This is a genomic window from Arcicella sp. BE140, from assembly GCF_031456255.1.
Taxonomy (GTDB): domain Bacteria; phylum Bacteroidota; class Bacteroidia; order Cytophagales; family Spirosomataceae; genus Arcicella; species Arcicella aquatica.
In genome coordinates this window covers 57,672-115,342 of sequence record NZ_JAVDUE010000019.1, presented here as the reverse complement: position 1 = coordinate 115,342, position 57,671 = coordinate 57,672, and the positions used below count along the sequence as shown (strand labels likewise).

General features: G+C 36.2%; 46 protein-coding genes (2 of these 46 cut by a window edge). 32 read left to right on the top strand and 14 right to left on the bottom strand.

The window, feature by feature from the left end; genetic code table 11:
- Positions 1-52, bottom strand: the beginning of a protein-coding gene (locus J2Y60_RS21335) for a hypothetical protein (RefSeq protein ID WP_309923518.1). 341 nt of this gene lie to the left of the window's left edge; 52 of the gene's 393 nt are visible here — the first part of the coding sequence; its start codon is at positions 50-52; its stop codon lies off the left edge, out of view.
- Positions 53-400: 348 nt separating this feature from the next.
- Between J2Y60_RS21335 and J2Y60_RS21330 the strand changes: the two genes are divergently transcribed.
- The 7 genes from J2Y60_RS21330 to J2Y60_RS21300 all read left to right on the top strand — a co-directional run bounded on the left by J2Y60_RS21330 (position 401) and on the right by J2Y60_RS21300 (position 7,573).
- Entirely contained in the window at positions 401-994 is a 594-nt protein-coding gene (locus tag J2Y60_RS21330) for a sigma-70 family RNA polymerase sigma factor (protein WP_309923516.1), read from the top strand.
- The gene (locus tag J2Y60_RS21325) at positions 991-1,452 is read left to right on the top strand and encodes a hypothetical protein (RefSeq protein WP_309923514.1); all 462 of its coding nucleotides are present in this window, start codon (positions 991-993) and stop codon (positions 1,450-1,452) included. The genes J2Y60_RS21330 and J2Y60_RS21325 overlap by 4 nt, the downstream gene beginning before the upstream one ends.
- Before the next feature lie 43 nt (positions 1,453-1,495).
- Entirely contained in the window at positions 1,496-1,927 is a 432-nt protein-coding gene (locus J2Y60_RS21320; protein ID WP_309923512.1) for a hypothetical protein, read from the top strand.
- A gap of 191 nt (positions 1,928-2,118) precedes the next feature.
- Positions 2,119-2,502 (top strand): hypothetical protein, encoded by a 384-nt coding sequence (locus tag J2Y60_RS21315; protein WP_309923510.1) that lies wholly within the window; start codon positions 2,119-2,121, stop codon positions 2,500-2,502.
- Between the two features lie 208 nt (positions 2,503-2,710).
- Positions 2,711-3,100 (top strand): BlaI/MecI/CopY family transcriptional regulator, encoded by a 390-nt coding sequence (locus J2Y60_RS21310; RefSeq protein ID WP_309923508.1) that lies wholly within the window; start codon positions 2,711-2,713, stop codon positions 3,098-3,100.
- A 1-nt stretch (position 3,101) separates the two neighbouring features.
- The gene (locus J2Y60_RS21305) at positions 3,102-4,736 is read left to right on the top strand and encodes a M56 family metallopeptidase (protein ID WP_309923506.1); all 1,635 of its coding nucleotides are present in this window, start codon (positions 3,102-3,104) and stop codon (positions 4,734-4,736) included.
- Between the two features lie 422 nt (positions 4,737-5,158).
- Entirely contained in the window at positions 5,159-7,573 is a 2,415-nt protein-coding gene (locus J2Y60_RS21300) for an outer membrane beta-barrel family protein (RefSeq protein WP_309923504.1), read from the top strand.
- Positions 7,574-8,022: 449 nt separating this feature from the next.
- On the opposite strand, the gene J2Y60_RS21295 is transcribed toward J2Y60_RS21300, so the two are convergent.
- From J2Y60_RS21295 to J2Y60_RS21285, 3 genes are all read right to left on the bottom strand, one after another.
- Positions 8,023-8,925 carry a hypothetical protein gene (locus J2Y60_RS21295; RefSeq protein ID WP_309923502.1) on the bottom strand — a complete coding sequence of 301 codons (903 nt, stop codon included), beginning with the start codon at positions 8,923-8,925 and terminating at the stop codon, positions 8,023-8,025.
- A gap of 203 nt (positions 8,926-9,128) precedes the next feature.
- Positions 9,129-9,665: a hypothetical protein gene (locus J2Y60_RS21290; RefSeq protein WP_309923500.1), complete on the bottom strand. Its 537-nt coding sequence runs from the start codon at positions 9,663-9,665 to the stop codon at positions 9,129-9,131.
- Between the two features lie 458 nt (positions 9,666-10,123).
- Entirely contained in the window at positions 10,124-10,981 is an 858-nt protein-coding gene (locus J2Y60_RS21285) for an alpha/beta hydrolase-fold protein (protein ID WP_309994743.1), read from the bottom strand.
- A 434-nt stretch (positions 10,982-11,415) separates the two neighbouring features.
- Between J2Y60_RS21285 and J2Y60_RS21280 the strand changes: the two genes are divergently transcribed.
- The 7 genes from J2Y60_RS21280 (at position 11,416) to J2Y60_RS21250 (ending at position 15,446) form a co-directional block, all read left to right on the top strand.
- Positions 11,416-11,799, top strand: a complete 384-nt coding sequence (locus J2Y60_RS21280) for a hypothetical protein (RefSeq protein ID WP_309923496.1) — start codon at positions 11,416-11,418, stop codon at positions 11,797-11,799.
- Between the two features lie 100 nt (positions 11,800-11,899).
- Positions 11,900-12,241, top strand: a complete 342-nt coding sequence (locus J2Y60_RS21275; protein WP_309923494.1) for a hypothetical protein — start codon at positions 11,900-11,902, stop codon at positions 12,239-12,241.
- A 210-nt stretch (positions 12,242-12,451) separates the two neighbouring features.
- On the top strand, positions 12,452-13,465 hold the full coding sequence (locus J2Y60_RS21270; RefSeq protein WP_309923492.1) for a GntG family PLP-dependent aldolase: 1,014 nt from the start codon (positions 12,452-12,454) through the stop codon (positions 13,463-13,465).
- Positions 13,466-13,536: 71 nt separating this feature from the next.
- Complete coding sequence (locus J2Y60_RS21265; protein ID WP_309923490.1) at positions 13,537-13,992, top strand: DUF1801 domain-containing protein; 456 nt, start codon at positions 13,537-13,539, stop codon at positions 13,990-13,992.
- 84 nt (positions 13,993-14,076) lie between these two features.
- On the top strand, positions 14,077-14,625 hold the full coding sequence (locus J2Y60_RS21260) for a hypothetical protein (protein WP_309923488.1): 549 nt from the start codon (positions 14,077-14,079) through the stop codon (positions 14,623-14,625).
- Positions 14,618-14,983: a hypothetical protein gene (locus tag J2Y60_RS21255; protein ID WP_309923485.1), complete on the top strand. Its 366-nt coding sequence runs from the start codon at positions 14,618-14,620 to the stop codon at positions 14,981-14,983. Before J2Y60_RS21260 ends, J2Y60_RS21255 begins: the two co-directional genes overlap by 8 nt.
- Positions 14,976-15,446 (top strand): YbjN domain-containing protein, encoded by a 471-nt coding sequence (locus tag J2Y60_RS21250; RefSeq protein WP_309923483.1) that lies wholly within the window; start codon positions 14,976-14,978, stop codon positions 15,444-15,446. Before J2Y60_RS21255 ends, J2Y60_RS21250 begins: the two co-directional genes overlap by 8 nt.
- Positions 15,447-15,574: 128 nt before the next feature.
- On the opposite strand, the gene J2Y60_RS21245 is transcribed toward J2Y60_RS21250, so the two are convergent.
- Positions 15,575-15,931: a hypothetical protein gene (locus J2Y60_RS21245; RefSeq protein WP_309923481.1), complete on the bottom strand. Its 357-nt coding sequence runs from the start codon at positions 15,929-15,931 to the stop codon at positions 15,575-15,577.
- 839 nt (positions 15,932-16,770) lie between these two features.
- Between J2Y60_RS21245 and J2Y60_RS21240 the strand changes: the two genes are divergently transcribed.
- The 7 genes from J2Y60_RS21240 to J2Y60_RS21210 all read left to right on the top strand — a co-directional run bounded on the left by J2Y60_RS21240 (position 16,771) and on the right by J2Y60_RS21210 (position 29,699).
- Positions 16,771-20,862: a two-component regulator propeller domain-containing protein gene (locus J2Y60_RS21240; RefSeq protein ID WP_309923479.1), complete on the top strand. Its 4,092-nt coding sequence runs from the start codon at positions 16,771-16,773 to the stop codon at positions 20,860-20,862.
- Between the two features lie 566 nt (positions 20,863-21,428).
- The gene (locus J2Y60_RS21235; RefSeq protein ID WP_309923478.1) at positions 21,429-22,238 is read left to right on the top strand and encodes an AraC family transcriptional regulator; all 810 of its coding nucleotides are present in this window, start codon (positions 21,429-21,431) and stop codon (positions 22,236-22,238) included.
- Between the two features lie 74 nt (positions 22,239-22,312).
- A complete protein-coding gene (locus J2Y60_RS21230) occupies positions 22,313-23,974 on the top strand; it encodes a serine hydrolase (RefSeq protein WP_309923476.1) in 1,662 nt (553 codons plus the stop codon).
- A 210-nt stretch (positions 23,975-24,184) separates the two neighbouring features.
- Positions 24,185-25,588 (top strand): class II fumarate hydratase, encoded by a 1,404-nt coding sequence (fumC, locus tag J2Y60_RS21225; RefSeq protein WP_309923474.1) that lies wholly within the window; start codon positions 24,185-24,187, stop codon positions 25,586-25,588.
- Positions 25,589-26,206: 618 nt separating this feature from the next.
- Entirely contained in the window at positions 26,207-26,737 is a 531-nt protein-coding gene (locus J2Y60_RS21220; RefSeq protein WP_309923472.1) for a transposase, read from the top strand.
- A gap of 315 nt (positions 26,738-27,052) precedes the next feature.
- On the top strand, positions 27,053-27,727 hold the full coding sequence (locus J2Y60_RS21215; protein WP_309923470.1) for a hypothetical protein: 675 nt from the start codon (positions 27,053-27,055) through the stop codon (positions 27,725-27,727).
- 88 nt (positions 27,728-27,815) lie between these two features.
- Complete coding sequence (locus tag J2Y60_RS21210) at positions 27,816-29,699, top strand: serine hydrolase domain-containing protein (RefSeq protein WP_309994740.1); 1,884 nt, start codon at positions 27,816-27,818, stop codon at positions 29,697-29,699.
- A gap of 187 nt (positions 29,700-29,886) precedes the next feature.
- On the opposite strand, the gene J2Y60_RS21205 is transcribed toward J2Y60_RS21210, so the two are convergent.
- Complete coding sequence (locus J2Y60_RS21205; protein ID WP_309923467.1) at positions 29,887-30,147, bottom strand: hypothetical protein; 261 nt, start codon at positions 30,145-30,147, stop codon at positions 29,887-29,889.
- A gap of 429 nt (positions 30,148-30,576) precedes the next feature.
- Between J2Y60_RS21205 and J2Y60_RS21200 the strand changes: the two genes are divergently transcribed.
- Entirely contained in the window at positions 30,577-31,164 is a 588-nt protein-coding gene (locus J2Y60_RS21200) for a putative phage abortive infection protein (protein ID WP_309923465.1), read from the top strand.
- A gap of 192 nt (positions 31,165-31,356) precedes the next feature.
- Here J2Y60_RS21200 and J2Y60_RS21195 read toward each other — a convergent pair whose 3' ends face one another.
- A complete protein-coding gene (locus J2Y60_RS21195) occupies positions 31,357-32,118 on the bottom strand; it encodes a LytTR family transcriptional regulator DNA-binding domain-containing protein (protein WP_309923463.1) in 762 nt (253 codons plus the stop codon).
- 152 nt (positions 32,119-32,270) lie between these two features.
- On the bottom strand, positions 32,271-34,466 hold the full coding sequence (locus J2Y60_RS21190) for a histidine kinase (protein ID WP_309923461.1): 2,196 nt from the start codon (positions 34,464-34,466) through the stop codon (positions 32,271-32,273).
- Positions 34,467-35,046: 580 nt separating this feature from the next.
- On the opposite strand from J2Y60_RS21190, the gene J2Y60_RS21185 reads away from it, so the two are divergent.
- Positions 35,047-38,163 (top strand): glycoside hydrolase family 2 TIM barrel-domain containing protein, encoded by a 3,117-nt coding sequence (locus J2Y60_RS21185; protein ID WP_309923459.1) that lies wholly within the window; start codon positions 35,047-35,049, stop codon positions 38,161-38,163.
- 118 nt (positions 38,164-38,281) lie between these two features.
- On the opposite strand, the gene J2Y60_RS21180 is transcribed toward J2Y60_RS21185, so the two are convergent.
- The 3 genes from J2Y60_RS21180 to J2Y60_RS21170 all read right to left on the bottom strand — a co-directional run bounded on the left by J2Y60_RS21180 (position 38,282) and on the right by J2Y60_RS21170 (position 42,164).
- Complete coding sequence (locus J2Y60_RS21180; protein ID WP_309923457.1) at positions 38,282-38,533, bottom strand: VF530 family protein; 252 nt, start codon at positions 38,531-38,533, stop codon at positions 38,282-38,284.
- A 285-nt stretch (positions 38,534-38,818) separates the two neighbouring features.
- The gene (locus J2Y60_RS21175; protein ID WP_309923455.1) at positions 38,819-39,742 is read right to left on the bottom strand and encodes a DUF4249 domain-containing protein; all 924 of its coding nucleotides are present in this window, start codon (positions 39,740-39,742) and stop codon (positions 38,819-38,821) included.
- A gap of 25 nt (positions 39,743-39,767) precedes the next feature.
- Positions 39,768-42,164, bottom strand: coding sequence for a TonB-dependent receptor (locus J2Y60_RS21170; protein WP_309923453.1), 2,397 nt, complete (start codon positions 42,162-42,164; stop codon positions 39,768-39,770).
- 548 nt (positions 42,165-42,712) lie between these two features.
- On the opposite strand from J2Y60_RS21170, the gene J2Y60_RS21165 reads away from it, so the two are divergent.
- The 3 genes from J2Y60_RS21165 to J2Y60_RS21155 all read left to right on the top strand — a co-directional run bounded on the left by J2Y60_RS21165 (position 42,713) and on the right by J2Y60_RS21155 (position 45,984).
- Complete coding sequence (locus J2Y60_RS21165) at positions 42,713-42,919, top strand: helix-turn-helix domain-containing protein (RefSeq protein WP_309923451.1); 207 nt, start codon at positions 42,713-42,715, stop codon at positions 42,917-42,919.
- Between the two features lie 305 nt (positions 42,920-43,224).
- Positions 43,225-45,126, top strand: coding sequence for a glucosamine-6-phosphate deaminase (gene nagB / locus J2Y60_RS21160; protein WP_309923449.1), 1,902 nt, complete (start codon positions 43,225-43,227; stop codon positions 45,124-45,126).
- 459 nt (positions 45,127-45,585) lie between these two features.
- Positions 45,586-45,984 (top strand): ferredoxin, encoded by a 399-nt coding sequence (locus J2Y60_RS21155; protein WP_309923447.1) that lies wholly within the window; start codon positions 45,586-45,588, stop codon positions 45,982-45,984.
- A gap of 51 nt (positions 45,985-46,035) precedes the next feature.
- Here the strand turns inward: J2Y60_RS21155 and J2Y60_RS21150 are convergent, their stop codons facing one another.
- Entirely contained in the window at positions 46,036-46,824 is a 789-nt protein-coding gene (locus J2Y60_RS21150) for a hypothetical protein (protein ID WP_309923445.1), read from the bottom strand.
- A gap of 173 nt (positions 46,825-46,997) precedes the next feature.
- On the opposite strand from J2Y60_RS21150, the gene J2Y60_RS21145 reads away from it, so the two are divergent.
- A complete protein-coding gene (locus J2Y60_RS21145; RefSeq protein ID WP_309923443.1) occupies positions 46,998-47,747 on the top strand; it encodes a hypothetical protein in 750 nt (249 codons plus the stop codon).
- Between the two features lie 63 nt (positions 47,748-47,810).
- Entirely contained in the window at positions 47,811-48,278 is a 468-nt protein-coding gene (locus J2Y60_RS21140; RefSeq protein WP_309923441.1) for an SRPBCC family protein, read from the top strand.
- A gap of 783 nt (positions 48,279-49,061) precedes the next feature.
- Here the strand turns inward: J2Y60_RS21140 and J2Y60_RS21135 are convergent.
- Positions 49,062-50,687, bottom strand: a complete 1,626-nt coding sequence (locus J2Y60_RS21135; RefSeq protein WP_309923439.1) for a hypothetical protein — start codon at positions 50,685-50,687, stop codon at positions 49,062-49,064.
- A gap of 130 nt (positions 50,688-50,817) precedes the next feature.
- A complete protein-coding gene (locus tag J2Y60_RS21130) occupies positions 50,818-52,050 on the bottom strand; it encodes a hypothetical protein (RefSeq protein ID WP_309923437.1) in 1,233 nt (410 codons plus the stop codon).
- Positions 52,051-52,437: 387 nt separating this feature from the next.
- Here J2Y60_RS21130 and J2Y60_RS21125 point away from each other — a divergent pair, with 387 nt between their 5' ends.
- The 4 genes from J2Y60_RS21125 to J2Y60_RS21110 form a co-directional block, all read left to right on the top strand.
- Positions 52,438-52,956 carry a DUF4494 domain-containing protein gene (locus J2Y60_RS21125; RefSeq protein ID WP_309923434.1) on the top strand — a complete coding sequence of 173 codons (519 nt, stop codon included), beginning with the start codon at positions 52,438-52,440 and terminating at the stop codon, positions 52,954-52,956.
- Positions 52,957-52,967: 11 nt separating this feature from the next.
- Entirely contained in the window at positions 52,968-54,647 is a 1,680-nt protein-coding gene (locus tag J2Y60_RS21120; protein ID WP_309923432.1) for a helix-hairpin-helix domain-containing protein, read from the top strand.
- A 450-nt stretch (positions 54,648-55,097) separates the two neighbouring features.
- Positions 55,098-55,886, top strand: coding sequence for a DUF4595 domain-containing protein (locus J2Y60_RS21115; protein ID WP_309923430.1), 789 nt, complete (start codon positions 55,098-55,100; stop codon positions 55,884-55,886).
- A 273-nt stretch (positions 55,887-56,159) separates the two neighbouring features.
- Positions 56,160-57,671, top strand: partial view of a histidine kinase gene (locus J2Y60_RS21110; protein WP_309923428.1) — the 5' portion only. 363 nt of this gene lie beyond the right edge of the window; the window shows 1,512 of its 1,875 coding nt (coding positions 1-1,512); the start codon lies at positions 56,160-56,162; its stop codon lies off the right edge, out of view.

Sequence of the window (57,671 nt, the reverse complement as noted above, 5' to 3'; positions counted from 1 at the left end):
CATCCTCAATTCGCTCTGTATAAAGGTTAATCAAATCTTGTTTACTAATCATAATATAAGCTCAATTTTAAAGAATCTAAGTGTATTATGTATAATAATATCTAATAACGTTAACTATCTATCACAACGCAAGATTTACGATAAAAATTACTACATATATGTAGAATATGCAAGCAAAAATTTTATAAAACACTAACACTATGCATACTTAACGTAATATTATATTACACGAAACAGAGATAGGCTTTTAAATATCGATAATAATTGAGTTATTGCCAACCTAGCTCAGAGGGCTGATAATAGTCGTCACTCGTAGGATACGAGCGACTGCATATTCAAATATTTATCATTTTGATTAAAATTGTTGCAACTTTAAATGCACTGGGCGGTCTAATCAATAATGAGTCATGCAAACAAAAATAATCTAGATGATCACCGCTTGGTATCTGCCGTACTAAACGGTGACCGCCATGCGTTTGGCTTGATTATCCGACAGACGGAAAGACTGGTTTCGCAAATGACTTTTAAGATGATTAACAATCCGGGCGACCGTAAGGATATTGCACAGGATGTTTACCTAAAAGTCTTTAAAAACCTGTCTGACTTCCAATTCAAATCCAAACTATCTACGTGGATTGGTCAGATTACTTATAATACCTGCCTACACTACATTGAAAAAAAGAAGCTGGTCTTACTAGAAAATTTTGGGCAAGAAGATGATACTCTTGAAAATCAACTAAAAAGTGAATCGCATAATGATATGGAAGAAGTAATGTTGGGGAAAGAACTAGCCAATATTTTAAACGCTGAGATTGACCTTCTCCCACCGCTTTACAAAACATTAATATCCTTATATCATCAAGAAGAATTGAGTTATATCGAAATTGCGGAGATTACATCATTGCCTGAAGGTACTGTAAAAAACTATATCTTCAGGGCTAGGAAAACATTAAAAGAAAGTATTTTATCAAAATATAAAAGGAACGAGTTATGATAACAGCACATCTCAGCGAAAACGAGATTCAGCTTTATGTAGCTGAACCACAAGCCATCAGTAAAGAACAGATAGCGCATATCCAAGGCTGTGCTAGTTGCCGTACTAAAGCTACCAATTACGAACTTTTATTTAAGGGTATTGGCGATGTTCTCCACCCTACTTTTGACTTCGATTTGTCGGGATTGGTATTAGCACAATTGCCTGTAGCGGTACCCAAAAAAGCTTTTCCGTGGGCTACTTTGCTTATCTCCTTCTTATCAGTCGCTATCATAGTGGCGAGTATTTGCCTTTTTTGGACAGCCATACAATCTGTTATGAAAATGATGCCAAGCATTATGTTATCCATTGCTGGTACAGGTGTAATCGTGATTTTAGCGTTTCAGTGCATGGAGATGCTGAAAGAACATCAAAAAAGAATGCAAGCTTTATTATTTCAAAAAACATTGCAACTTTAATCTGGCTGGTCGGTCTAATGTGGTATAAACAATAAAAAAAGACATGAAAAAAATATTAATATCGGCCTTATTGACTGCCTCTGCGCTATCAACCAATGCTCAAAGTGAATTTGACCCACTAACCAACAAGACTACTTTTGAGGAAATGTTTCGTAGTGTGGTCATCTTGTTATTATGCTACCTCGTCACTAATTTTATTTTGAATATCATCAAACTGTTTCTGGACGAACGTCTGAAAAAAAAGATTGTCGAAACTGGAACTTCCGAAGGCGTGGTAGCCCAGCTATTACCTACTAAAGTAGACGACAAAAATAGCACCTTAAAATGGTTTAGTGTACTTACGGGTATTGCTATCGCACTTGTCATCATTGGCTTCACTCAATTGAGTGGCATTTTTGCGGCAGCAATCATCGCCTTTAGTTTGGCCATTGGCTTTTTAGGTTATTTCTTCTTAAGCAAGTATCTGTCGAGGTAGGAGTTGTGAATTGTGAGTTTTGATTAAAATACTGACAATCAATATTTTAATACGCAAAACCCACAGGTTTTAAAGTTTTCATCCCTAGCGAGGGACTTAAGTCCCTCGCTAGAAATAAAGGTAGAAATTTATCAGTCCTAAAAATAGGCATTGACAATGCTATCCTCTTTATCATATTAACCTTTAAAAAGATGACAAAAAATAATATCATCTTAACGATTACGCTGTTATCGTTAAGCATTGGGTTGCTGTATTTCCTGACTAAAAAAAGTGAAGGCAAAACCGAAATCTATGTAAAAGAAACAAAAAAGACTTATTCTTTTGGTGCAAGTTTCAACCCAACGAAAATGCCAAGAATAACCAGTTATTTAAATAACTACCTTGCTTCAGAGGGTGGTTTTAATATTAGTCAAAATTTTGATGAAGAGATTGTGTTAAAAGACAAAACTACTTTTCAGTTAGAGACATCTGCGGGTGAGATAACAATAACGGCAGATAAAAGAAATAATGCTGTTCTTTCAATTGAACGGATTAGGAAAATGGGTTTGGAGATTAAAGATTTAATTGCTCAGTAATAGCTAATTTTACTTTATTTTAAAGCCTTCCAATTTGACTATCAATAGCTTATATATATTTATTTCTAGCGAGGGACTTAAGTCCCTCGCTAGAAATAAATATATCAGTCATTATTAACGTAAAATTAAACCTCTCCAAGCAAAAGGTAGAAAAAAAATCCTACCTTTTATTTGCACGGTAGGAAAAATTTTCTACCTTTGTTTTGTCATGAATAAAAAAGAAGAACATAAGCTGGTAGAGCCTACCAAATCTGAACTAGAAATACTGCAAGTACTCTGGGAAATTGGTCCTGCTACTGTACGGGCAGTAAACGATGAACTGGTAAAACAGAAAGACGTAAACTATGCGACAACCCTAAAGTTTATGCAACTGATGGCGGAAAAGGGAATGCTTATCAGAGATGAAAGTCAGATGAAACATATTTACCGAGTGGCCGAAGAGGAACAAAAAACCAAATCGTACTTACTAGAAAAATTTGTGGATTCGATGTACAAAGGTTCAGCAAGTAAACTGGTTTTACAGCTACTTGGTAACAAAAAGAATTCGCAACAAGAGCTACAGGAGATTAAAGACATCATCAAAAAACTAGAGGAGTAACATGGAAAATTTCACTGTCGCTTTAGGGAATACGCTGATAAACTCGCTTTGGGAAGGGGTAATACTAGCAACTTTTACAGGACTTATCATCGTGTTTACGCGTAAACATAGCGCCACTGTTCGTTATAACCTACTAGTAGCCAATATGTTATTGTTTGTATCTGTTGTTCTTATTACTTTTTGTTATGAATTGGGCAGTAATACCCTTAGTCATACACTCAAGCAATTGGCAGTGCCTCTCACACAAGGAATCGATACAAGTACTCAACAATCGACCACTGGCAGTGATGTATTCCAAACGATTCAGTTTTACATTGGGTCGCATACACAAACGATAGTGCTTATTTGGTTTCTGATTGTACTGATGCGTTGCCTTCAACTAGCGAGTGGATTACATGAGCTTTACCATTTACGTCGAAATAACCTTTTTGCTGTTGATGAAGTTTGGGCAAAACGTGTAGCTACCTTAGCCAATTACTTAGGCATCAATCAAATGGTGGGCATTGCTGAATCTAGCTTAACCAAAGTACCGATGGTAATTGGTCACCTAAAGCCCCTTATCCTAGTGCCTGTTGGTTTGATGGCTAGTTTAACCCCTGCCGAAATAGAAGCAATATTGGTGCATGAACTGGCACATATTAGGCGTAGAGATTACCTTGTTAATTTGTTACAGAACTTACTAGAGATTTTCTTTTTTTTCAATCCTGCGGTGCTGTGGTTATCCTCGGCGATTCGAGCAGAAAGAGAGAATTGTTGTGATGATATTGCCTTGGCACAAACGAGCAGTAAGGTAGATTATATACGTGCCTTGGTATCTTGCCAAGAATATCAATTAGAAGCGCCAGCCTATGCAATGGCTTTCCCCGGAAAACGTAGTCAGTTAATGGACCGGGTAAAACGCATGGCATCTGGGAATAATCAATCGCTTAATTTCAGAGAAAAGTCAATCCTATTCATCGCATTATTAACTACGGGGTTATTAACAGCTGCCTTTACCAACGCTAAAGAAATAGCACATTTGGCTGTAGAAACAAAAGTAGCATTCAGTCAGGCAGTAACAACTACTACTGAACAAACTACTACCTCATCAAAGCCAGTTGTTCCTCAAGCAAAGCGGAAAGTATATATCACAACGGTAGCGCCAAAAGAGGTAAAAAAGTTATCTGAAACTACCTTGAGTAAACACAAGCGAATGGCTTTAGCAGACTCGATAAAGCAAAGCAAGATGGTATCTTTAAAACCTTTGTCTGCTAATCAGCAGACACTTGCTCCGTTGAATAATAAGCTAGGGACTTACAAACCATATAAGGCTGAATATAAGCCATATACTACCCAATATGATAACAAGAAGTCTGATATTGGTGCCGCGGTAACGGATGATTTGATTAAAGATAAATTAATCAATGCAGATGACAAAAACACATCTTTTAAACTCAGTGATACCGAGCTGATTGTCAATGGGGTTCGTCAGCCAGAAGAGATTTTCAAACGCTATAAAGACAAGTTTGTACCACCCCAAACTGAAGGTAAAAAAGGTACTTGGACGCTCTATAGCAATTATGTTACTACTACCACAACTAGCAATGTTTTAATCGTTTGGAATCAAAATAATCATCATAATGTGTGGGTGATTTAAAGAGAGTGAAGTTTTAAGCGCTTACTTTGTTAACCTTTTTTAAGTAAACATGATACCATCATTTTCTATTAGCGGGTGACTTAAGTCCTATTGATTAGCCACATCTTTTAAAAAGTTAAAATAAGGATGTGATTATTGATAAAATGGGTTCAAATGGGCTTAAATCGTCCTTCAAACCGAGCTTTGGTCGTCTCTTGTCATAGCCTAACTACGTGAATTTTTATCACTAGCGAGGGACTTAAGTCCCTCGCTAGTGATAAAAATATGACTATCAATTACTTATGGATATGTGGGTAATCAATAGGACTTAAGTCACCCGCTAATAGCTAATAGAAAGAGCTCGCGCTTAAAAAGTGCTATAATGCTGTGACAAGCTTTTTTATCTCTTTTACACAAACTAATAATTTTTAACACTAAATCTTATGAAATTAAAATTCGTGACTTTTTTAGTCGCCTGCCTTTTTATTGCCTCTATTTCGCTAAAAGCACAAACGATAAGCGGGAAAATAAGCGATGCCACTCAAAAACCCCTTGAAGGTGCGAGTGTATATTTAATGCAAGATTCTATCTTGGTAAAAACCGCACTCGCTGATGCAGAGGGACGCTTTTTGTTTGATAAACTAAAGCAAGGCAATTACCGCATTAATATTACCATGATTGGTTTTGCTTCATACAAAAGTGAATTATTGAAGCCCGATGCCGTGGTGACGATTGTGTTGCAACCTGTTAGCAAAGAATTGAATGAAGTAGTGGTTACTACTAAAAAGCAATTTGTAGAACAAAAAATTGACCGCACCGTAATAAACGTTGATGCACTAATTAGCAATGCTGGCTCTACGGCACTGGATGTGTTGGAGAAATCACCAGGGGTGACAGTAGAACAAAACGGTGTAATTAGTCTGAAAGGGAAAGGCGGTGTAAAGATTTTTATTGATGACAAACCTACGTATTTGTCGGGGGCTGATTTAGAAAATTATCTGCGGTCGCTGTCGTCTGCTACCGTCGACCAAATAGAACTTATGAGCAACCCTCCTGCCAAATACGATGCCGCAGGGAATGGTGGCGTAATTAATATCCGCCTAAAACGTAACAAGGCTAAAGGTTTTAACGGAGGTATCAACGTTAGTTATATTCAAGGGAAATATAGTAAAACCAACAATGGAGTTAATTTTACGTATCGCAACAACAACATTAATATATTTGGCAATGTTAGTTTTAATGTTGCCAATGGCTTTAGTGATTTGGATATTAATCGTCATTTCTTTGATGAGGCTGGCAACCCTACTTCCGATTTCCTTCAAAATTCATTTATTCGCCGAATCTCTACGAGCAATAACGTAAAGCTTGGGTTTGACTATTATCTGGGCAAAAAAGACATTTTCGGGATGGTGGTTAACGGACTAAGTAACGTAGGTGATGTTAATACCTTAAATAAAAGCCGTTTGTTCAATGTTTCGGGTATCCTAGATTCTACGATTGTGGCAGTGAATAAAGAAAATAGAAACTTCAAAAATGGGGGTATCAACTTTAATTATCGTCATCAATACAATGATAAAGGCAGAGAATTAACGGCTGACCTAGACTACCTCCGCTATCAGACCCGTAGTAAGCAGTCGTTTGATAATACGGGTTACTTGCTTGATAATAGCGTAAGCAGTCACGATTTATTGACGGGTAACTTGCCCTCTAATATCAATATCTGGTCGGCCAAAACAGACTATAGTCACCCATTGAGCAATGGTGTAAAGTTAGAAACAGGATTAAAATCGAGCTTTACGGAAACAGATAATATCGCCGATTACTTTTATACGGTTGACAACGTAACAACGCCAGATTATAACAAAACGAACCATTTTATCTACAAAGAACAGATTAATGCAGGGTATCTAAACGCTAGTAAAGATTGGAAACGCTTTGCTGTGCAATTGGGGTTACGTTTTGAGAATACGATTTCAAACGGACATCAACTGGGCAATATTCAAAAGCCTGATTCTACTTTTAAACGTAATTATAACGGACTCTTTCCTACTTTTTACCTACAATACAAGCTGGATACAGCAGGCAATCAGACAATTGGATTTGATTATGGTCGACGTATAGACCGACCATACTATGAAGACCTTAACCCATTTTTGTCGCCCTTAGATAAGTTTACTTATTATACTGGTAACCCGTTTTTAAGACCATCTTATACCGATAACTTAGAACTAACCCATACTTGGAAAAACATCACTACTACCTTAAGCTACAATAAAACCAAAGACGATGTAAACGAGACCATCGAAATTGTCAACGGTATTTATTACAGTCGACCGGGGAATTTAGGCACTGTTACTTCCAAAGGTATTAGTATTGATGCTAGCTTTGATATAACCAAATGGTTTAATTTCCATTTATTTATGCGTGCTACCAATATTCATACTAATAGTACATTTTACACAGGGACGCTCAATACACAGGGGACGTTCTATTTTATCCGTCCTATTTTCCAATTTAAACTCCAAAAAGGCTGGACAGCCCAGCTAGACGGTGGCTACCAAAGTAAGGTAACCAATGCACAGTTTATCGCTTCGGCACGAGGGAGAGTAAACATGGCTGTTACCAAAAAACTTTCGCCGTCTGCCACGTTGAGTTTAGTAGGCAACGACTTATTCTATAACTTTAGAAATGCGGGAGAAATTAATAATTTAGCCAATACCAAAGCCAATTACTTGAATTTGAGTGATACCCGAACGGTTGTATTGTCGTTTAATTATCGTTTTGGCAAAGCCATTTCAAATTTGCGTAAGCACAATGCCAACGGTGCCGAAAGCGAACAGAATAGGGTGAAGAATTGATAGGATATTGGGGACTTTAGGATTGGTGGACTTTAGGATTTGAGGATTTTTAGCCTTTGTTGTTGGGAAAAAACACCAATAAAGGCTAAATATTTTCTATTAGCGGGTGACTTGAGTCCTACTGATTACCCACAAGTATATAAATAACTAATAATCAATATCTTATCTCTAGCGAGGGACTTAAGTCCCTCGCTAGAGATGAGGGCTTCAACGCTTGGTTTAAAGACTATTTATGTACATTTAAGCTAATTTTATCAATAAACACATCCTCATTTTAACTTTTTTAAAAGATGTGGGTAATCAATAGGACTTGAGTCACCCGCTAATAGAAAATATCATTTTGTTATCTCTGCTCGGCGTAGTGTTTTTCACTACGTCGGGGTGTCAGGCATTCTTAGCAGGCAACGACGAAAGACAAAAGTTTATTTGAGGAGGCAATGTAACATTGCCTATTTACTTATACTCATCATCCAATTAGCACAATCAGGAGCATCAACGATGTTCCAACTATGAAAACCCTTTCCTCGCGTAGTGATATATTCTACATTTTTATTGCCAATTTTCAACAGAAATTTATACAAGCTTTCTAAATCATAAGCATTAATGTCATCAACCTGTAAGTCCGTACAATAAGTTTTTCTGACAAAGTCTAAATCAGGTTCGGTGTATAATCTTATTGGAATACTTTTTAAATATTTTGCATTTCCTCCTTCACTATCGTTTGCAGTATAAGAAGAGTGAATTAAATATTGTTCAGGTTTGGAATCAGGCGAGCCCCCTAAAGAATTTTCTAATATCCCTTTAATGGCGTATCCTTCTTTCATGATTAAACCCTTACATTGATAATTTATTTTTCTTAGTGCAGAGGCATACAACCGAGTTAAATCAAGAGGTGGGTCAATTGTGAAAACACCTTTTAATATGTTTGACGTATCCGATTTTAATAGATGTTCAGCATATCCAACAGCAACAGCACCTCCCGATGAAAAGCCCCCTATCATAAGGCTTGATACCTTATATTTATCGCACTGAGTTTTGCATATTTTGTCTAGTTCTTTAATGGTGCTTAGGTCTGCAAATAATGAATTGTGAAGTTCAGGTGCTAATATTAAATATCCATTGTTCGCCATAATTTGGGCAAGACTTGTCTTTTCAAAAATGCTTTTGGGGTTTTCTCCAGACCCAGGAAGTAATACAAGAACTCCTACAACTTTTGATTGCGGTTGCAATGCGTAATAAGTAAAAGACAAATTATCTACTTTATCTTTGTATTTATCTATATTTTGTCCAATTAGGTGATTATAAAAGAGTAGCAGTAAAAAGCTATAAATAGCTGTTAGTTTTTTTTTCATGATAAGTTAGATTTAAAGGTTTATAGTACTTTGTTTTATACATTTACAACTCTTCAGTTCTGCGTTCTGTTTTTCAATACGTCGGGGAGTCAGGTCTTCTTAAAAGACAACGGCGTAAGACAAAAGTTTATTTGAGGAGGCAATGTTACATTGCCTGACACTGTGACGTAGTGAAAACACTACGCCAAGCGAGGTGCGGATAATCAGTCCATCAAAGTAGGCTTATAGAAATTCTTTGTTTCTATTACTTTTCCATTTTCATCTCTAAAAACCCACTTTCCTATTCCATAAAATTCAATTTCTACTGAATCAAATATAGCTAAACCTTCTTGTTCAACTTTACCATTATCATGATAGACACGAACATAAGCCTTACTCGAAGGCATCACTTTCTTATTATCTTCGCCATTGACAAATAAGTCTTTGTTGGGTTTAATATCTTCACAAGACATATAGACATGGCTTTTATCATCAATAAAGTACCAATCACCACTCATTTTTCCATTCAAATAACTACCAAATGAGCTGAGACGTGATTTATTAACCTTTGAATATGACCTATAAAAACCATTATATTTCCCATCTTGATAATAGGCTTCTTCTAAACCATACATACCATTCTCAATCCAAAGACCTGTTTTTTTACCATTCTTGTCCTTTTGATTGATATTAGTTTGAGCATCTACTTCACTTGTTATAAACATCACTAATGCCAATGGTAATACGATTTTTTTGATCATTTTTTTTATCATTTTTAAAAAATATTGATATTCGTTGAATTTCTACTTTTAGGGCATCCCACGCTCGGCGTTCTGTTTTTCAATACTTCGGGGAGTCAGGTCTTCTTAAAAGACAACGGCTTGAGACAAAAGTTTATTTGAATAGGCAATGTAACATTACCCGACACTGTGACGTAGTGAAAACACTACATCATGCAGGGGAAGATATTTTCTATTAGCGGGTGACTTAAGTCCTACTGATTACCCACAAGTATATAAATAACTAATAATCAATATCTCATCTCTAGCGAGGGACTTAAGTCCCTCGCTAGAGATGAGGGCTTCAACGCTTGGTTTAAAGACTATTTATGTACATTTAAGCTAATTTTATCAATAACCACATCCTCATTTTAACTTTTTTAAAAGATGTGGGTAATCAATAGGACTTAAGTCACCTGCTAATAGAAAATATCATTTCGTTATCTCTTATTTTCACCATGAATCCACTGTAAGGCATTCACCATTGCCTGATGCCCAATCGTAGCATGGTTTTCTAGCGGTAGATAGTCTAGATACACCTTTACTGTTTTACTTTGTGTGCTTTTAATTTTCTCGGCTAATAAATTTGCATCTACTTCCATGACACGTGGTGGTACTGTGGGTGTAAGTCCCTCTTTGCCTACACCAATATAAACTTCGGTTTTCTGCAAAAAAGTAGGTTGCAACAATGCGGACGGCACAGTAAGTAACGAACCATTATCCCACCAAATACTCGGACTCACGATAATATACTTATTAAAAAGCGTTGGCTGTTTTAGCAAAATTTCAGTCGCCAATAATCCCCCTAACGATTGTCCAATAATGGTTTTATTGTTATTGGTCTTGTATTTTTTTTGAATAAAGGTTTGTAGCTCTTTTTCAATGAATGCTATAAATTTATCGGAGTGCCCAGAAGTTGGATTTTTCTTTTTATCTGCTTCAATGGTAGTAGGAAACGTAAAATCCCTCCTCCTATCAACCGTGGCGATGCCCACTACTATAGATTTAGGCACACGGTTTACCCATTCAAAATTATTGAACTGAAATATTCCAGCTACATGAATAAAATCTTCATCAGCCGAGCCATCTAGCAGGTAAGTAACGGGATAGGTAATTGTGTCATTCTTGCTATAACCTTCTGGTAGGTAAATATTTAAAATCCTTTTCTCTGCTAACTCCTTTGAATAAACCTCATCAATCACGCCTAATATAAACGGTTTAGCATTATTAGTTTTGTCAGCTTGAGAGAATGCCTGAATGGTAAAGAATGCAAAGAGGATGGTAATAATTAATCTCATGATGGATGTTGTGTATGTAATGAAGTTTTGTAGCAATTTAGTAAGCATTACGCCTTTTTCCATCAAGTGATGTTAATAAAAGACTTGCTAAATGTAAAAAAATAGTTTAGATATAAATAATGCTTCAATAAGGTTGGAAACGCTAACCGCAAGTGTTACCACTACTGTTTTATCATAAGATAAAATACGCATAATAAATTTTGTAAAATAAATTAAGATTTGGTTTGGGGATTATTTCGGAAAGTAGTAGGTTGTGAAGAAATTTATTTTGTATTCCCTATAGCTTTATAAATACACAAACAACATTAAAAATAAAACACCAAATAAGTATGATAACACCTTCTTTCTCCAAAAATCCTTTCCTTTTAATTTTTGTGATAATTATCTGTCTTACAACGTTTTCATGCCATTCAAGCGAAAAATCAGAAACTCAGATGGCAAATATCGACAGCTTAGTAATTGGTCCCGAAGTCCACGATACATTGAGTGTTGAGCAAATGACAAAAATCAAGAAAATTTTCACTACGTTTTCAGAAGTAAACCCAAGTACGCTGGAAGAAACGATATCAAATTTCAAAAGAGACTTAAACCCCGACAATGAGATAGAGATTTGGTTGAATATGGCAAGTACCTATGAGAACTTTGTTTCGACAAGACCATCCAAACTTGACCATGACAAAAAAAAAGAGGTCTATAAATTGATTTTAATTCGTTCAATGATGTCGGCTGATGAAGCAATAAGTCAAGCAAAACTAACACTTTTGAATGACAACGAAATAAAAGAAATATTGGATAATTACGATAAGCCCAAACAATAATCTGAGAAGTATACAGTATCAATATCTTATTACGAAATCAAAAAAACTATACGTTTATAATCATTATAACATCTATTTATTATTTACTAAATTAACCGTCATGGAAGGAAATCTACTTGAACAAAAAAAATTAATTTATGATTGTAAGCAAATTGCAATGCAATTGATTATTAATGAAGAAAGGTCTATTTACGAAGTTATTAATATTTTAAAAGAACGTGGTCTTGACGAAGAGACAGCAACTACCATTGTCGATAATATTGAAAAATGGCAAGCAAAACAAAATAGAAAGGTAGGTATAAAAAACATGATATGGGGAGCGATATGGCTTATTTTAGGACTGGGAGGAACATTCGCTAATATTGGCTTCATATTCTATGGAGCAATTATTTCTGGAATAATTCAGTGCTATGTTGGTTTTGAAAGATATAACAAAAGCTAATTTATAAATCCCCTCTTTTGGTAAAGGTGATTGTTTTATCAGCTTTTATGCCAATTATGTTGTTAAAAAACCTACAAAATTGGCATAAATAGCTACCGCAGTCACTCGTTTGAAACAAGCGACTGCGGTAATAAAAACCATAAAACCCTTCACTACTAAGTTACGCAATATCTATCTTTGCCCTTATTTCATCAAAAAACTATTTACAACATGACCATTGAATTAAGGAGTGATACTTTTACGAAACCTACACCTGCCATGTTGGAGGCAATGTTTACTGCGGAGGTCGGCGATGATGTTTTTGAAGACGACCCAACGGTTATTGCCCTTGAACAAAAAGCCGCCAATATGTTTGGGTATGAGGCAGCCTTGTTTTGTACTTCGGGTACCATGACTAACCAAATAGCGATTAACGTCCATGTGAAACAAGGCGACGAGGTAATTTGTGATGCCCTTTCGCATATTTATTTATATGAAGGCGGAGGTATTGCAGCTAATTCTTTAGCATCTGTCAATTTGCTTGAAGGCGACAGGGGGCGGTTGAAGGCTTGGCAAATCAAGGAAGTAATTCAGCCTGAAAATATCCATCATCCTATCTCAGCATTGGTTTCTTTGGAAAATACTGTCAACAAAGGTGGAGGAGCTTATTATCAATTGACTGATATTCAAGAGATAAAACAACTTTGTATCGCCAACAATATTCCTTTACACCTAGATGGTGCAAGAATATTTAATGCTTTGGTAGAGACAGAGGAAAGTCCGCTAGAATATGGTAAAGTATTCGATTCTATGTCGGTTTGTTTATCTAAAGGACTAGGAACACCTATTGGCTCAGTGCTTTTGGGAACGAAAGCCTTTATCAAAAAAGCTAAAAGAGTGCGTAAACGCTTGGGTGGTGGTTGGCGACAAGCTGGTTATCTGGCAGCGGCTGGCATTTATGCCCTTGACCATAATATTAATCGATTGAAAGAAGACCATACTCGTGCCAGCATAATTGGTGAAACAATGGCCAAGTTGCCTGAGGTGGAAAACGTTTTACCAGTAGATACTAATATTGTAATTCTGAATTTGAACCATAAAATTTTAGCGACTGACTATGTTCAACAGCTAAATGCTAAAGGAATTCGTGCTACGACTTTTGGCAAACACCAAGTAAGGTTTGTCACTCATCTAGATTTTACGGACGACCATCTGACGGAGTTTCAGAAGAGAATTTTACAGTAAGATTAAGAGGCTTTTGTTTTCAAATAGCCTCTTTTTTTGTATATTTATGGCAACTCAAAACTAGGTTATCTATGCAAAGCAATGCATTAACTCCCGACGAATACGTTGAACAGTTACCAGAAGACAGAAAACTAGCAATCAATGCCTTACGAAAGGCAATCCTTGAAAATATACCAGAGGGTTTTAGCGAAGTAATGAGCTACGGCATGATTGGTTATGTAATACCCCATTCGCTTTATCCTGATGGCTATCATTGTGACCCATCCTTACCTTTGCCTTTTCTGAATATTGCTTCACAAAAAAACTTTGTGGCGGTATATCATATGATGGTCTATTCAGACCCTACCTTGCATGAATGGTTTGTAGCTGAATATCCTAAACATACTAAAGCAAAACTAGATATGGGCAAAAGCTGTATACGCTTCAAAAAGGTAGACCAAATTCCGTATCAATTAATAGGTGAATTGGCTACGAAGGTGACTGTGGATGAATGGATTAGTAGGTATGAAAAGAGCTATAAGCGATAGACTTGGAATTCGTTTTATCACTTTGAGCGTAAACATTTATTTTTTATATTTGATGTAAATATAACTACAGAACTAACCTATTCAATGAAAATAATAGCACATCACACATGTAGTAGCGACGGAGATATTAACCTAATTGAACTTAACGGCCCATTTTTATCTACACATGTTGAAAATGAACCAAATCAATACAAGTTTCTTGGTACGGGTTATTATTTTTGGGATAATAATTTAGGTATGGCTCACTCTCATGGTCAGAATAATTACAAGAGAAGATATTATATTTTTGAAGCAGCATTAACTTTAGATGAAGATATATTGTATGATTTAGCTGGTAATAGAATAGATATGATTAATTTTCAAGAAATCATAAATAAGCTTCAAGCATTTGAAGAAACAAAAAATTGGGGAATAGCACATTATATTGAATTTCTTAAGCGACAAGGAATGTTCCCTTATCGTGCAATTAGAGCCATTGATACAAGTATAAACCCTAAGGAGATTTTCAATTTTGTTCCAGATAGAAAAAATTTCACCAACTTAAATCCTATTTTTATTGTTTGTCTATTAGACAAGGAAAACGATTTAATAAAATCTTTTAAGCATATTAAAACATTTCCTAACAATGGATAGAAAAAAGCAAATACACGAAGAAATTATGGGTTTTCTTGATAACTATCTTGAAAAGACACCCAAAGAAATAATCCAGAATGATATTGCTGAGGTTAGTAAATTAGATTTTACTGGAACTTCGGCTCAAGATTACTTCTCTAATTTTCATAAACACTTTGAGGGTAGTAAGGAGAAATTACATTACCAATTACCTTTTAAAAAGGCTATTGACGAAACACAACAAACGCTATTTTATATCTTCAATGAACCATCATTAAAATTAACTATTAGGCTATCAAATAAAGATTTTAATAGTATTACTTTAACCGAAGACGAAAATATTTATAACAGAGAGTCAAAAAAATATGACTATGTTTAAAAAAATATTAGCATACTTTGAATCTCAGGAATGGAAGTATTCTCTTCCTGATGAAATTGAAGATGAAAGCCATATTGCATTTCTAGGAATTATTACTAATAATGGAAAGTTTCATTGTATTTTAGATGTAAAGGAGCAAGATAAAAAAATTTTTTTTTTTAGTATATACCCTAAAAATGTTCCCAAAGAATTGCGAAGCCAGATAGCTGAAATCTTATTAAGGCTCAATTATATTTTGTTTTTAGGTACTTTTGAAATGGATTTTTCAGACGGAGAACTCAGATTAAAAACATGTTTTATTTATGATGATTCTGACATTTCAGAAGAAATGCTTACACATATAATTAAAGGAAATATTGCGACAATGGATAGTAATTTTGAATTTATAAGTTCATTCTTAAACCAGAAAATATTAATGCCCGAAGCAATAGCATTTATTAATCAAATTAATGAAAAGGTTTAAAAATATCAGTCGCTCAGTAAAAACCAAGCGACTGACATCGCTTATTTAGCATAACAGCTTTTATTTTTTGAAGGTAGCCTCAATAGGACTTCCGTTCGAACTAAGACCGCCCACCAATAACTCGCCAGTTAGCATCGAATACTTAAAATAAACACTACTATTGCTTGATGATTGTGTGGTGTTTGTGAAAGTATATGTATCGCCATTCTTAGCAATATCGAATTCAAGGTACCTGACTTTGTAGTTTGTCCATTAGAATAGCTACTAAGCGTAGCATTTAACTTATTATTAGCCACCCTCGTTATAACCATATAAAGGGCTGGGTCTTTTATACCAACTAAGCTTATGGTATTCCCACTTCCCTTTAAGGTCGTTGCTGTCCATGTTCCTACAAAAATATCCGAAAAGTCGGGTGATACTGGTTCGTCTTTTTTACAACTTACAATAGTTAGTAGAACGATTAAAAATAAAGCAATTTTTCTCATGATATATGTGTTTTAAGTGTTTTCGTAAAACTATAATTTAGATAATCTTCAATATAAAATAGGATAATTACTATAAATAGGGCGTACTTAACCAAAGGATTGTACGTATTACTTTGCTGAATATTTCCAGTAATATTATTGTTAATTCGTTGCTGATAATTAGCATTTTATAAAGTTTAAAAAATTAAACTTTAACATGATTTAATGCCTTGAATTGTTTGTCCAATTTAACCTGACGATGCCCTCTTTTATGATAAGAATTTGTAAAGAGAATGTTATAAAATACAAGATTTATATTGCCCATGGGTAGAATCTATTCTTAATAGGTGGCTTTATAAAAATTATATTTACAAGCATATTACGAAAAAAACCTTAGGACAATAATATTTAGTCATCAATAATTCATTATTGAATAAATACACTTTTCGATGCAGTATTTCAAACAAATAATTCTTCTTTCAACCTACGTATAGCGCTATTTATAATACAATCAGTTATTTTATTAATAAATCTCTCGTTATAGTTTTTAAAAATATTCGTCTACCTATTATACGTCAGGCTACTAATACTGTATGACATTTTTTATTATATTTGACCCAAATCCTTATTACAATAATAATCGTAAGTATAATATTGTACCATTATTATTACCAGACTTTCTAAAACCTTTACTACTTTAATTGATGAAAATGATGTGTCTTCTCACGTTTTCCAATACGTATAATACAAGCCGATTTTTTAAAAACCTGTTGCTAGTCAGCTTGTTTTCCTTTTTGGGGGTTAAAGGGTTTGCACAAATATCAAGTTCACGTTTTAGGCATCTCAGCAATGATCAAGGGTTGAGCAACACCTCTGTAAATTGTATTTTTCAAGGAAGTAGAGGGTTCTTGTGGTTTGGTACACGTGACGGCTTAAATAAATACGACGGTGTAAAAATTACTGTCTTTAAAAATGATGAAAACAATCCAACCTCTATCAGCGACAATTATATCAGATGTATCTATGAGAGTTCAGATCATAAAGTATGGATAGGGACATCGGGAGGACTCAATCGTTTTGACCCTGTAACCAATAAATTTACTCATTTCAAACACGCTGACAACAATCATAAATCCTTTTCTTCTAATGTTATCACGGGTATCACTGAGGATCCTACAGGAAAAAACCTATGGATTAGTACAATCGATAACGGCTTAGAATTATTTAATATTAAAACCCAAGAGGTACAACATTTCAAACAACCCAGCAGTGATGTTGAGCTGAATAAGATTAACTGTATTTTAAAAGATAAAAATGGTCGATTGTGGTTGGGTACACAACGTGGACTAGTGGAATTTGACACAAAATCGCACAAGTTCAATGCACTACTTGCTACTAAAAACAATGCGATTAATGCCATAGAAGAAGATAATAGTGGCAATATTTTGTTGGGAACTGATAATGCGGGGATGATAAGTTATAACCCTGCTAAAAACAATTTACAAGGCTACAATCACCTACCCGACCTTCCATACATTCCTAATAATTATATGGTATTGAGCTTGTTAGCTGATAACAAAGGAAATATTTGGATAGGGACTATCAACAATGGATTGATTTTGTATAAACCATCGACCCAAAAGTTTTATAATTATTACCCAAAACCCGAGTTTCCATTGAGCCTTTCAAACAGTACGGTATCAGCACTGTTTGAAGATAAACAAGGGAATTTATGGATTGGTATGCACCGCGGAGGGGTAGATTTATATGCGATGGGTGTTGATAAATTTAAACTATTTAGAAAAACCAACGAAGCAACTTCTTTAAGTTATAACGATGTAAAGGCTTTTTATCAGGATAAAGATAATGATATTTGGGTAGGTACGGATGGCGGTGGACTGAACTTATTTAATCCAAAAACAGAGAAATTCAAACATTATGTATATGACAAAAACAACCCTAAAAGCTTGTCATCCAATGCGGTACAGACCATCGCAGAAGATGCTCAGGGGAATTTATGGGTAGGTACATGGGGTAGTGGCATAAGTGTGCTTAATAAAGCTAAGGGCATTTTTACACATTTCAAAAATGACCCTAAAGTGCAAGGTTCGCTCAGTTCAAATTTCCTGCAAGATATGCACCTCGACAGCAAAGGGAATTTTTGGATAGCTACTTATTATGGAGGGATTAATTTATGGGATGCTAAAACACGTACTTTCAAGCGAATAATCGCTGGGAAAAACAATACTTCTTCGTTTTCGGGCAATAATGTCGTTTCAATTGGTGAAGACCACGACGGTAATATATGGTTTGGGACAGACGACGGTGGACTAAATCGCTATAACCTAGCGAGTGGGGTATTCTCACATTATTTCAATGAACCCAATACAAAGACTGATGCTAGGGTAATTTTTGTTGATAAAAAAGGTACAGTGTGGGTCGGGATGAAGGGGCTGTACAAGTTCGATAAGGCGAAAAATAAGTTCAACTTTATCAATACTAGAACGGATATAGACAACAATTTTGTGAAGGGAATCTTGGAAGACAACCTTAATAATTTATGGGTTTCTACGTCTAACGGTTTGATTGAACTTAATCCTAAATCTTTATCAAGTAGATCATTCAATACGCGCGATGGGCTACAAAACATGGAATTTGAAGCCAATGCCTACCTACAAACCAAAGAAGGACAAATGATTTTTGGAGGTATTAAAGGTATGAATATATTTTATCCTGCTGAGATAAAAGTAAACAAATATGTTCCGCCTGTATTCATCACTAGCTTCTTGTTGTCAAACCATCCAATGCTTACTTCTGATACTTCGTCGATTGGCTTGACGAAGGATATTGGCTATACAGACGAAATAAAATTGAACTATAAACAATCGTCTATTAGTTTTAATTTTGCAGCCCTCAATTATGTATATCCTGATAGAAATCAGTACTCGTATATCCTAGAGGGACTAGACGAACAATGGTCTCCGCCAAGTACTGAACGCAGAGCTGTTTATAACAACTTATCTCCTGGTCATTATACTTTTAAAGTAATTGGGTCTAACAACAATGGGGTCTGGAATCATCATGCCAAATCAATTGATATTATCATTAGCCCGCCATTCTGGGATAATCTTTGGCTGAGGGTTGTTGCTATTATTCTTATTTTGTTGGGTGTACACAAGTTTTATACACACCGCCTCAACAAGTCTAACAAACAAAAATTAGAACTGGAAAAACTTGTAAAAGAACGGACTATACAGCTTAGTGAATTGAACGATGAGCTATTTGTTAAGTCGGAAGAGTTAGCCCTTCAAGCTGAAAATTTGCTGGAACTCAACACAGAACTTACTGCACAAAAAGAGCAAGAACAACAAGCCAGAGAAGAAGCAGAAAAAGCTAACCAAGCCAAAAGTGTGTTTTTGGCTACGATGAGCCACGAAATCAGAACGCCGCTGAATGGCGTAATTGGGATGGCATCATTACTCACCCAAACCAAACTAGACAACGAGCAACAGGAATATACCGATACTATCATCACCTGTGGCGAAAGCCTGTTAAGTGTTATCAACGATATTTTAGATTTTTCTAAGATAGAGTCTGGTAAGATGGACATAGAGAAGGAAAGCTTCGACCTCCGCAGTACGATAGAGGATGTGATGGATATATTCGCGCACCGAACGGCACAAATGGGCATTGACCTTATTTATGAAATCAATCAGGATGTACCATTACATATCATTGGCGATTCGCTGAGGTTAAAGCAAATCTTGATAAACCTGATTAATAACGCTGTTAAGTTTACGACCAAAGGTGAAATATTTGTGAAGGTGCACCTTCTCGAAAAACCTACGAACAAAGAAGATGTTACCATTGGCTTTAGTGTAAAAGACACTGGAATAGGAATTCCGAAAGAAAAAATTGGTAAGCTATTCAAGGCATTTTCGCAGGTAGATTCCTCTACTACCCGTAAATATGGTGGTACGGGCTTGGGGTTAGCAATTTGTACTCGCTTAGTAGAATTAATGGGTGGTGAAGTTTCTGTAAAAAGTGAATATGGCAAAGGGTCTGTATTTAGTTTTAGTATCGTCACACAGGTGAGCAATACTATTCCAATGATTACTAATCAATGCGACCTCAATCCAATGAGTGGAACAGTAGTATTGGTGATAGATGATAACCAGACGAACCTGACGATTTTGAAGAAACAACTACAAAACTGGAACTTGATACCAGTGTCAGCATCGTCGGGAAAAGAAGGACTGGAGATATTTAGTACCAACAAGCATATTCAGCTAGTGATTACTGACATGGAAATGCCTGAGATGGATGGCATTGCTTTGGCCAAAGCTATCAAGGCTATTGATGCTAATATTCCGATTGTGATGCTTAGTTCTATTGGTGACGAAAGCAAGAAGAAATATCCCAACCTCTTTACTTCTATCCTTGTAAAGCCCATAAAACTACAACATTTGTGTAATGGTATTCAGTTTTCATTAAATGGACATAGCAAAATGCCTCAAACAGAAAAACCAATCGGTAACCTAAACACCGATTTTGCCGAATCGTATCCTTTGACAATCCTCGTTGCTGAGGATAATGCCGTTAACCAGAAACTAATAGCCAGAGTCTTAAACAAACTGGGCTATGCCTGTGATATTGTTGAGAACGGTTTGTTGGTGTTGGAAAAGATAAAAGAAAAATCTTATGACGTAATATTAATGGATGTGCAAATGCCAGAAATGGATGGCTTTGAGGCAACCAGTATTATTAAAAGTCTGCCAGGCCCCCATCCTACCATCGTTGCCATGACGGCCAATGCCATGAGCGAAGACAGAGATATTTGTCTGCAAAAAGGCATGGACGATTACGTAGCCAAGCCAATGAAGATAGAAGAGTTGATGAATGTATTGAAGAATGTCTTTTTGATTGCGACTAATAAGGAGTTGGATAGTTAGTGAATTGTGAGTTAGTGATTGAGTGATTGTTTAATGGATTGAGACGCAGTCGCTCGTATTTTACGAGTGACGCCTAGACCAACAAATTGAGTCTAAGCGACCCCGTTAAAACGCCAACAGGGCGAAAAATTCCTATTAGCGGGTGACTTAAGTACTATCAATTACCCATAAGTGTATAAATATCTGATAATCTATCTCTTATCCCTAGCGAGGGACTTAAGTCCCTCGCTAGGGATAAGAGATTCACGTAGTCAGGCTGTGACATTAGACGACCAAAGCTCGGTTTGAAAGGCGATTTAAGCCCATTTGAACCCATTTTATCAATAATCACATCCTTATTTTAACTTTTTAAAAGATGTGGGTAATCGATAGGACTTAAGTCACCCGCTAATAGGAATTTTTCGCGTCGGTAAAAAACACCTCAAAGCTCATTGCTCATAGCTCACAACTCATTCCCCCATCCCACCAATCAGCCTATTCATCCCAAATGAAAGCTAGTTCATTCATATTTACTGTATATTGCCATCGAAATTTAGTCAATGAGTACTGTTAGCTACTATATTACGATGAATCATTTAAAGAAGGGAGAATTTTACGGGCAAACGAATCAAACCATTCATCTGGATGGACTTACGCTAACGGATACCGTTTATACGCAACCTAAAGTAGATTGGCACTACCATGAAAATGCCTATTTTACCTTTATCTTAGCGGGCGACGTAATTGAAGGTAACAAAAAAGAGGTTTATCATTGCCCTGCTGGTACGTTGCTATTTCATCATTGGCAGGATGCACATTACAATATCAAACCCGAAGGTTTTACCCGAGGTTTTCATGTAGAAATAGAAAAAAGTTGGTTTGATGAATTGTTGTTGAAAGGTGATAACATACAAGGCAATGTGAACCTGTCAGACCCTGCCCTTAAGCTTTTGATGTATAAAATATTTACAGAAACAAAAATACAAGACCCTACCTCTCCCCTATCTATCCAAGGATTATTGCTAGATGTGTTGTCTCAAATGGCGGAGGGACACCAATCGTTGTTACACAAAAATCCTTCATGGGTAGCCACAATCAATGAAATCCTGAACGACCAGTTTGCTGATAACCTTACCTTAGGCTTTTTATCTGAAACCCTCAATATTCACCCTGTACACCTTTCCAGAGACTTTTCTAAATACTTTCATTGCACCTTTGGCGAATACATCCGAAAATTAAAAGTGCAGAAATCGCTCTCCCTGTTATCCGACAAAAGAAAACAACTGACTGATATCGCCTTTGAGTGTGGTTTTGCCGACCAGAGTCATTTTATACGCTGTTTTAAACAAATCAATGGCATGAATCCTTCTGCCTATCGAAAAATACTTTTTAGTTAAGGCTTCCATGTTAATCCTGTTCTATTTTGGGAAAACTCATCCGTTTAAATTTGTCTCTTAAATAACGTATTATCATGAAACAGGTATTAATCATTCTTTTCAGCGTGTTAATCTCGCTGAAAACCTCTGGGCAAATAAAAGATATTTTCACACCCGAAGTCATTACTAACCCCCTTCATCAAGCCAACATAGGGAAGATTACTTTTATGGCTAGCAACATTCCTCTGAATGTTTATAAGGAGGAGGATTTTCTCAGCACTTTTGAATTATCCCGCAAAACTAGCCTAAACATTAGGGTATTTATGGCAAATTCGGTAACTAATTATATCCATCAATTGGCACCCGAATTATCGGTTGATGAACTCTTAAAAAGTGGTAATCTTCAATTTTCGTTTTTTGTTGATGGCAACCCTATCTATCAAGAAAACATTCATCATGGCTGTAATTTTGGGTCTAGTGTGAACAAAAATACGGTGACTACTTTTAGAGTTCCGCTCACAAGTACTACAGGTGAAGGCTGGTGGGCGATGTATATGTGGGACAGGTTCAAACTAAATGGAGGCGACAAGGCATTGACAGAAGGGAAACATCAACTAAAAATTGTACTCAAGCCTTATGTAAGACTAAGTGATAATGACCTAAGAGTAGGAGAAATTATTGCACAAGGGCAAATAGAATTGGTCATTAAAACGCCTGTGATTACGAAGGAAGAAATAGCCATACAACCAATTGCCCCAAACAGTGACTGGGAAATATCAAAGGCTAAATACGACACTAAGAAGATAGAAGCCTTGAATACGGCTATTGCTAAATACGAGCTAAAGGATATTACAAGCATCGTGGTTATTAAAGACCATAAATTATTGTTGGAAGAATATTTTAACGATGCCAACAGAAGTACCCTTCATGACCCACGGTCGGCAGGAAAATCATTTACTTCTACCATGATGGGAATCGCCATAAAGGATGGGTACATCAACAACGAAAACCAACCCTTGAAGGAGTTTTATGATTTAAAAAAGTTTGCCAATTACGCTGAAAGCAAAGAACAAGTAACCATAAAGAACCTACTTATGATGAGTTCCGCCTTTGAAGGTTCAGACGCTGATGGCGATTCACCTGGTAATGAAGAGAATATGTATCCTACCGATAATTGGGTAAAATTCACGTTAGATTTACCTATGGATACGCATAAAAAGAACGGTGCTCAATGGGATTATTTTACTGCGGGTGTGGTACTGATGGGTGATATTTTACATAAGACTGTGCCAGAAGGCTTAGAAAAATATACTGATAAAAAACTGTTTAAGCCTTTAAATATCACGAAATATCAATGGCAATATACTCCACAAAACGTAGTAAATACGGCAGGGAGCCTCCAGATGAGAGCCATAGACTATGCTAAGTATGCACAGGTATATAAAAACAATGGGCAATGGCACGGCAAGCAAATTATTCCTGCCGACTGGGTTGCTAAAACATTGACCAAGCAAATACAGATTCCTGAAAGAGAAAATGAATATTATAGTTATTTGTTTTGGAATAAGACCTTTCAGGTAGCGGGCAAGAATTATGAGGCCTTTTATTGTGCAGGCAATGGCGGTAATCAATTTATCATTTTCAAAGATTTGCCCATCGTCATCATCATTACAGCCAAGGCTTATAACAAACCTTATGCACATCCGCAGTCGGATACTATCGTGAGGGAATATCTTTTACCTGCTGTGTTGAAATAGGAGAAGTATAGCGGGCAAAAAAAATAGCAGTCTTGGATAAGCGATATGCGACAGCCGAAAGTTATTATCTATCATTTTACCACAAAAAAATCAAAAAAACATCCTACGTTTCCTTTTCATTTCTACCTTTGCAGTCAAGTTTAATCAGGAGTAACCTTGTTGGAAACAAGCAGGGGTATTCGCTAATTCTCATATTTTCAAAAGGTAGAAATGGAATACAGAATAGAAAAAGACACGATGGGTAAGGTACAAGTGCCTGCCAATGTTTACTGGGGAGCTCAAACGCAACGTTCAATCATGAACTTTCCTATTGCTCAAGACATCAACAAGATGCCTAAAGAAATTATCCGTGCGTTTGCCTATTTGAAAAAAGCGGCAGCTATCACCAATTTCGAGGCTGGTGTATTGGCAGAAGATAAGAAAAACCTTATCGGACAAGTATGTGATGAAATCTTGGAAGGCAAGTTGGACGACCAATTTCCTTTGGTAGTTTGGCAAACTGGTTCGGGAACGCAGTCGAACATGAACTGTAACGAAGTTGTTGCTTACAGAGCTCACGTAATTAACGGTGGAGATTTGTTGGACGAAACAAAATACATTCACCCGAACGATGATGTAAACAAATCGCAGTCGTCTAACGATACTTTCCCAACGGCGATGCACATTGCGGCATACAAGATTTTGGTAGAAGTAACGATTCCGGGCATTACCAAATTGCGCAATACCTTAGATGCTAAGGCAAAAGAATTCAAGGATGTAGTGAAGATTGGTCGTACACACTTTATGGATGCTACGCCTTTGACTTTAGGACAAGAATTCTCGGGTTATGTTTCTCAGCTTGACCACGGTTTACGTGCTATCAACAATACGTTGGCTCACCTTTCTGAATTAGCCTTGGGTGGTACTGCCGTAGGGACGGGTATCAATACGCCAAAAGGATATGCTGAAAACGTAGCAAAACATATTGCTGATTTAACAGGCTTACCTTTTATTACGGCTGAAAATAAATTTGAAGCCTTGGCTGCACACGATGCTATCGTGGAAGCTCATGGTGCGTTGAAGACTGTAGCAGTTAGCTTAATGAAAATCGGTAATGATGTTCGTATGCTTTCGTCGGGACCTCGTTCGGGTATTGGTGAAATCTATATTCCAGACAACGAACCAGGTTCATCTATCATGCCAGGGAAAGTTAACCCAACACAGTGCGAAGCGATGACGATGGTGTCGGCACAGGTAATGGGTAACGATGTGGCAATTGGTATTGGCGGTTCGATGGGTCATTTTGAATTGAACGTTTTCAAACCAGTAATGATTTACAACTTCCTACACTCTGCTCGTTTGATTGGCGATGTGTGTGTGGCGTTTAATGATAAATGTGCTGAAGGTATCCAACCATTACACGAAAACATCAAGAAACACGTAAACAACTCGTTGATGTTGGTAACGGCATTGAACACTAAGATTGGTTATTATAAATCGGCTGAGATTGCACAGACGGCTCATAAAAATGGTTCAACGTTGAAAGAGACTGCTATCGCTTTAGGTTACTTAACAGCAGAAGAATTTGACGCTTGGGTGAAACCAGAAGAAATGGTTGGTGATATTAATGTGTAATAGCTGTTAGCTATGAGCTTTGAGCCTTGAGTTTTTAATCGCACTTACCATTGTTCCTGATTGCAATTACTCGTGTCTTTACGAGCGATATTAGGGCAATTTTCAAAATAACAAAAATCCCCTTTACAGCGATGTGAAGGGGATTTTTGTTTGTAGGGGAATTACAATCAAGAAATGAGCATCTACATTTAATCTTTTTAGCTTTGACAACTTTTTAAAAAGTTGTCAAAGCTCTTTTAATTTATGAGGCAAAATTTATAACCAACATCATACAAAGACTTTAACAAATAATTAGCATATTTATCATGTATACTTTATTGTAAATCCCAAAAGCATACCCTAATCACACTAACCTTATCAACCTTAAATCATGCACAAGCCCGATATTATGCACACCTTAAACATTATTATACATATTACTGCGGGCTCGGTCGCTTTGTTATTAGGACTGTTTGCTTTACTGACAGCCAAAGGTGGGTTGAAGCACAAAAAGATTGGTAAGCTCTTTCGCCGTTGTTCGTGTCTCCACGAACAACTCTTTCGCCGTTGTTCGTGTCCTTCGCCGTTGTTCGTGTCTCCACGAACAACTCTAAGAAAATTTTCAAAACTCAATCAGTTATGCAATATTCGAGTATGCAAATAGGTGTCCCATATTTTTACACCGCCACCATTTTAAATTGGCAAAAATTATTGAAGCCTGATAAGTATAAGGATATTATTATCAGCAGCTTACAGTATTTAGTAGCTCAACAAAAAATTAAAGTATTTGCATTTGTTATTATGCCAAATCACATCCATCTAATTTGGACAATGTTAGCTAAAAATGGGAAAGAGATGCCAAATGCTAGTTTTATGAAATATACAGGACACAGGTTTTTAGAAGATTTATCATTAAATCATCCGAAAGTCTTATCCTATTTTGAAGTAGAATCTGCCAATCGTAAATATCATTTTTGGCAAAGAAATAGTCTTCCAATTGCTTTGTATTCACCAACTGTTTGGCAACAAAAAATTGACTATATCCACAATAACCCTATCGTTGAAAAATGGAGTTTAGCTGATTTACCTGAAAACTATAGATATTCCTCAGCCAAATTTTATGAACATACGATAGATGAATTTGGAATATTAAGCCATTGGCAAGAGTAATTCAGATTAGTAACTTAATGAGAAAATTGTTCGTGGTGACACGAATAATGGCGAAGATGAATTTGGAATATTAAGCCATTGGCAAGAGCAATTCAGATTAGTAACTTAACGAGAAAATTGTTCGTGGTGACACGAACAATGTGAAGATACTTTTCTCCTTGTGCATTAGATGGACTGATTGATTTTATCAAGAAGTATCAGGGGAAGTAGGGGAAATTATACATTTGATTATAGAAGTGTAGTGGTAACTTCAAATTTAAAATAGTTAAAACTATACCAAGTTGATTTATATATGCATTAATGTTGAAAATCACCATGAAACAAATACTAACAAGCTTATTGCTATCCTTGGTTTCTTTATGTAGTGCTCAAATTAAGACGTCTTCTATTCCAATGAATGAGAATGGAAACAAATCTTTTTATTTTGAAGATAAACAAGATATCTTTCAAAAAACAAAACTTGAAAACTTACAAACCAGCTTAGACACTCTACACTTTCGGTTATCTACTGAAAATCAAGCCATTGATATTTGGACTAATGACTATAACGTATTTTATGGAAGTCTTACACATTTTACATTTTCTTACACTCTCCCAAAAAATAAAAAATCAATACAGAAGCAAGATAGATTATTCTCTATTAAATCAACTATTGATACTTCAACAGCAAAACATATTTATAATTTATTCAATGAAAAATCAATATTTAATTTACCATCAGAAGAACAAATTAATGGTTGGAATTTAGGTACTGATGGAAGTGTATTCGCTATCGAATATTCAACTAAAACAAATTATTCATTTAAAAATTACTGGACTCCATCGCATTATAGAAATAAATTGATTGAAGCTATGTTAATTGATGATTTGACAAAAGAAATTTCAAACGTTTTACAAATAAAACAATCATTTGATAATTTTATTAATTCTTTGCCATTAGGATGTTATCAAAAAGGTAGTATGCACATTATTTGTCGGACAAAAAAATAAATCCAAGCTTGATGTAGTTTTATCAAAGTCATGCCATGAGTGTGGATTAATTGATGAGTCAGAATAAAAAACTTCAAATCTGAATACTATGCTGAATAAATATTATAAAATATTCCTTTCAGGACTCCTTGTGTTAATTTTCTCCTTTAATAGTTTGAGCAATTCCTCAAACCCATCTGGTCAGGAACCTAGATTCAATCAATTGAAAAAAGACATTGAGAAGGTTGTCAAAAACTATAATGGACTATGTGTTGGATTAGCATTTATTCGCAAAGAAAAACCCGACATGATTTTCACCATGGGTGAAGACAAATCTGTTAGCAACCATAACATATCTGAAAACACCATCTTCAGAACAGCTTCTATTTCAAAAATGTTTGTAGCATTGGCCGTTCTTAAACTACAAGAAGAAGGTAAATTATCGCTTGAAAATCCAATTAAAGACATAATACCAGAAGTTAAATTTGAAAATCCTTGGGAAAAAACTCATCCAGTTCGAATAGTTCATCTCCTTGAACATACTACTGGTTGGGATGAAATGCATTTAGTAGAAATGGTTCATAACGAAGCTCGACCCATAGCTTTAAAAACTGCCTTGGCGTTTCATCCACATTCGAGAAAATCAAGATGGACACCTGGTTCTAGAATGTCTTATTGTAATTCAGGATATGCAGTAATGGCCTATATCGTTGAAAAAATCAGTGGAATGCCCTATGAAAAATATGTCGCTAAAGCTATTTTGAAACCACTAAGCATGGAGCATACCACTTTTTTCAATGATTCATTATATAAACAATGGAGTGCTAAAACTTATAATTGGGCAATGAAAAGAGTAGATTATAAGAATGAGCTGTATCGTCCAGCTGGTGCATTAAATGCCTCGCCAAAAGATATGGCTCAGTTGCTTAAGTTGTTATTAAATCGAGGAAAAGTTGATTCTCTGATACTATTTAAAAAAGAGTCTATCAATAGCATGGAACTGCCACAAAGTACTCCTGCGGCTAAAGCAGGACTAGCTTTAGGGTATGGTCTTGGCAATTTTACGAGTATCCATAATGGGTTGACTTATCATGGTCATGATGGGGCAATAGATGGTGGACTTTCACAACTGGCTTATCTACCCGAACATGGTATTGGGCATGTAATATTATTGAATGCCAACAATGCGCAGGCTATGCAACAAATTATCGCTTTAATCCGTGATTATGAAGTAGCAACACTTTCGATTTCTGAACAACACCCGCCCACTTATACAGGTCGGATAGCTATCAATGAAGGTTATTATCTTGCCATCAATCCACGAAATCAAAAATTATTTTATCAAGATGCTCTTTTTGCTGGCATTGCAAAAATAGCAATTCACGACAATACGGTGGTCAGGTCATGGCTGATTCCCGGAACAATAACTACTTACCATCCTATCTCTCCTACTCAATTTACCCATAGTTCAACCCAAAAAATTGGTTTAGTAAAAGCAGTAGATCCAAATGAAGGGGAAGTATTGTACTCGGAGGATTCCGTTCTAAAGCCAATTTCAACTTTCCGAGTATTCGGTCAATTAGCTTTATTAGGGCTTTGGGTAGTGATGATGATTACCACATTCAGCATTTTTTTCATCCTAGTTATTTTATACGCAATTAACAAAGAAAAATACAAAGCATCAATGCAAATAAGTTGGTTGCCTATCATCTCAAGTTTACTGATAATCCTAACTTTTGCCTTACCTTTTTGGAGGATTGACAATATCGATTTACTATTTTCCAAACCTACATTTCTTTCTATTATACTAATGACTTGTTCTATCCTTTTTGTGATAGGTGCTGTAGCTTCAGGTTTTATCATTTACAAATCAAGAAAGCTGAAGTCTTACAAAATGATTTATTACCCAATCTGTTTGCTTACTTTTCTGCATATCCTTGCATCAGTTTATCTATTATCTTTCGGATTTATTCCAGTGATTACTTGGGCGTGATAAGAGTGTACTGCAATGTTAGATTGCAAAGAGGCAACCCAAGCTCTTCCAAGTTTCTGAACTTTCGCCGTTGTTCGTGTCTCCACGAACAGCTCTTGGTGGATTGGAGAGTCTAATTTCGCCCTCGTTGGAGTTATCTCCATAGTCATCAACAAGGAAATAAAACACCAACAAAATATTTCTTATATTAAGTTATTTCAATTATAAAAACCATAATAAATGCAAATGTTGCACCAAAAAATGCATACTTTAGATATGGAGTACCTCTATGGGCAATAAGCATAACACCAAGTTGTAAAAAATATAACATTACTTGGAACATCGTTCTAGTTAGCTCTCCACCTCCCATTGGATTTCCAATTAACCAATTAGTTAAAGCTATAAATATTAAAACAACGATTACAGCATGTATCAAAAAATACATTAGTTTTTTACTATCTTCTTCCATATTTATCTAAAAGTTTTTTTAGCCGTTGTTGGAGTTTGTCCTCCAACAACACGTGTGTAAACAACTCGCAAACTAACAATCGTTAATATAATAAGTCAAGAAACTAAATCATCTATATTCATCGTTGCTGAGGCTTGCTCGTTGGAGATAACACCAACGAGGGCGAAATTAGACTCTCCAATCCACCAAGAGCTGTTCGTGGAGACACGAACAACGGCGAAAGATATAAGTTACAAACGTGAAAGGTTTGAAACTAAGTTTTATGACTTACTCAAACTACATAGAGAAAATATAAATGAATTCAATATTCAAGACAACGTACTTGGACGAAAGTGTTTTATATATATGTACAGCGAATTACGTTTCTGCTATTGCTTATTGTTTAAATTATATGAATCTAATTATAAGTCTGGGAAAACTAAGCAAGAAATGAATAAAGAACAAATTTTCAACATTGCATACTTGACATTTTTTTTTGGAATTGGTAATTTTTCAAATAAAGCATATAATGAACTAATGAAATACTTTGACGATGATTTAATAAATGAATTTCATAATCTGCTTAAAGGCTGGCAAAAAGCTTACAATAAAAAACAAAAATTAGTAATACCTCACGAAAATAATGGAATTTGCGAATTGAGAATAAAATATCAGCCATTTGAAGGCCATGTATCAAGGTTAGGGCATTACTTTAGGCACCTATTTCAAACAATAAAATTCGTAATAGAACAAGATGGTGAAATTATAAACAATAAATATGAATACATTAAAACTTTGAGAGCTCAACTTTCAACTCACGAACAACTTTTAATATATTATCATTCCTTAAGTATTTTAGGCAAGCCTTGGAATGATAAAAATATATTAAAAGATTATAAATTCATTAAAAATATTCCTCTTCCTTATGCAGACTTTTATAAACTCCCCAAAGAAGTATTTGGAGAAGTAGCTCAGGAAAAAGAAAGATTTTTTGAATGGGATGAAATAATGGAAAGATTAACAAAAATTAAAGGATAATCAAAAATGTTTTATCCAAATAAAGGCAAGCGAAATAATTTGAAAGATGTTATACTTTAATTTATAAATCTAAGCTTGGCGTAATGATTAAATTATGCCAAACGGGTAAGTTTTTAAGCTTTGACAACTTTTTAAAAGTTGTCAAAGCTCTCTACCTTAACAATCCGAAACCCGACGACCGAAAGCCCTCCCCTATATCTCCATCAACCGCTTTAAATTATCATGAAATGAAATACCTGTTTCTAATTTACTTCGTTTTTGGTCTTGCATTACTACTAGGTATTTGCCGTTGAAATGCTTTTCTAGTTCTTTGATTCTAGTAGCATTTACGATACACGAGCGACTGATTCTGATAAAGCTATCTGGTAGTTTTTCAGTTAAGTTTACAATCGTGTGATTGGTAATGTATTGTTTGCCGTCAACGGTATTTAGAAACACATATTTTTCATCTGCCTGAAAATGGGAGATTTCATGGAAGGCGATGATTAAAATCTTGTCGCCATTTTTTACGGAGATAGAATGTATTTCCTTTTTAGGTTTTATCAATTCTGAGATAGTCTGAAGACTCTCAGACGATAGTTTTACCGCTTTATTTTCAGTCAGTTTTTGTAATTTCAAGACTGTTCTATCAAGCCTTGATTTTTCGATGGGTTTCAATAGATAATCAACCGAATTTTCTTCAAAGGCTTTAATAGCAAATTGGTCGAAGGCAGTTACAAAAACCACTATCGGCATATAGGTCAATTTTGCTAGCATCTCAAACCCTGAAAGAATGGGCATTTCAATATCTAGGAAAATCAAATCTGGTTTTAACTCTTCAATAATGTCGAGGCCTTCTTGTCCGTTTAGGGCTTCGCCAATGATTTCAAAAGTATCGTTATAATCATTCAATAGTCGTCGCATGCGACTGATTGAAATGGGTTCGTCGTCTATGAGTATGGTTTTGAATTGCATATTCTTTTTGAGTAATTAGAGATTAGTAATTGGTGATTAGTTTTAGAGTAATGTAGCTTTTCAGCTTTCATAAATATAATTAATAATTAAAATTTATGTCCGCCTTTTAGGCAAGCACAAAGCACATCTAATCACTAATTACCAATCACTAATCACTTTATAATTATAATAACCGCCTTTTCTGGTTGATTTTTTATGTCAATGGTTGCTTTATCGCCGTAAACAATTTTTAGTTTTTCCTTAATACTTCTCAGTCCAAAACCTCCCCCGAACGATTCCCCAAAATCTGGACCGTTGTCATGAATTTTTATCACTATATTTCCTTCTTGCACGGTAATATTTACCTTTATCAAACCATCACTGGCTATTTTGGAGATACCGTGTTTAATCGCATTTTCTACCAAAGGTTGTAATAAAAATCTAGGGATTTTTTCATCCAAAATACTTTCATCACAATCAATCGTATAGGTTAGTCTATGCCCAAAACGTACTTCCTCAATGGTCAGGTAGGCTTTGATGATTTCCAATTCATCTGCAAACGTATGAAAACTTTCCTCGGTACGTCCCGTCGTGTACCTGAATAATTTTGATAATTGAATCGTCATTTCCTCCGCTTTATCGGGTTTGTCGTGGATTAATCCCGCTATACTGTTCAGTGAATTATACAAAAAATGTGGGTTGATTCTAGCCTCTAGGGCATCTAGCTGTGCCTTTGATTTTAGTTTTTCCAGATTCAACAATTGGTATTCTTGTTCAGAAATCTTGCGGGTAATACTGCGTGTTCTGAGCCAATAAAAAAGATATGACCAACTGATAATCACGGGCAAAACAAAGTAAAAATAAATAGCCGCTGGCATATCAAATGCCCAAAGACTGCCTGCTTCATTATGCGAACTAAGGGCTGAATGAAAGAGATTGCCAAACAGCAAAGCACAACCCATTAATGGCATAAATTTTACAAGGTCGATAGGTGGGATTCTACTTTCCACAAAATTTAGAAAAACGTAAATAGCCGCAATAGCGGCTAAGGAACTCATCAGGGTTAAATAAAAAATATCCTGATAAACATCCGAAAAATCAAGGGGTAGCTTGCTGGTGGCTACCGTGAAAAATATCACACAAGTAACGGCATAACCCACCAGCAAACAAAATACGACATTAAAATAAATATTATAATTTGGCTTCAAATGAACCGCATTTTCGTTATCTGAAAAAGGCTTTGATTCCGTATAAGGTTTAGCGGTATTGATAGGTCTCTCCTGAAATTGCTCAGGAGTTTTTTTTTCAGTGAATTTTGGTGGTGCTTCTGTTTTCGGATTATCCGCTTGTTTTGGTGGCGTATTCGGTTTGAATGTATCACTAGCAAAATCAGCATTATAAATGGTAATGTTTCCCGCTAAAGTCTTGATGGTTACGTTAGCTCCTCCCCCATTCAGTTTGCCCCGAATACTCTGTTTGGTTTGATAACCTGAAAAGTTTTGAAGCGGAGGTAATCGTACACGTGATGCCGATACCTCTAAATCTAAGGATTGTTCTAGCGGTAACGCCACTTTTATATTTCCGCCTGCGGTATCAAACCAAGCGTATTGGCTAATGCCATTTACTTCGGCACGGATATTCCCTCCCTTGGTACTGGCACCAATATTACCATTGACATTTTTTAAGTTGATGTTGCCCCCAGCGGTATTGCATTCAAAACCTCCTGATACGTTAAATGCATCAATATTTCCTCCCCAGCTCGAACAATGTATCGTTCCTTCGTTGTTTTGAACATAGATATTACCGCCTTTGGTGTCAATTTTTATATCAGCGTTGTTGCCTGCTAAAAAAATATTTCCACCCATCGTACTAGCCTCTACATTGCCTTGGCATTTTAGGACATCTACATTACCGCCCATCGTAGAGCCACCAATGTTGCCTAGTGTTTGTTCTAACAAAATATTGCCTCCCCAAGTAGAAAAGCCATGATTGCCTTCCAGTTTTTTAAGAACTATTTTTCCACCGTATGTTTTAGTGTTTGAATGGATGTTAGCAGGCAAAAATACTCTGAAAGAGGTTTTCTGGAAATTAAACCAGTTATAGATATTCAAATAGTTTGGTTTATTGTAAATAAAGAGCGTGTCATCTACTACGTTCATCGTAAGATCTTGGGCATCGTAATCAAACGTTAGCAGAGGGTCTTTGATTAGGAAAAACGTAAACAAACTACGCACGGTAGCATAGACTTCTACCTTAATGGTATTTTCATCATGACCAATCAGTTCTATATCTCCAGAGAATGTTTTGAGCTGAAGATGCTTGATTGCTTCAACTTCGTATGTTTTCGTAATAATTGGTTTATAGTTCATTTTCTAAGCGATAAAAGCACCCTAATGGTTAATTATGATGCAAGTTTAAATTTAATGAATTGTTTCGAATAGATTTTAGCTATTGGCTGTCGGTCGTCAGAAATCGGCTATCAATAATCGTTTATTTTTCCTTTTTTGTTGGTGGTTAACCAATAATTCCAAAAGCTTTTGCTTAATTGCTGATTCAAAACAACTACTGAACCTTGATTTTCAGAAATACTTTCCGACAGATTGAAGTTTTGGTGGGATGAGAGAGTTTTTTTAAGGGATAAAAACTTACCTCATAACGGCGACTGCCCCAATCTGATTATGCGTCCCTTCGTTTCAGACAAGGAGAAAATTTGTATTGAAAAGCTTATTCTAATAAAAGAGCATCACTTTGCACTACTACGGATTGGGATGAAATACAAGGTGGACTAGAACAACCGAATATTGTTTTTTCACGGAATAATAATATTTTTTGAAGCTATAAGAGTATAAAAGTATTCTATCGTGCATCCTATATATAGAACCCATTTACTGGGTTTAAATAACACCAATGAATCTTATCAAAAAACAAAAAATAACTATTATAAAAACAATGAAAAAAATATTGCTATTAAGTGTATTAATCGCTCAGATGGGATACGCCCAAAGTCAAAATCCTTGGGAAAACCCAGCGGTAGTCGATAGTCACAAAGAACCTGCCCACACCGATTTTATGGTCTATGAAAATAAACCAACTGCCCTTGAAAACGACTATGCAAAATCGCCCTTCTACCAATCGTTAAACGGTACTTGGAAATTCAACTTTGCACCCTCTATCGAAAAAAGTCCTAAAAATTTCTTTGAAAAAAACTTGGACGATAGCCAATGGAATGATTTAAAAGTACCTTCAAACTGGGAAAGAAAAGGTTTTGGCACTCCTATTTATACCAATATTATTTATCCTTTTCCTAAAAACCCGCCTTTCATTGGTGGCGACAACCCTGTTGGAACTTATCGCAAAACATTCACTGTACCAACCAATTGGGATGGGCGTGAAATCTTGCTTCATTTTGGGTCAATCACAGGTTATGCCGTAGTTTATGTAAACGGCAAAGAAGTGGGAATGACGAAAGTATCTAAATCTCCTGCCGAATTTGATATTACTCCATTCCTGCAAAAAGGTAATAATTTACTCGCTGTACAGGTGTATCGTTGGCACGATGGTAGTTACCTCGAAGACCAAGATTTTTGGCGTATATCTGGTATAGAACGTGATGTATTTGTGTATGCTTTACCTAAAACTAGCTTATGGGATTTTTTCTTGAAGGCTGATTTAGATAAAAATTATACCGACGGACTATTTAGTGCTGCTGTTTCGTTGCGTAAATTTGGCGAAAGTGATATTCAAGCGGGTACTATTCTTGCTGAAATTCAGGATAAAGCTGGAAAGACTATTTTCAGTAAACAGGTTGCTGTAAAACCAACAAGTTTAGAGGTTAAACTGGATGGTAAAATCACCAATCCAGCAAAATGGAGTGCTGAGTTCCCTAATTTATATGACTGTATTTTAACCTTAAAGGATACAAAAGGAAATATTTTGGGAATAACCAGCACCAAAATTGGGTTTAGAAAAGTAGAAATCAAAAATGCTCAATTACTGATTAACGGTGTTCCTACGTTGGTACACGGCGTAAACCGCCACGAGCATGACCCTGTAGAAGGACACGTTCCGAACCGTGAATTGATGCTGAAAGATATTCAATTGATGAAACTTTTCAATATCAATGCTGTACGTAATAGTCATTATCCGAATGATACTTACTGGTATAAATTATGCGATGAATACGGTTTGTATGTAGTAGACGAAGCCAATATCGAAACCCATGCAATGGGGGCTGAATGGCAAGGAAGATTTGACCAATCGAAACACCCTGCCTATTTACCCCTTTGGGCTGATGCCCATAAAGACCGTACGGTGCGTTTGTTTGAACGCGACAAAAACCACCCTTCGGTTATTATATGGTCTTTGGGAAATGAATGTGGCAATGGCCCTGTTTTCTATGAAACCTACAAATGGTTAAAAGAAAAAGACTCGACCCGTCCTGTACAATCAGAACAAGCTGGCGAAAATGCTAATACAGACATCGTTTGCCCGATGTACCCTGATATTGCATCAATGATTTCTTATGCCAAAGACCCAAGCAAAACAAGACCATACATCATGTGTGAATATTCGCACGCTATGGGGAATAGTAATGGTAACTTTCAAGAATATTGGGATATTATCGCTAGTTCAAAACACATGCAAGGTGGTTTTATCTGGGATTGGGTAGACCAAGGTATGCAAACGGCTACAACCGATGGAAGACCATTTTTTGCGTATGGAGGCGATTTAGGAGGATATTACTTACAAAACGATGAGAACTTCTGTTCAAATGGTGTGGTAGCTGCCGACCGTACTCCTCATCCGGGTTTATTCGAGGTGAAAAAAGTATATCAATCTATTTTGTTCAAACAAAAAGACCTTGCTAAGGGTAATATCACCGTTGAAAACCTTTTTGATTTTACCAATTTAGACATCTATCAATTCAAGTGGATGATTGCTAAAAATGGTGTACCTCAGCAAGAAGGAACATTTGCGGTTTCGTTGGCACCAAAACAACAAAAAGAGATTCACTTAGACATCCCTGCCATCGACAATCAGGCAGAATATACGCTTTCGGTATTTGCTTATACCAAAGTAGCGAATCAGCTAGTTCCTGCTGGACACGAAATTGCTCGTGAGCAATTTATCCTTAGTCAGCAATCATATTTTGAAATATTAGCTAAAAAGGACACTAAGGCTACTGTACAAGTTAGTCGTGAACAAAATAAAGTTCGTTTTACGGCAGGAGACATTACGGGTGAGTTTGATACCAAAAGAGGGCAATGGACAAAATATGGTTTAGGCTCGAATAAGTCTGTCATCCAACAATTCCCTGAACCGTATTTCTGGAGAGCAGCTACCGATAACGATTTTGGAAACGAAATGGGTACTAATTTAGGAATTTGGAGAAATGCCCATATCAACAGAGCCGTTAAGAATGTACAGGTAGGCGATCAACAAGCTGATGGAAGTGTACTAATCACGGTAAATTACGACCTTACTGGCATCAATGTTCCTTATACAACTACTTACCAAATTCAACCTGACGGAGCAATAAAAGTGACGGCAACAATGGATATGGGCGAACGTAATTTACCAGAACTCCCTCGTTTCGGAATGCGTATGCAGTTGGATAAATCAACAGATGATATAAGTTATTATGGGCGTGGACCTTTAGAAAACTATAGCGACCGTAAGACGGCGTCGTTCTTGGGCGTTTATCAAGAATTCAGTCCTAAAGCAATAGTAAGTAACTATATTCGTCCACAAGAACATGGTTATCATACTGATACGCGTTGGTTGAAGGTAGTTAATAACAAAGGACAAGGCCTATTAGTAGAAGCTCCTCAGGCTTTTTGTTTTAGTTTACTGCCATATAAAACAGAAGATTTGGATCCTGGAGAAACTAAAAAACAACAGCACCCTACCGACATTAAGATTCGTAATGAAAACACCTTACACATCGATTTAAATCAACGTGGTGTTGGTGGCGATAATAGTTGGGGAGAGCTTCCTCATAAGCAATATAGAATGCTGGATAAAAAATATTCTTACAGCTATGTTATTAAATTGATTGGTAACTAAAAGTATGTAGGGCTTTAGGATTTATTGACTTGAAGTTTTAATAATAAAAAATCCCGAGAATGATTTATTCATTTTCGGGATTTTCTTTTGAAATCAATACTAATAAAAGGCTAATTGCTCAAAGCTTAGAGGCCTTCTCCGCCTTGGCGATATCTCTTAAACTCTTCAAATACAGCAATTCTACTTTTGTTCTTGCCCAAGGAGTTTTTCTTAGAAAAGATAAGCTTGATTTTACATTTGGGTCATAATTAAAACAACGAATATTGATTAATTCGCCTAACTTTTCCCAGCCATAATAAGCCACTAGATGGTTCACAATATTTTCTAAGGTTAGGCCATGTAATGGATTATTTTTTTGCTTGGTTTCCATATTTTTATTTTTTGATCGACTATTGGCTATCGGTGGTTGCGGCTATCAGCTATCGGATGTCGGATTTCAGTTGTCGGATTTCAGCTTTCGGACATCGGATTTCGGCTATCGGTAGTAGGGTTTCAGTTGTCGGTAGTAGGGTTTCAGTTGTCGGATTTCAGTCGTTGTAAAAAACGAAAGCTAATAGCCGACGATAATCGACCACCGAAAGCCGATGTACGATAGCCGATAGCCGACATCCGAAAGCTGAAATCCGACCACCGAAAACCAAATTAATCCACAAATCTAATCATTAAACTGCTTTACCGCCTTATTTTTATCAATTGTCACTTCCAACGTGCTAACAGCGGATGTACCAAACCAACCCGCAGCTTGTTTTTTAGGCGTTGCACTGATATTGACTACATTACAAGGGATTCTGGCTGCTGGCGTTGAAAACAAACCCGTATTGTTCAGTTCAGTACGGAACTGTGTCCAGAAATCAAAATGAGCTTCAGTAATTGAATTAAGTTCTACTTTTAATTTATCGTTTTCAGCATACAATTCTGGTGAAATAGCCCTACGCAATGGTAAAATAAACATTAAGCCATCACCCACGCTACTTTTGTTTAAAAGAGCATCATAAGCAATCACGATGTTATCCGCTCCGCTAAACATTTTTCCATTTTTATACACTTTTACACGGTAGCAGTCGCCTACTCCTACAAAATCCTTGGCATAAAAATTAGCGTCGTAGCCTTGTTTAGGTTTATTGTCGCCCGTTTGGTTTACTCTGGGACTATCCTCGTATTTATATACGATAGAATCTATCTTTGGTACTCTTTTCAATTCCGATACTGCCTGATAGCTCTCGCCGTTCACATCTATCCTTAGTGTATAAGTCTTGCCGATAGCTCCCATGACTTCAGTAGAACTGCTAGGCGTCCAGATGTACTTACCTTCGTTTTTAGTGTCCTTAAATTCGTACACTTTACCCGTATTATCGGTTACTTTCACGATAGCATTCGTAACGGCATTGGGTGTGGTAGTGCTTAATAATGCCTGCGATTCCGTCAGTTTAATAAATTGTTCGCCCGCTACGTTGGTAATTGTACCTTCTACTACTAAATACTTTTCGGTTTCGGGAACATTTAGCTGAATTACGTCTTCGCAACTCATTAAAGAAACACTCAGGAATATGGAAAATATATATTTGATAATCGATTTCATAATTGATAATGTTAAAAATCCGCTATTAGAATTTAAAGTTGTACGTTACAGATGGAATAAACGAGCCTATGATTGATAAACGAACGGCTTCGTTCTGTACTGTTCCCACTTGGGTAGTTCCGCCATCATCTTTTGGTCGGGTATAAATTGAAAATGGATTTCTACGATTGTATAAGTTATAAACCGAAAATACCCATTCTGATTCACCTTTACCAAACAATGCTTTCTTGTTCTTTTTAGTAGCCGAAATATCCAAGCGGTGGTATGCAGGCACTCTTACATTACCTCTTACGCCATTGGTCGTAATCCCAAACGTTAAGTCTTCATACACTCCTTGTCCTTTTCCTAACGAATACGGCACACCAGAGATAAATGAGAAGTTTGAGCCAAAACTCCAAGTTTTGTTGAATTCATATTGGGCTACCACGTTCAACGTATGTGTACGGTCATAACGGTTAGGATACCAATTATTATCGTTCAACCCTTGTACCAAGCGTTCTGTGCGCGCTAACGTATAGCTTACCCAACCTGTTAGTTTGCCTTTATTTTTCTTACCATAAAACTCTACCCCATAAGCACGCCCTTTACCAAACATCAAATCTTTTTCAAATGTAGGGTTCAAGAATAAGTTTGCACGGTCGGCATAGTCTATTTGGTTTTGTAGGTCTTTATAATATACCTCCACAGATGTTTCGTATTCGTTATTACCAAGGTTTTTAAAGAAACCCAAGGCAACTTGGTCTATCAACTGTGGTTTGATGTTGTTGGTGCTAGACGTCCAAACATCCAATGGTGTAGAAGCAGCCGTATTAGAAAGCAAATGAATATACTGAGCCATGCGGTTGTAACTAGCTTTGATCGAACTGCTTTCGCTAGTTTCTAATTTCATGCTCAACCTTGGTTCAAAGTTTTGGTAACTTTGTAATACTTTGTTTTTATCATTGGCTTTGGTCGTAAGGTCATAGCCCGAAGGAAATTCGTCTGAAACGCCCACATATACTCTTTCATAATATACATCTTCTTTACTGGTATAATCGTATCTAGAAAAACGAAGCCCATATTGTAACGATAGTTTCGACGATATTTTCATTTCATTTCCTACATAAGCCGCATATTCTACTGCATTTTTAGGGGCTGAGCCAAACGTACGTTTGTCTCCATTTGAGCTAGCCGTAGCCGACCCTGGCGTAAAGTCATAGTTTAATACCTGTCCACCAAAAGTAAGGGTATTGTCTGGCGTGATGTAATAGGTAAAGTCTGGCTTAAAGCTTAGGTTTTTGATATTCGACGTCCATCTAAATGCATTATTGGGGCGTTTATTAGCCAAATCAGAATCAAGCAAATAATCATAATTACTATAGAAAGCCGTAGAGTTCAAGAATAATTTAGCACTGAACACATGGTTCCAACGAGCAGAAAGCGTGCTGTTTCCCCAGTTAAAACCAAATTGGTTACCAAAAACATCTCTACCAAAATATCCTGATAAGAAAACAGTATTGTTCTGATTGATATTATAGTTTACTTTGGCGGTTAAATCATAAAAATTGAATTTTGAATCGGCACTACTTCCCGTTAAAAATGGCTTTGCCAGTACATCAATGTATGAACGTCGTGCCGCTATAATGAACGAAGCTTTATCTTTTATGATAGGCGCTTCGATAGAAAGACGGCTAAAGATTGCTCCAATGCCTCCATTGATTTCTAAATGTTTGGCATTTCCTTCTTTCATTCTTACATCTAAAATAGATGCCCCACGTCCACCATATTGGGCAGGAATACCGCCTTTGATAAGTTTAACATCTTTTACTGCATCTGGATTGAAGATAGAGAAGAAGCCAAAAAGGTGTGAAGAATTGTATACGGGTGCATCATCTAATAAGATAAGGTTTTGGTCAACCCCACCCCCACGGACATTAAAACCACTAGCGCCTTCGCCCACTGTAGAAACCCCCGGCAATAGTTGAATAGCTCGCACCAAATCGACCTCGCCTAACAAGGCAGGAATCTTCTTGATGGTTTTCATCTCTATTTTATTGACCGACATTTCTATGGCTTGGACGTTGTCGTCTTCGCGTTTAGCATTTACTACTACTTCCGCTAGCTCCTGTCCGTCCTCTTGTACTTCTACATTCAAGGTAACGTTTTTGTCGATTAGCTTAATGTCTTTTATTGATTTACGATAGCCCAATGAGCTAATGACAATTGAATAATCGCCTTTAGGGAGAGTCAAAGAATAAAAACCATAAGTATTTGTGGTAGTACCAGTCATTAATTCCTTCACAAAGATGGAAGCACCTATCAGGCCTTCGCCATTTTTGTTGTCTTTTATATAGCCACTCACTGTTAATTTATCAGATTGAGCAAAAAGTTGTATCGGTAAAATCAATAATACAAATAAGGATTTTCGAATAAGGTTTATCATAAATTGAGATTAGAAATGTTTAAATTTAAAAATGGGTTTTTGTTTCTCTTTTAAAAACTCAGGAATTTGATTTTAGTTATCATTTTTCAAAAAATATATGTCATAAATTTCCATCTTTTGTACTTCTCATATGCATATCACTACATACAATTGTTTGATTTTCTTCATTTTACCTCCAACAACCAAGCTATTCCGTCCATCATTCAGCCATTGGGATGAATATATTTTATTTATTATTTCTCTTGCAAAAATGGGTATAAAATCATCAAAAAAGCGCTTTTTTGATAGTTTTTATCATATCATCATGATTACTGCTCATTTGAATAATGCAAAATTAGCCTTGTTTATGATGAATGAAATATAAGTATGTGATGAATGGCAAGTTCAGTAATCTGACAGTCGGAAGCTATTAAACCCCTACACATAATGATAAATTAATAGAAACAATCAATTAATTTAACACATCGGAAACATATTGCCGAATAATAATTTTTATTTTAAATATTAATTGTATATTTGCAAAAATATCAGTAAAATAATTCTGAAATATGAATCTTGAACAATTAGGCAGTGTTATCCGTGAAAGAAGAAATACTCTTTCTCTTAGCCAAGAAAATTTAAGCGAGCAAAGTGATGTAGCGATTAAGACGATTCACTCTATCGAACTAGGGAAGGCTAACCCTTCAATAAAGACACTTAACAAAATCTTAGATAATCTAGGATTGGAAGTAATTGTAGTGAGCAAAAAGGAATAAATCACGCTTAATTGATGATTGAAGCTTTAGAGTATGTTTAAATTTTATAAAGATTTATAATTCAATATTTTAGACAAGACTGGCGTAAGCATCTTTTGAAATTCCGCTGTTTGAGCGAAGCGAGTTTCGGAATTTCTTGATTTTCTTTTGTTACTTTTCTTGTATCAAGACAAGAAAAGTAAGGTCTTAGAAAAGGAAGTATTTGTCTTTGAGAAAGAGAAATAATTTAAACATGCACTCATATTACAACAAGCCTTCTAATTTAATAACATATAAAATCTTTCTAATTCTCAAATTGATTTAACATGGAACAAGCCATTAGTTACGAACGTATTCCGACCATTATTTACGCTGATTCAGATGCAGCGTCTCGGGCAATCGCTCATGAAATCGCTGGCATCATTCGTCAAAAAAGTATTGAAGGTAAACCCGCCGTATTAGGTTTGGCAACGGGTTCATCACCTAAAAAAGTTTACGCCGAGCTTATCAGAATGCACCGTGAAGAGGGTTTAAGTTTCCAAAATGTAGTTACATATAACCTCGACGAGTATTATCCGATGCAACCAGACGCTGTACAAAGTTATGTGCGTTTTATGCGTGAACAACTTTTTGACCATGTTGATATTCCATCGGGCAACTGGCATTTACCAGACGGTACGTTACCACTTGAAAAATTAGGAGAGTTTTGTAAAGATTACGAAGCGCAAATTGAGCGTTATGGAGGTTTAGATTTCCAATTGCTTGGTATTGGTAGAAACGGTCACATTGGTTTCAACGAACCAGGTTCTTTGATTAATTCAAGAACACGTTTGATGACCCTCGACTTAACGACCCAAATAGATGCCGCTGGCGACTTTGGTGGTTTGGCGAAGGTATCTAAAAAGGCTATTACGATGGGTGTCCAAAAAATTATGGAAGCCAAACGTGTGGTATTATTAGCATGGGGCGAACACAAGGCCATCAACGTGGCACGTGCCGTTGAGGGTTCAGTAAGCTCTGATGTTCCTGCTTCTTATTTGCAATTACACGAAAATGCTTGTTTTGTGATTGATACTTCGGCGGCATCACAATTAACGAGACTAAGAACTCCGTGGATGGTGGATTCCGTGAATTGGGACAGACCAATGATTAAAAAGGCTGTTATCCATTTAGCATTAACAGTGAATAAGCCTGTATTGAAGCTTACTAACGGAGATTATAACGAAAATGGTCTTTCAGATTTGTTGGCATTATATGGACAAGCTTATGATATAAACATTGAGGTATTCAACTATTTACAGCACAGTATCACGGGTTGGCCGGGTGGTAAGCCTAATGCGGACGATTCTAACCGTCCTGAACGTGCGTACCCTGCTCGTAAAAAAGTGATTATCTTTAGCCCACACCCAGACGACGACATTATTTCTATGGGGGGCACTTTCCAACGTTTACACGACCAAGGTCATGATGTACACGTGGCTTACCAAACTTCTGGAAACATTGCCGTTGCTGATGACGAAGCGTTGCGTTTTGCTGAATTTGTGGTTGACTTCAACGAAAGATTTGAGGCTAACAATGCTAAAGCAAACCGCATTTATCGTGAAGCCGCTAAGTTTTTGAAAGCTAAGAAGGATTCTGAAATTGATACACCTGAGGTTCGTTATATCAAAGGGTTGATTCGTAGAGGGGAAGCCAAAAATACTTGCCGTTACGTAGGTATCAAAAAAGAAAATATCCATTTCTTGGATATGCCTTTTTATGAAACAGGAACGGTACAGAAAAACCCAATCGGACAGGCTGACGTAGATATCGTATTGAATTTGATTGAAGAGATTCAGCCACACCAAATTTATGCAGCAGGCGATTTAGCCGACCCGCATGGAACGCACAAAGTTTGTTTAGATGCTATTATCGAAGCGGCACAAAAACTAAAACACCGCGAGTACATGAACAATTGCTGGATTTGGTTGTATAAAGGGGCATGGCAAGAATGGGATATCGACCAGATAGAAATGGCCGTACCGATGTCGCCAGACCAAGTATTGAAAAAACGTTATGGTATTTTCAAACACCAATCACAAAAAGATGGTGTACCTTTCCAAGGTTCAGACGACCGCGAGTTCTGGCAACGTGCAGAAGATAGAAACAGTAATACTGCCAAGTTATACAACAAATTAGGCTTAGCCGAATACGAAGCAATGGAAGCTTTTGTAAGATGGAAGTTCTAACGATTTTATTACACTAATCAACAATAAAAGGTTGGCAAATTAATTTTTGTCAGCCTTTTTTTTGAGAGTAAGCTATTAGATTATTGGACTTTAGGATTATTGGACTTTAGGACTTGAAGATATTAGACTTGAGGATTATTAGACTTGAGGACTTAAAGATATTAGACGAGGACATTAGACTTGAAGATATTAAAGGCTAGACTTAAGGACTAAAACCGTGGTCTGTGGCACACGGTGCGGACTTGAAGAATATTAAAAAAATCTCTATAATCCGCGAATTAAATCAGCGAAAATCTGCGGGTAAAAATTAAGCGCTTTAGACAGTTTATATCATAGTTGTCAACTAATTTGAAGTCATGCCATGAGTGACGACCAGAAGATGATTTAATTGAACAAATGACATAATTATGAAAATTTAGCACTAAATTCAAAGGACTAGTTTTAAAACCAAGATTTGCCATGCCCAAAGGAACGAGTAGCAATATATTTTATAATATCTTTCAGTTCTTGACAAACAAAAAGACGAAATTATCCGATAAACCTAAAGCTAAAATACCTGAACGCTATCCAGAAAATTCGCAAGGAGACTTCTATGTCGAGAATGGAGTTTGTATTACTTGTGGAGCACCTGAAAACGAAGCACCTGACTTAATTGAGCACTCCAAACTTGAATGTGGACATTGCTATTTCAAAAAACAACCACAAACTGAAGATGAAATTCAACGTGCTATCAATGCAATAGCCGTTTCTTGTATTTCAGGACTTAGGTATGGTGGAACTGATGAAAAAATATTGAAAAAGCTTTACGATATGGGTGAAAGTGCACAATGTGACCATAAACTTAAAAGTAATTTATAAAACTATCATTTACAGCAAAGTATAACTTCTATTTAGTGCGTGAAATGTATATTATTTCTGTTTATTGTAAATTTTTTTGACAAGTCCTGATAAGCAACCTCTACATGTTACCGTTTCAGCGTTTCTACTTTTTATTAGTTTGATTAATTTATAAATGTCTGACGGAATCACATCACCTTGTCGTTCTAACATTTCAAAGCCAGTAACCCCATACACTTGAGTTTCAACGCAAATACTTTTTACCATGTCGGCAAGCTCTGAGGTATTTTCTTCTTCAACCAGCTTTAATATTTTCTCCCCCATTGTAGTTATGGGTGCTCCATCACCACAATACATGGCAAATTCTTCTGACGTTGAAAGCTCAGAGACCAAATTGGCTAAAGTTTTTTTTGATTTATACAATTTATTTCGTTGATTCAAATAATTTAAAGATTGCTCTTTATTGATGCTAGAATAGTAGTAAGAAGATGGTGGGGCATTATCGAATGGGTCAGTACCATGTTTTAATGTCAATACGCAAATGGTGTCATTTTTCTTAAGAATGTTTATTTGATAACTATAAAAATTTAGGGCTATCTCTATTCTTTGGTGCATGTAGCCAACATCTAAATCTCTGTCAAAGCGAATATTGAAGTCACTTCTTGAAGGTATATGTTTTGATTTCAAAGAGTCTAATTTGTAAGTTAGGGTAGAAGATAAAGTTTGTGTTTGTAAAACACTTACAATTTTTAAAGCGTAGCTCTTTGCATCTTGTCCAAAAGATGGCGAGATATACAACATAAATAGTATTAATAAGTATCCAAGCTTTATTCTTGCTGAAAGCATTCGTAGTTTAGCCATTGGCTTATCATTTTAAATGTGAATTTATGATTAATTTAAGTAAATTGTGCAGGAGCTGTGAATCAATAAGTTTCTTTTTCTATAGAATATTTAACTAAATCCATTTTTGAAGCCTGTTGTTTTGTTTATAAGCCAGACTTAAAATTCGTTCATTAACCTATCAATATCTTTCTATGCGTTTATTTAATTTTCTTATTGCCTCAATAATTATTTGTTTAACACTTTGGAATTGTGGTCATAAACAGTCTGAAACTACTGAGCAAGATACAACAATAGTGAATCAGCAAAATAGTACTGATACACTAGCTAAGATATTAGCAATGCCTGATACCAACGAGCATCAAGTAACAACCAAGCACTTTATTTTTACTTTTGAACCATCAACAAAGGATTTTTTTGATAAAACAAACCAAGCAACTAATCTGATTCCTGATAGTACTAAGCTAGAAAAGGTTGGACTAAAATGGTTTGGAAATCTTGCCGACGGAACAAAAAAAAATATTGCTACAAATGATACCACCGAAGGTTTTGATACTTATGCAGTATATGAATTTATAGGAGTTTTAGCAGAGCAATCGCAGTGGGTTTTTCAGGTGAATTTCTACGAGTCGATTGAATACGTATTGATTGATATGCATACAGGAAAACACATGCCTTTGTATGGTTTTCCCGTTGTTTCCCCAGATAAGAAATGGATTATTTCATCAAATGCTGATTTAGTAGCAGGAGAGTCTGAAAATGCGTTTAATCTAATACAAATTACTCCTCAAGGGTTGATTGTTAAAGATGAAGTAACATTAAAAACTAGAGGGATAAATCAGCTTAAATGGATAAACAATACTACTTTAGTAGTAAAAGAAACATTCCTTCAAAACGATGAGGAGTTAATTCGTTATGCTAAATTGTATATTCAGAAAAAATGAGCCTTGTACTGATGGCATGACTCCAAGTCATGCCATCAGTTGAAATATAAATCAACAACTGATATGGGAAAAACAAAAATACCAACAGTAGAAACCCAAATGATGATACGAAAGCCTGTATCGGTAGTGTTTCAAGCATTTATAGACCCTGCCATCACTACTAATTTTTGGTTTACAAAATCTAGTGGGAAATTGGAAGCTGGCAAAACGATTACTTGGGAGTGGGAAATGTACGGTGTTTCGGTAGCGGTTCTTGTAAAAGAAATAATACCTAATACAAAAATAGCTGTCGATTGGGGTGAACCTGCTACCAGTATTGATTACGAGTTTTTAGCGCTAAGCGACGAGACGACATATGTTGTTATTAAAAATTATGGATTTAAACAGACTGGCGACGATTTAATTGAGGTTATTAAAGATAGTACGGGTGGTTTTACCACTGTTTTAGATAGCATGAAGGCCTATTTAGAGCATAATATTAAATTGAACTTGATAGGCGACAAATTTCCAAAAGAAGTTAGAGGACTTTAAGATGTAAGATTTTAGACATAAGACGCTAGAGTTTTTGACATAAGTTTTTAGCTACTAGACTTTTTACTTTAAGGCTTGAAGATTTTAGACATTAGACTTTAAACTTGAAAAAATGCTCCTCCACTTGTTTCGAAGAGCATTTCGAACAGCAATAAACTTCTTGTTGGAAATAAATTGGGAAAGTCAGCTATCTGAAAGCTGATAAACACTATCTATCATCCCTTCGGGATTTTGTCTTAGCACTTTTATTGCTTTCCTATAATCCTTTCACCCTTTTAGGGTTTATTCTCCCATTAATCGAATTGACACTTGAAAGCTGACAACCAATAACTAGAAAAATCCCGAAGGGATGACATGATTATAGCCATTAATGATAATCAATTACGTTAAACCCTGAAAGGGTGATATTGCTCACGAGTTCTAACATCTTTCTATTAGCTGGTGACTTAAGTCCTATCAATTACCCACATCTTTTAAAAAGTTAAAATGAAGAGGTGATTATTGATAAAATTGGTTTGAATAGGTTTAAATCGTCCTTCAAACCGAGCTTTGGTCTTCTCTTGTCATAGCCTGACTACGTGAATTTCTTATCACTAGCGAGGGACTTAAGTCCCTCGCTAGTGATAAGAACATGATTATCAAGTACTTATGGACATATGGGTAATCATTAGGACTTAAGTCACCAGCTAATAGAAAGATGCTTTTACGGATGGGGGTTCGAAGATTAATACATCTAAAGCAAATACCTGATTACCGAAACCCGAAGTCCGATAGCCTTGAACCTTAAATCACCTTCGCATCAAAAGTGCCCGTCAGGATTTTACCATTTCTTTTTACTTGCAACCAAATTCTATAGTTCCCTGCCTGTGGGAATACATAAGGAAAATTTACCGTATTATGATGTTCGCTTTTGTTGTCAGGATGTAACATATTTGGCATCAAAAAATTATCTCTTTCAGCTTCTGACATCACACTCAATTTCGTCATGATTTTATCCACGCTATCTTTAAAAGCTGGTGCTGGCAAGAAAATAGGTTTGCTAGATGTTTCATTCAATCTTTTTTGCATCACAACTACCGACGTTGAAGAAACTGTTCCCGTAGGGTGCAAATGAATATATACCGAACCATCATCTTTGACGACAGCCGCATGCCCCATCATGCCTAAATAAGGTTCAAGCTGTGCTTTTGTTCCGTCTGGACTTACAATACTAAATTTTAAATCATAGAACTGCCCCGTCATCAAAGGCTTTTTAGGGTCAGCTTCCCACACAATACTTGAGCCATCCTGCAATTTAGTTTTTACCCCAGGCGTACCGCAGATGGTTATCTGATCACTTTTGATAGTAGCTTCTTTAGTATTCAACGGATTCGTGATGGCGTAGGCATCATAAGGGTCTTTTAAAGGACTTACAGCCTTACCATTTACAATTTGTTTCGTGATTTCAACCGTATCTGCAATGGTGTATTGCGACCCTTGCAGGCGCATTACATCTGCATACAACAAATACTTCCCCGCAGGCAAGTCGGGCATTTGGGCTTCAAAGTTTAAAGTATCTTTTCTAGTAGGATGCAAATGGGCAAATACATCCATCGTTCCCTTTCTTATTAAAAACAAGTGCATCAGTTTACCGTGGTCAGGAATGGCATAGCTTAGCCAACGTCTTTTGACAGAATTGCTATCAATCTGTAATTTCAATACCGATACGCCGTTTTCTTCTATTACTTTGGTGTTGGCTGTATAAGGTTGGTACAACTCTCTTTTATAGTCGTCCGTCAGTCCGTTCCACCAATTATTGCCCACAAAAAGTAAAACACCACAAAAACTTGCTCCAATTACTGAACCTCTGACTCTTTTTTTAATCGTAGCGTCATTACTACTTTCGCCTACAGCCTGTAAGCTGTCGCTCGTACTGGCTCCGATGATGGTTGTTAGCAGACCCACCAAAAGTAATCCCAAACCTGCCAACATCCAACCTAACGATGGTGACATCTCGCGTTTGGCAGTAGCTATGGCTACAATGGGGACAATCATCGTGCCTTTACCACGGTTGCCCGTAATCTCTACTTGCACACTAGCGGCACCTGAGTTCATCAGCCAAATCTGACCTTCGTAGCGTCCTGCCTGATTGGCTACGGGAAAAGCCTCGTCTGAGCGAGGAGACCCTTCGTCGCCAAACCAGTAATAAATAGGCTTAATATGTACTTTCTCAATATCATTACCATCCGTAATGACAGTTACTTTAGCCGTTCCCGGAATTACGTCTGGCGGTTGTACGTATACTTGCAAGGCATATTTACCCGCATTGCCTTCAAAAACAACACCCGAACTACCGATATGGGCATGACTTCTGTAAGTAATACACAGAGAAAGCAGTAGGAATAAACTGTTTAAAATATTTTTTTTCATAGTGATTTTTTTAAGGCAGGTAAAGTATTAAAGTATGGTTTTTTACATAAACCCCGTAGCGGTATTTTTTCTATTTAAATTGCTACTTAACAAGCTGAAAGCTCATTGCTCACAACTTAAAGCTATAAAGCTACCGCTGCACTTTCTGCATCCATTTACCCCACATTAAACCTACTTTGGCAGATAAAACACCAAGTACCAAAGCCACTCCTCCGCCAGTAGCCCATGCAGATACGCCCGTAGTAACATCCCAAGGAGCAAATTTATAACGATATTGCCAGTCGGCATCACTGCTATACGACCATGCATCTGATTGGAAAAACCAGTTGCGGGCATAAGGAGATTCTAATAAGAAATTACCTGCTGGATATTGGATAATCAAGAAAGTGGCGAGGAAACCAAAGCCCATCAAGACGGCTAATACCCAATCGTCTTGGGTTGCGAATTTCACTTTTAGTATATCAATAACCAATGCAGGAAAAACCAATAATAAAGGGAATGCCGTCGTTTGATAATTAGTAACAGGATTGGCAATTGGTCCTAATAAAGGCTCGGCTGGAAAGATTCTGAGTGTAGCATTGATGGCGATATAATAAACCATATAAATCAAGGCTGCATAAGTAGCACCCCATTTGCTATCAGAAGCACGAGAAAAAGCAATGATTAACATCGGGAACAATGCCGAACCTATTTGATAAAACAAGGCACCGTGCATATTCCATCTGCCCAAAAATTCAAACATAAACGTATAGGCCGTAGCTAATACCATGCCTGCGGTAAAAATAAAAATCCAACGTAAACGATTTATTCGGGCTTTGTTTTGTTCGGTACTTAAACTCGCTATTTTTTCTTTTCTGTTCAAAATCGCTAACACCATAATCATAGCACCGATTTGAATGGCAATCAAACCCAACAATAAGACAGTATGCGGAGGTGAGAAAATCTGAACATCTAGCCCATAAGTATTATGCCACCAGTCGTCAAAAGGAGCAGATGTCCCTGCGGCAAAGCCTCCCCAGATGCAGAGCATTCCTCCTAATGAGCTATAAAAAATACCCCAGAAATTTACCATCTTACCTTTTTCAGAGGCATTGCCCCAGAACGAAGTTTTAAGTACCTGAAAACCAGAGATAATTCCTGCGAAGGCAGCACCGATGTAAATCAGATTGTGTGGGGCAGAGAACAGTCCGTCTCTTCCTATCGTCATGTGCCATGCAATATCCCATAGGATACCACTGATAACCAAGCACGAACAAATAGCAACTACATAGACATATAAAGGAATACCCAAAAGGAGACTAGCAAAACTTGTTTTACTTTGCTGGGTGTGCACAGCAGGATTAAAAACGCTTGTTGATTCCATCTTGTTAAATAAAATTTTGAAGAGACTTTATTGAAAATAGGTAACTAAATTAATGAATAAAACCAAGATAATCAGGGAGTCTGACAAATTGTTTAATATCCTAGATGCCAAAAACTATAAAAGGGTTGCAAGAACTTATTCACAAGCAATTGTATTACTCCAGAAGTCTTGATAGTTTTGTATAGGGAACCTCACCCCCGACCCCTCTCCTTCAGAGAGGGGAGAATATCTATAACTGAATATAAAATATCTTTAGAATATTTTATATTCAGTTACAGGTACAAACTAGATTACTTAGAGTTGTTTACAACTCTAAGTGAAAATCTCCCCTCTCCTTCAGAGAGGGGCCGGGGGTGAGGTTTTGTATATTAATTTAAAAAACAAAATATGGCAACTTGGTATTTAGGTAAAATACGTTACCAACGTGAAGACGAAGCGGGTTCTTTAAAAACAATCAATGAGGCATACTTGGTAGATGCCGTTTCATATACCGAAGCAGAAGCTAGGATGTTTGAAGTAGTAGCAAGTAATACACCTGACTTTCAGTTGATTAATTTGGCTAAAATGAAGTTGAGCGAAGTTTTCTTTGAAGAAAATGGCTCGGAAATCTGGTATAAAGCCAAAGTACAATACATCACTTTCGACGAAAAAACACAAAAAGAAAAGAAAGTACCTCACATGATGTTAATCAATGCCGAAAACCCGAAAGAGGTATACGAGGCTTTGGTGAAAAACTTAGGAAATTTAAACGATTATCTGATTACAGATATTAACATTACTACTATTTTAGAGGTATGTCCGTATGTTCCTGAAAACGAGCTACTGAAAAAAGGTAATTTCAGACCCGTAGCCGAAGTATTGGCAGAACAGGAAAGCCAATTGGCAGATCAAGCGAATCAATCATAAATGAAAGCTTAATGAATAACGAAGAAATTGTCGCCTTACTTGAACTGACGGTAAAGCTGCTTGAATTACACGACGAAAACGAATTCAAAATCAAAAATCTTGGTTTTGCGGTGCGTGCTTTGGATAAAACTACCGAAGATTTACTCAATATGTCGGTAGCTCAATTATCAACCTTGCCAAGTGTTGGGAAAAGTATTGCGACAAAAATTGAGGAAATCGCCCGAACGGGTACTAGCCAAGAGCTTTCTGAATTGTTGGCTCGCACCCCCGAAGGTGTGTTGGAGATGCTCGCTATCAAAGGTATTGGTCCCAAAAAAGTACGGGCGATTTGGAAAGAACTCAATATTACTGATACCCGCGAATTGCTGATAGCTTGTGAAAACGGACACGTAGCAAAATTGAAGGGTTTCGGTGAGAAAATCCAGAATACCATCAAAGAATCTATCTTGTACGCACAGTCGAATACGGGGAAACTTCGGATGGAGAAAGGAGAAGAGTTGGCTCAAGTGTTGTTCGACGAACTAGAAGCACATTTCGAACTGGTGTCAATTGTTGGTGATGTCAGACGCAAAAACGAAATCGTAGAAAGCATTCAGCTAGTAGTGGGGCATGAAAAACCTTGGGAAGTTCAACGATTTATCAATACCTTACCGACGTTACAACAAGACGAAAAAGCATCTTCACCATTTGCTTGGCGAGGACATTTTGAAGGCAAAGGCATTGATATTGAAATATTGATTTGTTCGCCAGTACAGTTTGTTAACCAAGTGTTTATTTATTCGGCTTCGCCCAAACATTTGTCTACTCAGCATTTACTCAAGACGGTTCAAAAAGAAACCTTTGAGTCGGAAGAAGCCATTTATGCCAGTGTGAATGTACCTTATATCATTCCCGAAATGCGTGAGGGCAATTTCGAGTTTGATTGGGTTCAAAAACATCAGAATGAGGAATTGATTACGTGGGATGCTCTAAAGGGTATTTTACACAATCATTCTACCTACTCAGACGGCAGACATACCCTAAAAGAAATGGCAGATTACTGTCGCGAATTGGGGTTTGAATATTTAGGTATCGCCGACCACTCTAAAACGGCATCTTATGCCAAAGGGCTTTCGGAGGAAAGGATTTTTGAGCAACATGCCGAAATAGACCGCCTGAATCAGCAATATGCTTTGATGACCGACCGCCCTTTTAAAATCTTGAAAGGGATTGAGTCTGATATTTTGGGCGATGGTTCTTTAGACTATCCCGATGATGTACTCCAAAGCTTTGATTATATCGTGGCTTCTATCCATCAAAACCTAAAAATGACGGAAGAAAAAGCGATGTCGAGGCTAATAGCGGCGATCGAAAATCCTTATACTACCATCTTGGGACACCCGACGGGCAGACTGTTGTTATCAAGAGCAGGTTATCCTGTAGATTATCAGAAGATGATAGATGCCTGTGCTGCCAACAATGTAGTGATAGAAATCAATGCTAGTCCGTATCGGTTAGATTTAGATTGGCGGTGGATACAATATGCCTTAGAAAAAGGTGTAAAACTATCCATCAATCCCGATGCCCATGAAAAAGAGGGGTATTTTGATATGCACTATGGCGTAGCCGTAGCCCGTAAAGGGGGACTAACTACTGATATGACGTTTAATACATTGAGTTTGCAAGAAATTGAGGCTTATTTGAAGAAGTAGGGAGCTTTCAGCTATCGGTCGTCGGCTTTCGGTATTATTGTACTTCGAGATATTTCCCAAGTTTGGCGTAGTCTTCTACTACGTCAGTACTTAGGGCATTCTTAAGAATGCAATTCCGTCCAATTATTATTTATGAATTAAGAAGTAGCAAGTTTGTAACCTCTTGCTTTGTGGTTTATAAAACCACAATGACTACAGTCCAGCATCTTAGATGCGGACTAACAGGAAAGCATTAAGCAAAGCATCACTTCTCTTTATATGAAGTATTTCTTTTGAAAAGTAAATAATTTAAAAGTTCAAGCCACAAGCTTGAACCAGTAAGTGTCTTATTCCTATCAATTTAATTGTTTAGAGGAAGGACTGAAGGAGACTTAGGAAGTGATTTGATAAATTTCCAAGGATTAATATTAATTTCTATACGAAAACACTATAAATTAAACATTAAGAATTATGAACAAAAAACATTTACTACCTGTCTTTTTTGTATTGCTATTCAGTTGTAAAAAAGAGGTAGACCCTGCAAATTCTTGTTATGTTACATCAGTTAAAGATGAAGCTAAAGATATAACTGCAACTATAAATTATGATAAACAAGGAAAGATTTCAGGTATAATTAGGATGCAAGGAACATTTAAATTAGAGAAAGATACAGTCATTTATTCGGGCAATAAAATAACAGTAAATTCTACTCCTTACAACTACTCTGAATATGTGAAATCTACTTGGACTTTAAATAGTGCTTCACAGGTTGCCAATTTATCTACTTTTGATGTTTATAGTAAAGAGTCGAGGAGCTACAGTTTTCAATATAACAGTGATGGATATTTGATTAAATTCATATCAGGTGTTTTTCAATATGACGTAACTTACGATTCAGGAAATCCTATAAAAATTACATCCAAAAGAACAGATTTTGTTAATACGCCAGAATTAAGTTATGAGATGGAATATTATACAGATAAAATTAATTTGGAGCAACCTAATTTTCAAAAATCACCTATAGTATTCAATTTTCTTGATGAACGTAACTTTGGTTTTTTCTCTGAAGATATTTGGTTTATTTATAATTTGGGAAAAAAATCAAAAAATCTCATTAAAACTCTTAAAAGGTATAATTCAGGAGGGTATTTAGGTTCAACTTTTAATTTTACTTATGAGTCTGATGGTGATAAATTGAAAAGAAGGTTAATGACTGGGACATCATCAAATAATTCAACATTTGCATATAAATGTGAGTAACTAATTTTAGTTTTTCCCCCGCTGGTCTAAGTGTTTTTTAGTGAAGTAAGAAAGTTAACATTAAAGCAATTAAAATAGTTTTGCTAAAAATCCAACACATCGACAAGCCCTTTTGGTTACCATTTAAACCCAAAAACGCCACAAAGTTTTTTCTTTGTGGCGTTTTTGGGTTTAAATGCAGTTTACATCTCTATTTTGCAGTTTACAAGAAACTTGTTTTTGCCAAACAACTATTATAGTTCTTTTGTGGTATAAACATTTAAATTTACTACCATGAAAAAATTACGCTACTTATTAGTCTTCCTTATTTTGGGAACGACTTGTTTTTCTCAAGACCATGAAAAACTTCCTACAAAACCTTGGAAAGAGATTGTTGAAATGAATAATGATTATCAACAAATAACAAAATGGGACACCGATATCTATGTTAGTTTAGAAGGGAATTACACAGCAGAAGATTCGATAACTATCGGTAATATTTTAAAGAAATTAGATGCTTTGACAGAAACTATTTCAATCCAATTTTCAAAATCAGAGAAACCAAATTTTAAAATTAAATTTTTAGATACTGTTCTAAAAGAAGGTAATAGTTACACAACAAGCCGTTTTGGTTATCAAGGTCAAGGTTATTCAAGTTGCGAGCTTTATATTTATAAAATAGATGAAGGAGATACAGATTTAGATATTAGAAAATCTTTGGAATCACGTATAGCCAAAGCATTAGTTGGAGGAACTTTTGCCTATCCACTCATAGAAGAAAAAAGAAACAGCATCTTTAATCTAATGATTGCATTATCAAATAGTAAAATCCCTTTGAATGATGAAGACAAGGCAATCATTGAAGAAGTCTATAAAAAAGGTTTCGAAGAAAAACTGGCAAAAGCACAAAATCAATTTAAAGATAGTGTCATAAAAAAGATAGAAGAGGGTAGAATTTTACGTAGAGACGGTTCTTTATGGTGGGTAAAAAACCCAGTAGCTATTATATTTTTACCTGCGCTAATTTTAGTATTATTAGGGCTGTTTTTTATTCATAAAATTAATAAATCAATCAATATTAAAATCAAGAAAGATTGGCTTCAGTTTGGTATTGTAGCCGCTATAGCCTTGCTATTCGCAGATATAATAATTGTATTATATAATTATTTGTATGATTTTTTAACAATACCAGTTGAATACCAATATACGCGTATTATCATAAAAGACTCAATCTTATCCACCTCTTTATTGCTGGCAATTTTATTCCCTTTTCTTTATTTGTTTCGTTTTATTGAGTTGAAAATTCAAAAAACAGTAAAGAACTTATTTGCTAAGACTGGATTAATCTTTTTATCAACGGGATTTTTACCTTTTGGATGTTTTTTAATTTTCTTTTTTATCTTTAACAATGCACTTAGTGACCAAGAAAATTACTTATTTGGTAAATACCAACAAAATTATTTAGCTTTATCTCAAGTATTTTTATTTTTAATGGCAATTGCATCGCTCAGAGCATTAATAGGCTACTTTCTTTTTAAAGAAAGAAATTTAATGATAGAAAATGAAACTAAGTTAGCTAACCTAAGAGAACTAAAAGCGAAAGCAGAATTAAAATCGTTACAATCCCAAATAAATCCCCATTTCCTGTACAATTCTTTAAACTCCATTGCCAGTTTAGCACCAATAGATGCCCAGAAAACCCAAAAAATGGCTCATTCATTATCAGATTTGTTTAAATACTCCATCAACCGAAAAGATAAAAAAACGAGTACTGTTCATGATGAAATTGAAATGGTGAAAACCTAT

Coding starts and splice junctions, on each gene's coding strand:
- J2Y60_RS21130 (WP_309923437.1), bottom strand. CDS start 52,050: ATGGAATCAACAAGCGTTTTTAATCCTGCTGTGCACACCCAGCAAAGT.
- J2Y60_RS21120 (WP_309923432.1), top strand. CDS start 52,968: ATGAATAACGAAGAAATTGTCGCCTTACTTGAACTGACGGTAAAGCTG.
- J2Y60_RS21140 (WP_309923441.1), top strand. CDS start 47,811: ATGGGAAAAACAAAAATACCAACAGTAGAAACCCAAATGATGATACGA.
- J2Y60_RS21195 (WP_309923463.1), bottom strand. CDS start 32,118: ATGCAATTCAAAACCATACTCATAGACGACGAACCCATTTCAATCAGT.
- J2Y60_RS21245 (WP_309923481.1), bottom strand. CDS start 15,931: ATGAGAAAAATTGCTTTATTTTTAATCGTTCTACTAACTATTGTAAGT.
- J2Y60_RS21115 (WP_309923430.1), top strand. CDS start 55,098: ATGAACAAAAAACATTTACTACCTGTCTTTTTTGTATTGCTATTCAGT.
- J2Y60_RS21295 (WP_309923502.1), bottom strand. CDS start 8,925: ATGAAAAAAAAACTAACAGCTATTTATAGCTTTTTACTGCTACTCTTT.
- J2Y60_RS21285 (WP_309994743.1), bottom strand. CDS start 10,981: ATGAGATTAATTATTACCATCCTCTTTGCATTCTTTACCATTCAGGCA.
- J2Y60_RS21135 (WP_309923439.1), bottom strand. CDS start 50,687: ATGAAAAAAAATATTTTAAACAGTTTATTCCTACTGCTTTCTCTGTGT.
- J2Y60_RS21215 (WP_309923470.1), top strand. CDS start 27,053: ATGAAACAAATACTAACAAGCTTATTGCTATCCTTGGTTTCTTTATGT.
- J2Y60_RS21185 (WP_309923459.1), top strand. CDS start 35,047: ATGAAAAAAATATTGCTATTAAGTGTATTAATCGCTCAGATGGGATAC.
- J2Y60_RS21330 (WP_309923516.1), top strand. CDS start 401: ATGAGTCATGCAAACAAAAATAATCTAGATGATCACCGCTTGGTATCT.
- J2Y60_RS21270 (WP_309923492.1), top strand. CDS start 12,452: ATGACCATTGAATTAAGGAGTGATACTTTTACGAAACCTACACCTGCC.
- nagB (WP_309923449.1), top strand. CDS start 43,225: ATGGAACAAGCCATTAGTTACGAACGTATTCCGACCATTATTTACGCT.
- J2Y60_RS21205 (WP_309923467.1), bottom strand. CDS start 30,147: ATGGAAGAAGATAGTAAAAAACTAATGTATTTTTTGATACATGCTGTA.
- J2Y60_RS21145 (WP_309923443.1), top strand. CDS start 46,998: ATGCGTTTATTTAATTTTCTTATTGCCTCAATAATTATTTGTTTAACA.
- J2Y60_RS21275 (WP_309923494.1), top strand. CDS start 11,900: ATGGAAGGAAATCTACTTGAACAAAAAAAATTAATTTATGATTGTAAG.
- J2Y60_RS21150 (WP_309923445.1), bottom strand. CDS start 46,824: ATGGCTAAACTACGAATGCTTTCAGCAAGAATAAAGCTTGGATACTTA.
- J2Y60_RS21305 (WP_309923506.1), top strand. CDS start 3,102: ATGGAAAATTTCACTGTCGCTTTAGGGAATACGCTGATAAACTCGCTT.
- J2Y60_RS21290 (WP_309923500.1), bottom strand. CDS start 9,665: ATGATCAAAAAAATCGTATTACCATTGGCATTAGTGATGTTTATAACA.
- J2Y60_RS21250 (WP_309923483.1), top strand. CDS start 14,976: ATGTTTAAAAAAATATTAGCATACTTTGAATCTCAGGAATGGAAGTAT.
- J2Y60_RS21220 (WP_309923472.1), top strand. CDS start 26,207: ATGCAATATTCGAGTATGCAAATAGGTGTCCCATATTTTTACACCGCC.
- J2Y60_RS21125 (WP_309923434.1), top strand. CDS start 52,438: ATGGCAACTTGGTATTTAGGTAAAATACGTTACCAACGTGAAGACGAA.
- J2Y60_RS21210 (WP_309994740.1), top strand. CDS start 27,816: ATGCTGAATAAATATTATAAAATATTCCTTTCAGGACTCCTTGTGTTA.
- J2Y60_RS21165 (WP_309923451.1), top strand. CDS start 42,713: ATGAATCTTGAACAATTAGGCAGTGTTATCCGTGAAAGAAGAAATACT.
- J2Y60_RS21230 (WP_309923476.1), top strand. CDS start 22,313: ATGAAACAGGTATTAATCATTCTTTTCAGCGTGTTAATCTCGCTGAAA.
- J2Y60_RS21235 (WP_309923478.1), top strand. CDS start 21,429: ATGAATCATTTAAAGAAGGGAGAATTTTACGGGCAAACGAATCAAACC.
- J2Y60_RS21280 (WP_309923496.1), top strand. CDS start 11,416: ATGGCAAATATCGACAGCTTAGTAATTGGTCCCGAAGTCCACGATACA.
- J2Y60_RS21300 (WP_309923504.1), top strand. CDS start 5,159: ATGAAATTAAAATTCGTGACTTTTTTAGTCGCCTGCCTTTTTATTGCC.
- J2Y60_RS21260 (WP_309923488.1), top strand. CDS start 14,077: ATGAAAATAATAGCACATCACACATGTAGTAGCGACGGAGATATTAAC.
- J2Y60_RS21310 (WP_309923508.1), top strand. CDS start 2,711: ATGAATAAAAAAGAAGAACATAAGCTGGTAGAGCCTACCAAATCTGAA.
- J2Y60_RS21255 (WP_309923485.1), top strand. CDS start 14,618: ATGGATAGAAAAAAGCAAATACACGAAGAAATTATGGGTTTTCTTGAT.
- J2Y60_RS21315 (WP_309923510.1), top strand. CDS start 2,119: ATGACAAAAAATAATATCATCTTAACGATTACGCTGTTATCGTTAAGC.
- J2Y60_RS21200 (WP_309923465.1), top strand. CDS start 30,577: ATGAATAAAGAACAAATTTTCAACATTGCATACTTGACATTTTTTTTT.
- J2Y60_RS21180 (WP_309923457.1), bottom strand. CDS start 38,533: ATGGAAACCAAGCAAAAAAATAATCCATTACATGGCCTAACCTTAGAA.
- J2Y60_RS21320 (WP_309923512.1), top strand. CDS start 1,496: ATGAAAAAAATATTAATATCGGCCTTATTGACTGCCTCTGCGCTATCA.
- J2Y60_RS21325 (WP_309923514.1), top strand. CDS start 991: ATGATAACAGCACATCTCAGCGAAAACGAGATTCAGCTTTATGTAGCT.
- J2Y60_RS21170 (WP_309923453.1), bottom strand. CDS start 42,164: ATGATAAACCTTATTCGAAAATCCTTATTTGTATTATTGATTTTACCG.
- J2Y60_RS21175 (WP_309923455.1), bottom strand. CDS start 39,742: ATGAAATCGATTATCAAATATATATTTTCCATATTCCTGAGTGTTTCT.
- fumC (WP_309923474.1), top strand. CDS start 24,185: ATGGAATACAGAATAGAAAAAGACACGATGGGTAAGGTACAAGTGCCT.
- J2Y60_RS21190 (WP_309923461.1), bottom strand. CDS start 34,466: ATGAACTATAAACCAATTATTACGAAAACATACGAAGTTGAAGCAATC.
- J2Y60_RS21155 (WP_309923447.1), top strand. CDS start 45,586: ATGCCCAAAGGAACGAGTAGCAATATATTTTATAATATCTTTCAGTTC.
- J2Y60_RS21265 (WP_309923490.1), top strand. CDS start 13,537: ATGCAAAGCAATGCATTAACTCCCGACGAATACGTTGAACAGTTACCA.